At 58.5% G+C, this 57134-nt stretch carries 57 protein-coding genes (1 of these 57 running past the window's edge); 25 read left to right on the forward strand and 32 right to left on the reverse strand.

Translation table 11 applies throughout. The features are described 5' to 3' along the window. The coding region (locus N4A58_RS19515) for a transposase (RefSeq protein ID WP_293713038.1) at positions 1–129 on the forward strand (129 nt) is incomplete at its 5' end. Positions 130–162: 33 nt separating this feature from the next. Here N4A58_RS19515 and N4A58_RS19520 read toward each other — a convergent pair. The 8 genes from N4A58_RS19520 to N4A58_RS19555 all read right to left on the reverse strand — a co-directional run bounded on the left by N4A58_RS19520 (position 163) and on the right by N4A58_RS19555 (position 7529). Continuing rightward, positions 163–408, reverse strand: a complete 246-nt coding sequence (locus N4A58_RS19520) for a hypothetical protein (RefSeq protein WP_293712886.1) — start codon at positions 406–408, stop codon at positions 163–165. Between the two features lie 29 nt (positions 409–437). Then, positions 438–1790 (reverse strand): FGGY-family carbohydrate kinase, encoded by a 1353-nt coding sequence (locus tag N4A58_RS19525; protein WP_293712888.1) that lies wholly within the window; start codon positions 1788–1790, stop codon positions 438–440. Next, positions 1787–2101, reverse strand: a complete 315-nt coding sequence (gene rhaM, locus N4A58_RS19530) for an L-rhamnose mutarotase (RefSeq protein ID WP_293712890.1) — start codon at positions 2099–2101, stop codon at positions 1787–1789. The genes N4A58_RS19525 and rhaM overlap by 4 nt, the downstream gene beginning before the upstream one ends. Then, on the reverse strand, positions 2101–3102 hold the full coding sequence (locus tag N4A58_RS19535) for an ABC transporter permease (RefSeq protein WP_293712892.1): 1002 nt from the start codon (positions 3100–3102) through the stop codon (positions 2101–2103). Before N4A58_RS19535 ends, rhaM begins: the two co-directional genes overlap by 1 nt. Beyond that, on the reverse strand, positions 3099–4079 hold the full coding sequence (locus N4A58_RS19540; protein ID WP_293712894.1) for an ABC transporter permease: 981 nt from the start codon (positions 4077–4079) through the stop codon (positions 3099–3101). Before N4A58_RS19540 ends, N4A58_RS19535 begins: the two co-directional genes overlap by 4 nt. Then, positions 4076–5605, reverse strand: a complete 1530-nt coding sequence (locus tag N4A58_RS19545; RefSeq protein ID WP_293712896.1) for a sugar ABC transporter ATP-binding protein — start codon at positions 5603–5605, stop codon at positions 4076–4078. Before N4A58_RS19545 ends, N4A58_RS19540 begins: the two co-directional genes overlap by 4 nt. Before the next feature lie 75 nt (positions 5606–5680). Continuing rightward, on the reverse strand, positions 5681–6673 hold the full coding sequence (gene rhaS, locus N4A58_RS19550; RefSeq protein ID WP_293712898.1) for a rhamnose ABC transporter substrate-binding protein: 993 nt from the start codon (positions 6671–6673) through the stop codon (positions 5681–5683). A 52-nt stretch (positions 6674–6725) separates the two neighbouring features. Next, complete coding sequence (locus N4A58_RS19555; protein ID WP_293712900.1) at positions 6726–7529, reverse strand: DeoR/GlpR family DNA-binding transcription regulator; 804 nt, start codon at positions 7527–7529, stop codon at positions 6726–6728. A 191-nt stretch (positions 7530–7720) separates the two neighbouring features. Between N4A58_RS19555 and N4A58_RS19560 the strand changes: the two genes are divergently transcribed. After that, positions 7721–9817 (forward strand): bifunctional rhamnulose-1-phosphate aldolase/short-chain dehydrogenase, encoded by a 2097-nt coding sequence (locus N4A58_RS19560; RefSeq protein WP_293712901.1) that lies wholly within the window; start codon positions 7721–7723, stop codon positions 9815–9817. Positions 9818–9871: 54 nt separating this feature from the next. After that, the gene (rhaI, locus tag N4A58_RS19565) at positions 9872–11146 is read left to right on the forward strand and encodes an L-rhamnose catabolism isomerase (RefSeq protein WP_293712902.1); all 1275 of its coding nucleotides are present in this window, start codon (positions 9872–9874) and stop codon (positions 11144–11146) included. A gap of 1647 nt (positions 11147–12793) precedes the next feature. Here the strand turns inward: rhaI and N4A58_RS19570 are convergent. Together N4A58_RS19570 and N4A58_RS19575 are read right to left on the reverse strand one after the other, a co-directional pair. Continuing rightward, positions 12794–12922: a hypothetical protein gene (locus N4A58_RS19570; protein ID WP_293712903.1), complete on the reverse strand. Its 129-nt coding sequence runs from the start codon at positions 12920–12922 to the stop codon at positions 12794–12796. A gap of 357 nt (positions 12923–13279) precedes the next feature. Then, a complete protein-coding gene (locus N4A58_RS19575; RefSeq protein ID WP_293712904.1) occupies positions 13280–14203 on the reverse strand; it encodes a hydrogen peroxide-inducible genes activator in 924 nt (307 codons plus the stop codon). 140 nt (positions 14204–14343) lie between these two features. Between N4A58_RS19575 and N4A58_RS19580 the strand changes: the two genes are divergently transcribed. From N4A58_RS19580 to N4A58_RS19595, 4 genes are all read left to right on the forward strand, one after another. Further along, positions 14344–14583 carry a YdcH family protein gene (locus N4A58_RS19580; RefSeq protein WP_072704445.1) on the forward strand — a complete coding sequence of 80 codons (240 nt, stop codon included), beginning with the start codon at positions 14344–14346 and terminating at the stop codon, positions 14581–14583. Between the two features lie 9 nt (positions 14584–14592). Further along, positions 14593–14751, forward strand: coding sequence for a hypothetical protein (locus N4A58_RS19585; RefSeq protein WP_293712906.1), 159 nt, complete (start codon positions 14593–14595; stop codon positions 14749–14751). A 424-nt stretch (positions 14752–15175) separates the two neighbouring features. Beyond that, on the forward strand, positions 15176–16603 hold the full coding sequence (locus tag N4A58_RS19590; protein WP_293712907.1) for a cytochrome ubiquinol oxidase subunit I: 1428 nt from the start codon (positions 15176–15178) through the stop codon (positions 16601–16603). 15 nt (positions 16604–16618) lie between these two features. Then, positions 16619–17629, forward strand: coding sequence for a cytochrome d ubiquinol oxidase subunit II (locus N4A58_RS19595; protein WP_293713040.1), 1011 nt, complete (start codon positions 16619–16621; stop codon positions 17627–17629). 93 nt (positions 17630–17722) lie between these two features. Here the strand turns inward: N4A58_RS19595 and N4A58_RS19600 are convergent, their stop codons facing one another. From N4A58_RS19600 to N4A58_RS19610, 3 genes are all read right to left on the reverse strand, one after another. After that, positions 17723–18289, reverse strand: a complete 567-nt coding sequence (locus N4A58_RS19600; RefSeq protein WP_293712909.1) for a fasciclin domain-containing protein — start codon at positions 18287–18289, stop codon at positions 17723–17725. A 152-nt stretch (positions 18290–18441) separates the two neighbouring features. After that, positions 18442–18858, reverse strand: a complete 417-nt coding sequence (locus N4A58_RS19605) for a thiol-disulfide oxidoreductase DCC family protein (protein ID WP_293712911.1) — start codon at positions 18856–18858, stop codon at positions 18442–18444. A gap of 81 nt (positions 18859–18939) precedes the next feature. Then, positions 18940–19914, reverse strand: coding sequence for a sodium-dependent bicarbonate transport family permease (locus N4A58_RS19610; protein ID WP_293712913.1), 975 nt, complete (start codon positions 19912–19914; stop codon positions 18940–18942). Positions 19915–20012: 98 nt separating this feature from the next. Between N4A58_RS19610 and N4A58_RS19615 the strand changes: the two genes are divergently transcribed. Both N4A58_RS19615 and N4A58_RS19620 read left to right on the forward strand, forming a co-directional pair. Continuing rightward, complete coding sequence (locus tag N4A58_RS19615; RefSeq protein ID WP_293712915.1) at positions 20013–20912, forward strand: hydrogen peroxide-inducible genes activator; 900 nt, start codon at positions 20013–20015, stop codon at positions 20910–20912. A 112-nt stretch (positions 20913–21024) separates the two neighbouring features. Then, positions 21025–22044, forward strand: coding sequence for a GSU2403 family nucleotidyltransferase fold protein (locus N4A58_RS19620; protein WP_293712917.1), 1020 nt, complete (start codon positions 21025–21027; stop codon positions 22042–22044). Between the two features lie 6 nt (positions 22045–22050). Here N4A58_RS19620 and N4A58_RS19625 read toward each other — a convergent pair whose 3' ends face one another. Both N4A58_RS19625 and N4A58_RS19630 read right to left on the reverse strand, forming a co-directional pair. Beyond that, on the reverse strand, positions 22051–22350 hold the full coding sequence (locus tag N4A58_RS19625) for a hypothetical protein (protein ID WP_293712919.1): 300 nt from the start codon (positions 22348–22350) through the stop codon (positions 22051–22053). 49 nt (positions 22351–22399) lie between these two features. Further along, a complete protein-coding gene (locus N4A58_RS19630) occupies positions 22400–23149 on the reverse strand; it encodes a hypothetical protein (protein ID WP_293712920.1) in 750 nt (249 codons plus the stop codon). A gap of 447 nt (positions 23150–23596) precedes the next feature. Here N4A58_RS19630 and N4A58_RS19635 point away from each other — a divergent pair, with 447 nt between their 5' ends. From N4A58_RS19635 to N4A58_RS19645, 3 genes are all read left to right on the forward strand, one after another. Next, positions 23597–23803: a cold-shock protein gene (locus N4A58_RS19635; protein ID WP_072704463.1), complete on the forward strand. Its 207-nt coding sequence runs from the start codon at positions 23597–23599 to the stop codon at positions 23801–23803. A gap of 95 nt (positions 23804–23898) precedes the next feature. Beyond that, complete coding sequence (locus N4A58_RS19640) at positions 23899–24027, forward strand: hypothetical protein (RefSeq protein WP_293712921.1); 129 nt, start codon at positions 23899–23901, stop codon at positions 24025–24027. A gap of 234 nt (positions 24028–24261) precedes the next feature. Then, positions 24262–24495: a DUF982 domain-containing protein gene (locus tag N4A58_RS19645; RefSeq protein ID WP_293712923.1), complete on the forward strand. Its 234-nt coding sequence runs from the start codon at positions 24262–24264 to the stop codon at positions 24493–24495. Positions 24496–24586: 91 nt separating this feature from the next. Here the strand turns inward: N4A58_RS19645 and N4A58_RS19650 are convergent, their stop codons facing one another. The 9 genes from N4A58_RS19650 to N4A58_RS19690 form a co-directional block, all read right to left on the reverse strand. Continuing rightward, the gene (locus N4A58_RS19650) at positions 24587–25984 is read right to left on the reverse strand and encodes an NAD-dependent succinate-semialdehyde dehydrogenase (protein WP_293712925.1); all 1398 of its coding nucleotides are present in this window, start codon (positions 25982–25984) and stop codon (positions 24587–24589) included. Between the two features lie 122 nt (positions 25985–26106). Continuing rightward, on the reverse strand, positions 26107–26841 hold the full coding sequence (locus N4A58_RS19655; RefSeq protein ID WP_293712927.1) for a GolD/DthD family dehydrogenase: 735 nt from the start codon (positions 26839–26841) through the stop codon (positions 26107–26109). 9 nt (positions 26842–26850) lie between these two features. Next, positions 26851–27579, reverse strand: a complete 729-nt coding sequence (locus N4A58_RS19660) for an SDR family oxidoreductase (RefSeq protein WP_293712929.1) — start codon at positions 27577–27579, stop codon at positions 26851–26853. Positions 27580–27606: 27 nt separating this feature from the next. Further along, positions 27607–28338: an SDR family oxidoreductase gene (locus N4A58_RS19665; protein ID WP_293712931.1), complete on the reverse strand. Its 732-nt coding sequence runs from the start codon at positions 28336–28338 to the stop codon at positions 27607–27609. Between the two features lie 10 nt (positions 28339–28348). Next, the gene (locus tag N4A58_RS19670; RefSeq protein WP_293712933.1) at positions 28349–29629 is read right to left on the reverse strand and encodes a D-tagatose-bisphosphate aldolase, class II, non-catalytic subunit; all 1281 of its coding nucleotides are present in this window, start codon (positions 29627–29629) and stop codon (positions 28349–28351) included. Beyond that, positions 29620–30621: a sugar kinase gene (locus tag N4A58_RS19675; RefSeq protein WP_293712935.1), complete on the reverse strand. Its 1002-nt coding sequence runs from the start codon at positions 30619–30621 to the stop codon at positions 29620–29622. Before N4A58_RS19675 ends, N4A58_RS19670 begins: the two co-directional genes overlap by 10 nt. A 19-nt stretch (positions 30622–30640) precedes the next feature. After that, positions 30641–30814, reverse strand: a complete 174-nt coding sequence (locus tag N4A58_RS19680; protein ID WP_293712937.1) for a hypothetical protein — start codon at positions 30812–30814, stop codon at positions 30641–30643. Then, positions 30781–31524, reverse strand: a complete 744-nt coding sequence (locus N4A58_RS19685; protein WP_293712939.1) for a sugar phosphate isomerase/epimerase — start codon at positions 31522–31524, stop codon at positions 30781–30783. The genes N4A58_RS19680 and N4A58_RS19685 overlap by 34 nt, the downstream gene beginning before the upstream one ends. Before the next feature lie 25 nt (positions 31525–31549). Next, positions 31550–32533 (reverse strand): sugar-binding transcriptional regulator, encoded by a 984-nt coding sequence (locus tag N4A58_RS19690; RefSeq protein ID WP_293712941.1) that lies wholly within the window; start codon positions 32531–32533, stop codon positions 31550–31552. 218 nt (positions 32534–32751) lie between these two features. Here N4A58_RS19690 and N4A58_RS19695 point away from each other — a divergent pair, with 218 nt between their 5' ends. From N4A58_RS19695 to N4A58_RS19735, 9 genes are all read left to right on the forward strand, one after another. Beyond that, complete coding sequence (locus N4A58_RS19695; RefSeq protein ID WP_293712943.1) at positions 32752–34185, forward strand: extracellular solute-binding protein; 1434 nt, start codon at positions 32752–32754, stop codon at positions 34183–34185. A 121-nt stretch (positions 34186–34306) separates the two neighbouring features. Further along, positions 34307–35182, forward strand: a complete 876-nt coding sequence (locus N4A58_RS19700) for a carbohydrate ABC transporter permease (RefSeq protein WP_293712945.1) — start codon at positions 34307–34309, stop codon at positions 35180–35182. 5 nt (positions 35183–35187) lie between these two features. Continuing rightward, a complete protein-coding gene (locus N4A58_RS19705) occupies positions 35188–36024 on the forward strand; it encodes a carbohydrate ABC transporter permease (protein WP_072704501.1) in 837 nt (278 codons plus the stop codon). A 5-nt stretch (positions 36025–36029) separates the two neighbouring features. Further along, on the forward strand, positions 36030–36281 hold the full coding sequence (locus N4A58_RS19710) for a DUF2160 family membrane protein (RefSeq protein WP_083595593.1): 252 nt from the start codon (positions 36030–36032) through the stop codon (positions 36279–36281). A 4-nt stretch (positions 36282–36285) separates the two neighbouring features. Continuing rightward, positions 36286–37338 (forward strand): NAD(P)-dependent alcohol dehydrogenase, encoded by a 1053-nt coding sequence (locus N4A58_RS19715; RefSeq protein ID WP_293712949.1) that lies wholly within the window; start codon positions 36286–36288, stop codon positions 37336–37338. 12 nt (positions 37339–37350) lie between these two features. Then, positions 37351–38412, forward strand: a complete 1062-nt coding sequence (locus N4A58_RS19720) for an ABC transporter ATP-binding protein (protein ID WP_293712951.1) — start codon at positions 37351–37353, stop codon at positions 38410–38412. A 48-nt stretch (positions 38413–38460) separates the two neighbouring features. Beyond that, positions 38461–39138: an HAD family phosphatase gene (locus tag N4A58_RS19725; protein WP_293712953.1), complete on the forward strand. Its 678-nt coding sequence runs from the start codon at positions 38461–38463 to the stop codon at positions 39136–39138. 63 nt (positions 39139–39201) lie between these two features. Continuing rightward, complete coding sequence (gene xylB, locus N4A58_RS19730; protein ID WP_293712955.1) at positions 39202–40656, forward strand: xylulokinase; 1455 nt, start codon at positions 39202–39204, stop codon at positions 40654–40656. A gap of 137 nt (positions 40657–40793) precedes the next feature. Then, complete coding sequence (locus N4A58_RS19735) at positions 40794–42488, forward strand: methyl-accepting chemotaxis protein (RefSeq protein ID WP_293712957.1); 1695 nt, start codon at positions 40794–40796, stop codon at positions 42486–42488. Between the two features lie 78 nt (positions 42489–42566). Here N4A58_RS19735 and N4A58_RS19740 read toward each other — a convergent pair whose 3' ends face one another. The 4 genes from N4A58_RS19740 to N4A58_RS19755 all read right to left on the reverse strand — a co-directional run bounded on the left by N4A58_RS19740 (position 42567) and on the right by N4A58_RS19755 (position 47127). Continuing rightward, positions 42567–43868: a calcium-binding protein gene (locus N4A58_RS19740; protein ID WP_293712958.1), complete on the reverse strand. Its 1302-nt coding sequence runs from the start codon at positions 43866–43868 to the stop codon at positions 42567–42569. A 134-nt stretch (positions 43869–44002) separates the two neighbouring features. Beyond that, the gene (locus N4A58_RS19745) at positions 44003–44593 is read right to left on the reverse strand and encodes a LysE family translocator (protein WP_293712960.1); all 591 of its coding nucleotides are present in this window, start codon (positions 44591–44593) and stop codon (positions 44003–44005) included. A 1054-nt stretch (positions 44594–45647) separates the two neighbouring features. Continuing rightward, positions 45648–45977 (reverse strand): DUF2322 family protein, encoded by a 330-nt coding sequence (locus N4A58_RS19750; RefSeq protein WP_293712962.1) that lies wholly within the window; start codon positions 45975–45977, stop codon positions 45648–45650. Between the two features lie 136 nt (positions 45978–46113). After that, a complete protein-coding gene (locus tag N4A58_RS19755; RefSeq protein WP_293712964.1) occupies positions 46114–47127 on the reverse strand; it encodes an AraC family transcriptional regulator in 1014 nt (337 codons plus the stop codon). Positions 47128–47238: 111 nt separating this feature from the next. Here N4A58_RS19755 and N4A58_RS19760 point away from each other — a divergent pair, with 111 nt between their 5' ends. From N4A58_RS19760 to N4A58_RS19775, 4 genes are read left to right on the forward strand one after another with little or no spacing between them, the layout of a single operon-like run. Beyond that, positions 47239–49002, forward strand: coding sequence for an acyl-CoA dehydrogenase (locus N4A58_RS19760; protein ID WP_293712966.1), 1764 nt, complete (start codon positions 47239–47241; stop codon positions 49000–49002). Positions 49003–49023: 21 nt separating this feature from the next. Then, on the forward strand, positions 49024–49833 hold the full coding sequence (gene dmdD, locus N4A58_RS19765) for a methylthioacryloyl-CoA hydratase (RefSeq protein WP_293712968.1): 810 nt from the start codon (positions 49024–49026) through the stop codon (positions 49831–49833). Positions 49834–49848: 15 nt separating this feature from the next. Beyond that, positions 49849–51456, forward strand: coding sequence for an AMP-binding protein (locus N4A58_RS19770; protein WP_293712970.1), 1608 nt, complete (start codon positions 49849–49851; stop codon positions 51454–51456). 5 nt (positions 51457–51461) lie between these two features. Further along, positions 51462–52565: a dimethylsulfoniopropionate demethylase gene (locus N4A58_RS19775; protein WP_293712972.1), complete on the forward strand. Its 1104-nt coding sequence runs from the start codon at positions 51462–51464 to the stop codon at positions 52563–52565. Positions 52566–52608: 43 nt separating this feature from the next. Here N4A58_RS19775 and N4A58_RS19780 read toward each other — a convergent pair whose 3' ends face one another. The 4 genes from N4A58_RS19780 to N4A58_RS19795 form a co-directional block, all read right to left on the reverse strand. Continuing rightward, complete coding sequence (locus N4A58_RS19780) at positions 52609–53625, reverse strand: phosphotransferase family protein (protein ID WP_293712973.1); 1017 nt, start codon at positions 53623–53625, stop codon at positions 52609–52611. Continuing rightward, on the reverse strand, positions 53622–54830 hold the full coding sequence (locus tag N4A58_RS19785) for an acyl-CoA dehydrogenase family protein (RefSeq protein WP_293712974.1): 1209 nt from the start codon (positions 54828–54830) through the stop codon (positions 53622–53624). Before N4A58_RS19785 ends, N4A58_RS19780 begins: the two co-directional genes overlap by 4 nt. A 19-nt stretch (positions 54831–54849) precedes the next feature. Continuing rightward, complete coding sequence (locus N4A58_RS19790; protein ID WP_367177060.1) at positions 54850–55578, reverse strand: SDR family NAD(P)-dependent oxidoreductase; 729 nt, start codon at positions 55576–55578, stop codon at positions 54850–54852. A gap of 167 nt (positions 55579–55745) precedes the next feature. Further along, positions 55746–57134 carry the final stretch of a glycoside hydrolase family 9 protein gene (locus N4A58_RS19795; RefSeq protein WP_293712976.1) on the reverse strand. It continues 3075 nt past the right edge of the window, so the window shows 1389 of its 4464 coding nt (coding positions 3076–4464); its start codon lies beyond the right edge, outside the window; it ends in the stop codon at positions 55746–55748.

Raw genomic sequence — 57134 nt, forward strand, 5'->3', positions numbered from 1 at the left:
CGTAATCGCATCGAGATCATGTTCGGCAGGCTCAAGGACTGGAGGCGCGTGGCCACCCGATATGACCGGTGCCCGAAGGTTTTCCTTTCGGCCATCGCTCTCGCCGCCCTCGTCATCTACTGGTTATGAATCCTGACCCTAAGGCAAGAAAACCGTTTAGAGTCATTTCGTCAAAAATTCTGTCCCGATTTCGCCGTCCAAAAGTTCGATAAACGCCGTCGGAGGCAGCATCCCCGGATCAGCGAACGGATCAGAAAAAGCAAAGATCACGTACATAATGACACCTGTGTAGGCGGCATATAGCGACAACAGTGATAGGTGCAGTGGCGTCGGCGCAAATGTAAAATAACGAACCGCCACCCGTGCCCTGGTTATCGGGTAAAAGATCGCGAACGAGATCCCCGTCAAAGGCGGGGTGCGTCCTGCACACCTAAGCTCTATGCAGTCGTACCTGCGGCTACCCGCCAGTGTGCAGCATATGCCCGAAGTTGCGGTTCCAGTGCAGGCATCTCGTAATCACGCAATTGCGGCGACAGTCTATGTGCTGCCAGCATCGCGGCACCCAGAGACGTCCCTGTCAAACTGGTCGCGACTTTGACACCACTTGGTGAAACGACGCGCAACATATCAAGATAGTCAGTGTTTCTGGCGAAAGGCCCTTCGACGATCACCGGTCCGTCAGCTCCTGCCAGATCTAGGCAAACGCGTGTCATCAGAGCCAGATACCAAGACAGCGCCACGAGACGCGTGCCGCCCTGCGGCTCTAACCCGCGCCACGCCATCTGTCGGTTCCGAAAAGGACCAGAGGACGGCTCTACCGAAGGAAGCAGCATTATTCCTTTCAGAACCTCCGCACGGTCACTGTCAGAGCCCTCGTGGACGTCGGGCCGGATCAGTTCGTACTCGCGCCCCCCCATGAAGCGCGCAGAGGGAACCGCCTGCCCCAGTGCATTGGTGTTGACTAACACATCGCGGGTTTGGTCCAGAGCTTTCGGCTTGGACCCAATCGCCATCGCCACGACCCATGTACCTGTCGAGACGACCGCAAAGGGTTCTGCCTGTCCGAGATAAGAAAAAAGCGAGGCATTACTATCATGTATGCCGCAGGTCACGGGGACCGGTTTTTCAAAACCGGTCTGCGCGGCCAAATCCTCCCGCACATGACCCAGAACCGAATTGGATCGCATCGCGGGGGCCATGTTCTCTTCCAACCCCAATCTTTTCACCAAAGGGGAAAATTGCTGCGCATACGGACACCACAAATCTGTGTGACACCCCAGAGAGGTCACGTCCGTCGCCAGTTCTCCGGTCAGCCGGAACCCCCAATACTGCGGATAGGTGACCACATGCGCCAAGCGCTGACGCAGACCGTCTTGGGTCTCCAACAGCCAATGCAACTGCGCCCCGAGGTTCAGACCCATCGGCAATCGCGGCGATCCAGTGACCGCAAAGTCCGGCCGGATAGCTTCATACTCGGCGCTCAGATCGTCGGGACCGGTATGCTCGTATTCCAGCATGGGGCATGCAAGGCCCCCCTGCCCGTCCAACAACACCGCTGAGGCCCCATGGGTCGTGACCGAAATCGCATCGACCCCGTGACTGCCATGAAAGTCGCGCAAAGCATCCACGAAGAACGCCCAATGACCCTCTAGGTCAAAATGCGGATAGGGCGGCCCCGCAAGCACATTGTTCGGACGGGTGACAACGGCGACTTCGGCCATGGTCCCACTGTCCACCAGCGCCAGTTTGGCGTTGGTCTTGCCCACGTCAATGACAGCGATGTTGCTCATGGCAGGTGAAAGACCGTTTCCAAGGGCAGGGCCACCGGCTCGTTATCCGGATGGGTTTCCATGATGTCCGCCATATGCGCCCACCATTTCTGCATGACGGGGTGGGACGGCAGATCGGCGATTCCGTGATCCTCGGGCCGCCATAACACACCGAACAAAGCCCGCGTTTCCGCGTCATAGTGGATCGAGTAATCCTCTACCCCTGCCTCCTTGAGCAAGGTCACCAGCTCGGGCCAAATCTCGTCATGGCGGCGGCGGTATTCGTCTAGCTGCCCTTCGTGCAGAGTCATGCGGAAGGCGTATTTTTCCATCATTTGCTCCCCTTCAGCTTGGCAAACAGCCGCGGCAGAGCAATCACGCCGATCAGGAGCGCACCGATAAAGATCGACATCACGATCCCCGGAACGTTCAGCAGACCAAGCCCAAAGGTCACCAGCCCCATCACGAACGCGGCAATCACGACACCCGGAATGGTGCCCGAACCACCAAGAATGTTCACACCACCAAGGACCACCATAGTGACCACTTCCAGCTCCATCCCCGAGGCGATCGAGGGACGCGTGGACCCAAGACGCGAGGTCAGGCACACAGCCGCCAGACCGCTCATCAACCCAGTCAGCATGAACAGCGTCAGTTTTACCCGACCCACGCGGATGCCAGAGAACATGGCAGCTGTGGCGTTGTTACCGACCGCATAGACCGCGCGGCCGAAGTTGGTTTTGTGCAAGACCACGCCGTAAATCACCGCAAGCAGGGCGAAAATTACCATCTCGACCGAAATGACCCAAAAGGCATATCCCTGTCCGAACCACGCAAAATCGCTGGGATAGCCACGGAACGCTCCGTCGCCGAGAACGATGTAGCTGAGACCTCGGAACAAGCTCATAGTACCGATGGTCACCACGATAGATGGCAGGTTGAACCGCGTGACCAAGACGCCGTTGAACACGCCGCACAGCAGCCCCGTGATAAGCCCCGCCAGCACGATCACCGGCGTTCCAAAGCCCGCCTGCATCACCAGACCCATCACGGTCGAAGCAAGCGCGATGATCGAGGCGACCGATAGGTCAATCTCGCCCGCGATGATCAACAGCGCCATCGCAAAGGCAATCATTGCCTTTTCGGTGAAGTTGAAGGTCGCGTCGCTCAGGTTCCATGCGTTCAGGAAGTACGGCGAGGCAAAGCTGTTCAGGATGAAAATCCCCACAGCAACCAGCAACAGCAGCGCCTCCCAGCTTTTCAGAATGCGCTCGGTCGGGGTGCTCAGGCGGTCGGGGATGACCCGTGTTTTGATATGATCAACCATGGTCATTGTGCGTGCTCTGCGGATTTCAGGATAACGCGGCCTTTGGTGCGGTCCGCGCGGGCGTTAAAGACGACGGCGATGATGATGGCCGCGCCGCTGATCGCCAGTTGCCAGAAGGGCGAGATATCGACGACCGGCAGGGCATTCTTGATGACCCCAAGGAATAGCGCGCCAAGGACAGCGCCCCCCACGGTGCCAATGCCCCCCGCGATGCTGATCCCGCCGATGACGCAGGCGGCGACAACGTCCAGCTCGAACCCGCCGGCGATGTCCACGTAGGCCACGGCGTAGCGGGCGACCCACAAGTATCCGGCAAGACCGGCCAGTGTGCCGCTGATGACAAACGCTAGAAACTGCGATTTGCCAACATTGATGCCCGTGTAGACCGCCGCATGGGGGTTACCGCCCACCGCATAGAAACTGCGACCAAGGGTGGTGCGGGCCATCACAACAGACATGACGACGATCACTGCGATGGCGACCCACGACAGGACCGGCAGGCCCAACAGCGAGGCGCGGGGAAAGGCGGTGAAGGCCGGGCTCATCTCGTGGGCATTGACCCATTTCCCGTCTGAAATCAGAAAGATGATGCCGCGGTAGATGGTCATCGTGCCAAGGGTCACGACGATCGGTGGGATGTCCAGCTTCCACACCAGCAGGCCATTAACGGCCCCCATGATGGCGCCAAGTGCCAGTGCCAGCAGCAGGATCACGAAGATCGGCAATTCTGGATAAGCCACGTTCAGCATGGCGCACACCATGCCGGTCAGCGCTAAGTTCGCCGCGACCGACAGATCAATGCAGCGGGTCAGGATCACGACCATCTGCCCCAGTGCCAGAATGATCAGCGGGCTCGTGTCATTAAACACCGCGGCAAGATTGGCGGGCGCAACAAAGCCTGCGAAACGGGTTGCGATCAGCACTAGAAGCGCAAGGATCGCGCCCACCAGAATGCTCTCGCGGGATTTCAGAAGGGCGTTCATGCGGCGGCCTCCGAGGTGATGCCTGCGGCGTGGCGGACAAGGGTTTCGGGGCTCAGGTCGTCGCCCTCGAGTTCGGCGACGATGCGGCCTTCGCGCATCACGATGACGCGGTCGGACATGCCGAGGATCTCGGGGATTTCCGAGCTGACCATGATCACCGATAGCCCTTGGGCCGCGAGCTCGGACATGAAGTCATGCACGGCGGCCTTGGAGCCGATGTCGATTCCTTTGGTCGGCTCGTCCAGAATGATGACCTTGGGCTGGGTCGCGAGCCATTTCGCAATCACGACCTTCTGCTGGTTTCCGCCGGACAGGGACCCCACCGGCACATCCAAGGACGCCGCACGCAGGTCGAGCCGCTGGGTATATTCGCGGGCCAATTTGAATTCTTCGGCCATCTGCAGGAAGCCATTGTTCGAGGTCTTGCCCAAGGAGGGCAGCGTCACGTTCTGAAAGATCGGCATGGCGGTGATGGCGCCCTGTTTGCCGCGATCCTCTGGGACATAGACGATGCCGGCCTCAATCGCCTCGGCGGGGGAGCGGATAATTTTGATGTCATCGCCCATTTTGCACACGCCCTTGGAGGGGCGGGTGATCCCGATCAGGGACTGCATGAACTCGGACCGGCCAGCGCCGACCAAACCGTAAAAGCCAAGGATCTCGCCCCGTCGCAGGGTGAAGCCTATGCCATCAAACTCGGTCGGGTGCGAATAGCCAACGACTTGCAAGACGGGATTGCCAAGAACCGCCCGACGTTTGGGAAAAATCTGATCGACCGAGCGGCCGACCATCATCTGCACCAACTCGCCTTCAGTCACGTCGGCCATCAAGCCATCCCCCACGAACTGACCGTCGCGGAAGACGGTGTAGCGGTCGGCGATGCGGAAAATCTCGTCGAACTTGTGGCTGATGAAGAGGATCGCTTTGCCCTGCGCTTTGAGGGTGTCGACCAGCTCGTAAAGCTCTTCGATTTCTTTGTGGGACAGAGCGGCGGTGGGCTCATCCATGATCACCACGCGGGCGTCAATCGAAAGAGCACGGGAGATCGCAACGAGGTGCTTCGAGGCAATCCCCAGATCGCGCAGACGCACATCCGGGTCAATCTTGGCCCCGATGCTGGTCAAGATTTCAGTGGCACGGCGGCGCATCTCGGCTTTGTCGATCAGGCCAAAGCGGGTGCGGGGGGCGTGCCCGATAAAGATATTCTCGGCCACCGACAGTTCGTCAAACAGCACGGTTTCCTGATGGATCGCGGTAATGCCCGCGTCCCCTGCTGCCTGCGCGGTGGGAAAGCGGACGGGCTGCCCGTCCAGCAGGATGTTCCCTTCGTCGGGTTGGTAAATGCCGGTCAGGGTTTTGACGATGGTCGACTTACCCGCGCCATTCTCGCCAATCAGCGCGGTCACCTGCCCAGGATAGAGTGCCAATTGCACCCCATCCAAGGCGCGCACGCCGGGAAACTGTTTTACGATGCCATCCAGCCGCAGCACGGGCTGCGACGGATCGGCCAAGCCGGTTCGGGCCATGGTCCGCCCCATAACTATTTGTTTGAATAAAGAAGGCGGCGCGGGGTCGTCCCACGCCGCCCGATATCACTGACCTTAGAAGATCGATTTGAAGTCTTCGATGTTGCTGCTGTCGTAGACAAACGGATCTGCCATCGCGCCCGAGTTGGTCTCGTCCAGAGTCAGCTCACCCATACGGCCCATGGGGATCGAAGCGCCGGGTTCCGCGGTCGCCTTTTCGGTCGCCAGATTGTAGGCGATCATGGTGGCCGAGTAGCCCAGATCGATCGGGTTCCAGATCGCAAAGGACTTGGACGCGCCGCTCTCGATTGCGCCCGCCATTTCAGAGGGCAGACCCAGACCGGTCACGTTGACCTCACCAATTTTTCCTGCATCCGCCACGGCCTGCGCCGCGGCCACGATACCCACGCTGGTCGGCGCAATGATCGCGTCAAGGTCGGGGTAGGACTGCATCAGGCCCTGCGCTTCGCGATAGGATTTGTCTGCAAGGTCATCGCCATAAACGGTGCCGACCACGTTGATGCCCGGGTAGTTTGGCAGCACCTTGGTCATCTCTTCGATCCAGATGTTCTGGTTGGTCGAAGTGGTGGTCGCCGACAGAACCGCCACGTCACCGCCATCGGGCAGGTGATCGGCGGCCAGCTTGACGATCATGTTGCCAATCAGCGCGTTCGAGCTGGGGTTCAGGTGCGCCTGACGGCCATCCTCTGCCACGCCCGAGTCCCAGCTGATCACGGTAATGCCGCGCTGCATGGCTTTCTTCAGGGTGGGCACCAGTGCGTCGGTGTCGTTGGCGGACACTGCAATCGCGTCCACGTTCTGAGCGATCAGCGAGTTGATCACTTCGATCTGGCCTTCGGCGGTGGTGTCGGTGGGGCCGGTGTAGATGATCTCTACGTCGCCCAACTCGCTGGCCGCTTCTTCTGCGCCCTTGGCTGCTGCTTCAAAGAAGCCGATCCCCAGTGCCTTGACCACCAGCGCGATGCGTACATCTTCGGCGGCAGCGGCGTTGGCGAAAAAACCTGTCGCCATGGCGACGGTGGTCATAAGTCCGGTCAGTTTTTTCATTCTATCCTCCCTTGAATGAAATCTGCGGGCACTGGCGGCATCCTCTCCGCCTCTAGGTGCCCGTATTCTCTTGTTTCGAGGCCGAAGTGCTGGCCACGATCAGTTTCACGTCCGCTGCCTCCAACATGGCGGCGGCCTTGTCGCTGATCCCGTCATCGGTGATCAGCGTGTCGATCCGGTTCAGCCCGCACAGGACCAGACTGGAGCGGTTTTCGAATTTCGTACTGTCGACCAGAACAACCAGCTCATCTGCTTGGCCAATAAGTTTCTGTTCCGCTTGAATAAGAAGCGGGTCCGCCTCCATCAGCCCCAGCGGACCAACCCCTTGGGCACCCATAAACATGCGTCGCGCGTAGAAGTTGCGGGTCACATCATTGTCAAAGGGCGACAGGATGATGTTTTGCTCGCGGTAAATGGTGCCGCCCGACAGCATGATCGTGCATTTGCTGTTCTTCAGCAGATGCTCGGCAATCGGAAAGCTATTGGTGAACACCTGCAGTCGGCGACTGGCGAGCGGGTGCACCATCTGGAATGTTGTGGTGCCCCCGTTGATGATGATCGGCTCGCCATCTTCGCACATATCGACCGCCGCACGCGCGATTGCTTGCTTTTGAGCGGTATTGATCGATTGGTTGAGCGAAAACGGACGCCCCGCAAGACCGGGCAGTTGATTAGGGTTCAGGCTTTCTGCCCCACCCCGCACACGGCGCAATTTCTTTTGGACATGCAGGGCCGCAATGTCCCTGCGAATGGTAGCTTCGGACGCGCCAGTCAACGCACACAGGTCAACCACCGTCACGACGGGGCGGTCCTGTACGGCCGACAAAATGATCCTATGGCGCTCTTTCTCGTGCATCGAAGCCCTCCCGTTGGCCTAAAAGCTGAAAGAGATTCCCGTCAAAGTCAATCAGTTTCTTTCATTTCAATCATTCTGCACCTGCATCATGATTGCTTCTGATCGTTTATGATTGACATTCCGACGCACCCTGTGCAGCTTCATATCGAAAATTTGCATCAGACTACCCTATTCTTCGGGAGGAAAAACCAATGAATACGCCCTCTTCGCGGCTTCAATCGCTGTGGGACGATTCCAAAGCGGCCGCCATGTCGGAACCGGAAAAGCTGCTGTATCGCTCGAACTTGCTTGGTTCTGACAAGCGGATCACCAATTACGGGGGCGGCAACACCAGCGCAAAAGTCATCCAGCCCGATCCACTGACCGGCGAGGAGGCCGAAGTTCTGTGGGTCAAAGGCTCTGGCGGTGACGTTGGTTCGATCAAAATGGACGGGTTCGCGACCCTCTATATGGACAAGCTACGGGCGCTGAAGGGCAAATACCGTGGGGTCGAGTTCGAAGACGAGATGGTCGGTTACCTGCCCCATTGCACCTTCAATCTGAACCCGCGCGCGGCCTCGATCGACACGCCGCTGCACGCCTATGTGCCGCAAAAGCACGTCGATCACATGCACCCCGATGCGATTATCGCCATTGCGGCCTCCAAGAATTCGCGCGAACTGACCGCGGAGATTTTTGGCGACGATATCGGTTGGCTGCCGTGGAAAAAGCCCGGCTACGAGCTGGGTCTGTGGCTAGAGAAGTTCTGTCTGGAGAACCCTGATGCGAAGGGCGTTGTTCTGGAAAGCCACGGGTTGTTCACGTGGGATGACGATGCGAAGGCCTGCTATGAGCTGACGTTGGAAATCATCAACAAAGCCATTGGTTTCTTCGAAGAAAAGACCGCCGATGTACCCGCGTTCGGTGGCCCCGTGCACGAAAGCTTGCCTGCGGAGGAACGCCGCGCTGTGGCCGCCCGCCTGATGCCCGCGATCCGCGGCATAGTCTCTGGCCAGCAGCACATGGTGGGCAATTTTGACGACAGCGATGCGGTGCTGGAGTTCGTGAATGCCGCGAACATGCACCCCTTGGCAGCCCTCGGAACGTCTTGCCCCGACCACTTCTTGCGTACCAAGATTTGCCCGCTGGTGGTTGATTTCGACCCCGCAGAGAACAACATCGACGCGGTTCTAGAGGGCCTGCCCGCGCAAGTGGCAGCCTATCGCGACGGTTATGCCGCCTACTACGACCGCTGCAAACATGACAATTCGCCCGCACTGCGCGACCCCAACGCGGTGGTCTATCTGGTGCCCGGCGTCGGCATGATCACCTTTGCCAAGGACCGCGCCACGGCCCGCATCTCGGGCGAGTTCTATGTGAATGCGATCAACGTTATGCGCGGTGCCTCGGCGGTGTCGGAATACTGCGGCCTGCCCGAACAAGAGGCCTTCGACATCGAATACTGGCTGCTGGAAGAGGCCAAGCTGCAGCGCATGCCCAAGCCGAAATCGCTGGCAGGCCGCGTGGCACTGGTCACCGGCGGTGCGGGTGGTATTGGGGCAGCTACGGCGGCACGCTATCTGTCCGAAGGCGCGTGCGTCATGCTCGCCGATATCGACGAAACCGCGCTGGCCAGCACCTATGACAGACTGACCGCGACCTTCGGCAAAGACGTCGTCCGCACCGTGCAAATGAACGTCACCGACGAGGCAGCGGTTCAGGCCACCTATGCCTACACCTCGGTGGAGTTCGGCGGCGTAGATATTCTGGTGTCGAACGCGGGCATCGCCTCATCCGCACCGGTCGAGGAGACCAGCCTCGACCTGTGGAACAAGAACATGTCGATCCTGTCCACGGGCTATTTCCTGGTTAGCCGAGAGGCATTCAAGGTCATGCGGACCCAAGGGATCGGTGGCTCGGTGGTCTTTGTGGCCTCGAAAAACGGGCTGGCGGCGTCGCCGAATGCCAGCGCTTATTGCACCGCCAAGGCGTCGGAAATCCATCTGGCCCGCTGTCTCGCGCTTGAGGGCGCCGAGGCTGGCATCCGCGTCAACGTGGTAAACCCCGATGCGGTTTTGCGCGGCTCGAAGATCTGGGAGGGCGAGTGGCTGAACCAGCGTGCCAGCACCTACGGCACCGACAAAGAGGGCCTAGAGGAAATGTACCGCAACCGCAGTATGCTGAAGCGCAACGTGCTGCCCGAGGATATCGCCGAAGCAGCCTATTTCTTTGCCTCGGAACAGTCGGCAAAGTCGACCGGCAACATCATTAACGTGGATGCTGGCAACGTGCAGGCCTTCACCCGCTAAGCGCGCCCGCCGCGTGCCCCATCCGGCGCGCGGCCACTTCTGGGAGGAATTTTCATGATTAATTCATCTGTGATCGAGGCCGAGAACGCCAAACGCGAAGCGGACCTGCGTAGCGATTACGACGCGCTTGGCGAGCATCTGGCCCGCCGCGGAGCCGACATCGCCGCCATCAAGGACCGCGCCAAATCCTTTGGGGTTGCGGTTCCCAGCTGGGGCACGGGCACCGGCGGCACCCGCTTTGCCCGCTTCCCCGGTTCCGGCGAGCCGCGCCACATCTTTGACAAGCTGGACGATTGCGGCGTCATCCACGGCCTGACCCAATCGACCCCCACCGTATCCCTGCACATTCCATGGGACAAGGCCGACCCTGCCGATATGCTGGCCAAGGCCGAAGAGCACGGGCTGGCGTTCGACGCCATGAACTCCAACACATTTCAGGATCAGGAAGATCAAGCGCACAGCTACAAATACGGCTCGCTGAGCCACACCGATGCTGCCACCCGCAGCCAAGCAGTCGAGCACAACATCGAATGCATCGAGATCGGTGACAAGCTGGGGTCCAAAGCGCTGACCGTCTGGATCGGCGACGGATCGAACTTCCCTGGTCAGACCCACATGGGCCGCCAGTTCGACCGCTATATGGAGTCGATGAAGGCGATCTATGGCCACTTGCCCGAGGACTGGCGCATCTTCTCGGAGCATAAAATCTATGAACCGGCCTTCTATTCGACCGTCGTGCAGGATTGGGGCACCAGCTATATCATCGCATCGGAACTCGGGGACAAAGCACAGTGTCTGGTGGACCTTGGCCACCACGCGCCCAACGTGAACATCGAAATGATCGTCAGCCGCCTGATCCGTCAGGACAAGCTGGGGGGCTTCCACTTCAACGACTCCAAATACGGGGACGATGATCTGGATAGCGGCACGATTGATCCCTACCGCCTGTTCCTTGTGTTCAACGAACTTGTGGACGCCGAAGGTACCGACGGCCTGAACCTGTCGCATATGATCGACCAGAGCCACAACGTGACCGACCCGATCGAGAGCCTGATGATCTCTGCCTCTGAAATCCAGCGGGCGTTCGTGCAGGCGTCGCTGGTGGATCGCGGTGCATTGGGGAGCTATCAGGACGACAACGACGCGCTTATGGCCAGCGCCACATTGCGCCGCGCCTTCCGCACGGATGTAGAGCCGATCCTTGCCATGGCACGTCTGGAAACGGGCGGCGCGATTGATCCCGTGGCCACCTACCGCGCAAGCGGCTACCGCGCCCAAGTCGCCGAAGTCCGCCCCAAAGTCAGCGGCGCCGGCGGCGGAATTATTTGATCGGCTTCAATAGCTTCGCTTTACAGGCCAACCTTTATAGGACTCTTAACACCCCCCTGGAGATAAAACGTTTCCAGGGGCTGAGCAGATGGTTGTTCTGGGGCATCTGCGCGCCTTTATGCCTTTCAACCTTACAGATCCTCTTCAAGCCCTGAGCGAGAAGCCGAAAAGCACCCACTGCATTGCTCTAGTTTTCAGCAAGCAGAGCTCAACCCCCACTATGTTGATGAGCCGAGGCGCCCGCCCCCCCATTCAACCGATGACACACCCCTCAAAATGGCCGACCGATGACTGGCGATGATCCATATTATGCATTTTTGGTTGCTTTTGCATAATATGACTCATCAAAAGTCCTCGCATTATCTGAAGCATAGAAAAATTTGGACGAAAAGCAGGGTACTGGAGGGTCCGGTGAGTTCCAATCTTGATCGGCGTTCTTGCGGCAACATATGAGCCAGTCCGTTGCTGCGCCATCAAACGAAACCCTTAAGCAGCCAAGTTGCTTGACTTTTTCTCTACCTCATTTGCTCTGCGCTTCGGCAGCAAGACGATCCCAAAGCTTTCCGTGCGCATGGCTTACTGCGCAGATGGAATCTCCGACTTTTGAGTTTGATGCGAAGAGTTTTGAAAATTATCGCAGTGGCTCGGCTCAGCCTTCGTGCCCGGTTTCTTGGGGCAGAATTTTACTTCTGAAGAAGGCTCCAGCATTCGATGTTTGCATGCCAGCTTCACACGGCAGCCAAATTTTCTTTCTATCGGTCTGGTTTGAACGCACATACTGCACATACTACGACAGCGCCGGAGGCTCCGAAGCATCGTGCTTGGTCGAACTCTTAACGCTCGGACAGTCCCTCAAGTACGCCTTTTCAATTGCCGCTCACAAACAGGCATTCGCTTGTTACAACCACAGAATACCAACCTTCAGTCAGACGCCTGATGAATTTTTGTGCAGTCACCCGCCATGTTCTAGGTGCATAGCTGCACTGCAGCATTTGTAGTTGTCGCATTGCGCGGAGGAGGTCATATTGAGTTTATAGAAGTTGCCTCTCCTCCTCCCTGGCGACTTCTTGGAAATTCTGGCGACACACATCTCCTCCTCCCTTGTGTGTCGCCATTTTCTTTTCCTCCGAATGAATTCGGCCCCGCAGGGCGCATGACGTGAAGGCTTCCGTTAAACTGCTTTTTCCAACTGAATGCGGTTAGTCAGACATCCGTGATGTAAGTCGTCACAACGCATTCCGAATGACATCGCGAAGCTCGGGTCGTTGACTGAAACTAAGCGATGCGGAGGGGGACGGTTCAAACGCCTTAGCCCCATTAAATGTGAGCGCATACTGCCCGAGTTCACCTTGTCCACGTCAATACCTGTCGACGTGAGGAAGCTGCCAAATTCGTCCGTGCGGAACGTCGTCGGCGCCAATATCGTCAAATCACTCGCGTCAAACTTGGTGAACGACATGTAGTCATCACCATCGGTACATCGGTCGTATGCAACATGTAAACTGCGCCATCGTCAAAAAAGACAAAGGGATTGTACACTTCGTCCGTGTCAGACAGCATTTTAGCATCCGTGACCAGATTGCCGTCTGACGTAAAGCTTCGGTAAAATACGCCGGAGGGCAGATTATCGAATGCAGTCCCAGAGTATCACTGCGAGTCCAGCCAAAAGTAAACGATGTCATCCGACGCTTCTACGAAGTCATTTCCAAGAGCGTCGGTGAATCCGCTTTCGAATGCATCATTCAGAGCAATCAATTCGTAGCGGGTGTCGGCCATTGTCGTCCTCGTTGGGTCTGCAGGTATCAGTAGCGCTATTATGCTTTAGGCTATTATGTTCACGAAAGTTACCGATAAATAGTTTCGGCAAGCTTCTTCCCTGACCCTTTCTGGCTGTCTTTCGCGGACCAGTGACACCAAAGGGTATACGCTTGGCACTTTATGTCTGTCATAGCGCATCAAAGCCAAACCCTATTCTTGATGGCCAAATCGCTCATTCAAGATGTATACCGCCCCATTCGAGACGTGACATTATGCGCATTCGTGAAACGCGCGCTTTGGGCTGGCGTAACCGGAAAAAATGGTAATTCGGGTAAAAGTCCCAACTCATGTCGATCTCTTCGCATTAAGTTCTAGTCACAGCTTCACGCAGTCCCCGAACTCAGAACGTGCAACATCTCGGATGTGCTCTGCCATTTCCACAAAGGCAGCAGGCGTACCGCTCGATTTCCGCCAAGCCAACCCGATCTGTCGTAACCGTGGCGGGGCCAGCGGTATTGTGCACACATCGCTATCAGCGCGTTCGACTTCGGATCGTGAGTACAGCGCGGGCACCAACGTGACCCCCATTCCCAAAGAGACCATCTGGCGCAGCGCATCCAAACTGGTGCCTTCAAAATCCATGCGCAACTTGGCGCCGGCCAACTCGCACACATCTTTGATCTGACGATGCAGCGTATACGCGGGGTCCAACGTGATGAACGTCAAAGATGATAAGTCCTGTAGGCGCGCGTTCTTTGATCGCGCCAAGGGGCTGGCAGTATCCACCGCCAGCAGCAGTGGCTCGCGGAACAAGGGATGGAAGCTGACCTCGTCGTGACCAACGGGCGCTTGGGTCAGGATTAGATCGTGTTTGCCCGCCAACAAATCCTCAACCAGATCTTTCGACGGGCCATCGCGGATGATCAGTTTGAGCTCTGGGTATTTCTCATGCAGCCGTCGCAAGACCCGCGGCATCAGGTAGGGTGCGATCGTTGGCGAGGATCCGAGCCGCAGCGTCCCTCCAAGACCGCTTTCCCCCGACGTCGAACGATGCATTAGACCGTCAACTTCAGCCAGAATGCCAATGGCCTTTTGCGCCACATCGCGGCCGGCTGGCGTTAGAATCAATCCACTACGTTTCCTTTCGAGCAACTGCGCGCCAATCGCCTCTTCCAATGCATTGATCTGAAGACTCAAGGATGGCTGACTGATCTCCAATTGTTGCGCGGCGCGGCGATACTGCAGAACACGGGCCAAAACGGCAAAATAGCGTAGCTGGCGCAACGTAATCTCGGTCATGGAACCCTCTGAGCACTAACGATAGGAATTTCCTATCTTACTTTATCATATCATTGTCTTCATGTGGGTTTCGACGACGCCATGTCTAGGGGGCAGTCAGCGTTCTGCGGCTGCGCTCGTCACAGATATGGAGGTCCAAGATGAAGAATGATGTGCGTCTCAAAGTGTTCTCCCTAGAGGCACGTCTCGCAAAACTGCGATCTAAACACGGCACCTTGAAAGCACTCATTGCTCGAGAGTTGAAGCGACCAGTCCCCTGCTCGGTTACGCTTCAGACCCTCAAGCGTCAGAGGCTTCGTATCAAAGACGAGATGGTGCGCTGCGTCTCGCGGCTACAGGGCGCCCGCTCCTCCGGGCGGCTTCAAGAGCGGTCGGTGTAGGAGGTGATGATGGGATTTGTGTTTGTCTATCAAGCCACCTACTTCGGCCGCTTGCACCATGGCCGGATCGAAGACTTTAAGGACGCCATTCTTGGTGGCGAAGAACCAGAGGATCAGGACGGTCCCGACGGCGGCACCCCTCACTTGAAACTTGTAAAATCGACATAAGGAGCGCGGTTATGTTCAAAGGACTTGGTGTCTCAATGCTGCTGATTTGCGGGGGCATGGTATTGGTGCCTGCCGCGATGGCGCTGATGCTCTGATAAGAGCGACCATGTAAAAAACCGGGTGCGTGAGGCAGCGGCTTCACGCACCTTTTTTCATTTTATTCACGACCTTGATGCATCCGCGTCATGCGGTCGCGCAAGCTGGATTTAAAGTGCATTTGCACCACATCTTTAGCAACACAGCTACCAATGGAGTGTGCAATGCGTAGGATGGCAACACGGCTCATCCGACAAATCATCGGACAATTTTTATCAGGACTTTGGGCGACCAAGATACCCCAACCACAGGCCCAGTTGGCGCGGGTTAAAGTGACAGCTCCTGACCGAAAGCCGCCGTTCGCCCTGCGCGGTGGAGGTCTGAGAAAATGATGGACACCTTGCTACTGTCTCGCCTGCAATTTGCGGCGAACATCTCGTTTCACATTCTGTTTCCGACAATCACCATCGCCCTTGGCTGGGTGCTGCTGTTCTTCAAACTGCGGTTTAACCGGACAGGTGAAGAGCGCTGGATGGATGCCTATCGCTTCTGGGTCAAAGTGTTTGCACTATCCTTTGCCATGGGCGTGGTGTCCGGCATAACCATGTCGTTCCAGTTTGGAACCAACTGGCCCGGCTTTATGGAAAGCGTGGGCAACATCGCAGGTCCGCTCTTGGCCTACGAGGTTTTAACCGCCTTCTTCCTCGAGGCAGTGTTCCTAGGCATCATGCTGTTCGGCTTTCGCAAAGTGCCCGGCTGGGTGCACACAATGGCAACGTTCCTTGTCGCGTTCGGCACCACCATGTCGGCCTTCTGGATCATCGTGTTGAATTCGTGGATGCACACCCCTGCAGGGTTCGAACTGCGCGAGGGCGTGGCCCATGCCACGGACTGGATGGCAATTATCTTTAACCCGTCAATGCCCTACCGTCTGGTGCACATGCTGCTGGCGTCGGGTCTGACTGTGGCCTTCCTGATCGCTGGTCTGTCTGCTTTCCGCTGGCTGCGCGGCGATCAAGGTGCCGAAGTGAGAACCACCCTGCGCTTTGGCCTGATGACCGGTGCCATCCTGATCCCCCTGCAAATTCTGGCAGGTGACATGCACGGTCTAAATACGTTGGAGCATCAGCCTGCCAAAGTCGCCGCGATGGAGGGCAATTGGGAAACAGGTCCAAACGTGCCGTTACTCCTCTTCGCTCTGCCGGATCAGGACGCACGCGAAAACCGGTTTGAGCTTGCCGTTCCGAATGGCGCCAGCCTGATCCTGACCCACCATGCGGACGGCGTCGTACCCGGCCTAAATGACTTTGTGGCCGAGGATGGCACGCCCCTGCATCCGCGCGTGGCGCCCATATTTTACGGGTTCCGCGTAATGGTCGGAACCGGCATGGCCATGCTTCTGCTCAGCTGGGGCGCGCTGGTCCTTATGGCACGCCGCCGCGACGAGGCAACAGGATCGTTCCTCAGCACCCGCCGAGGGCTGGACGGACTGCCCAAACCGATGCTGTGGGGCGCACTGGCGATGACTTTCTCTGGATGGCTGGCGACTTTGGCAGGGTGGTACGTGACCGAGATTGGCCGCCAGCCGTGGCTCGTCACAGGTGTCCTGCCGACTGAAGCGGCCGTCGCCGATGTGGCCCCCTCTATGGTGCTGGGGACATTCATTGCCTACCTCGCGATCTATGTAGTGCTGACGCTGGCCTATATCGGTGCGCTCTTCCACTTGGCGAACAAGAAGGCCAAGGGCGACGACGCATCAGGCAAGCCCGAACGCACCGGTCCTGATGGGATCACCGTCCTGACCCCCGCGGAATAAGGAGAGCAGACCATGATGACTCTATTCGGAGATCCGAACCTTTGGCTGCCCGCAACCTTTGCCGCGCTGATGGGACTGTCGATCCTGATTTATGTCGTGCTGGACGGGTTCGATCTGGGGGTGGGACTGCTGTCCCCCCTTGCCACAGAGGCCGAGCGCGACCGCATGATTGCCTCGATCGGGCCATTCTGGGATGCAAACGAGACGTGGCTGGTGCTGGCGATTGGCCTCTTGCTGGTAGCGTTCCCGACGGCGCACGGATTGATCCTATCGACACTGTATCTGCCAGTCGCCGTTATGCTGATCGGCCTGATCTTGCGGGGCGTCGCGTTCGAATTCCGCGTCAAAGCGCCTGCCAGTCAGAAACGCATGTGGGACCACGCTTTCTTTGGAGGATCGGCTATGGCATCCCTGAGCCAAGGGTACATGCTGGGATCCTACGTGCTAGGACTGGGGACGGGTTGGGGCGCGATCGCATTCTCGCTGCTGACGGCGGTGTTTCTAACCGTCGCATACAGCTTTATTGGGGCGACTTGGCTGATCTTCAAAACCGAAGACATCCTGCAGAAAAAGGCGGTGAAGTGGGCCAAGGGCGGCATCTGGGGCGTCCTCGGGGGGCTAGGGGCCGTGTCGATCGCCTCGCCTCTGGCATCAGAGCGGATCTTTGAAAAATGGTTCGCCTTCCCAGAGATCGTGCTGCTGGCTCCGATGCCCATCGCCTTTGCCGCGCTGTCTATGCTGCTGATCATGGCGCTACGGCATCTGCCAACGCAGAATGACAATTGGGCGTGGTTTCCCTTTGCCGCGACTGTCGCACTGTTTGTTCTGGCGTTTGTCGGGCTGGCCTATTCATTCTACCCCTACGTGGTACCCGAGCAGTTGACGATCTACGAGGCAGCCGCAGCACCAGAGAGCTTGATCATCATCCTCTTTGGGGCGCTCTTCGTTCTGCCCGTAATCGCAGGATACACCGCTTTGTCCTACATCATTTTCCGAGGCAAAGCGACGGCACTACGTTACGATTAGGGCCAGCTGCAGAGGCTTCCGCCCATCATCGCTCGCAATAAAAAGGCCGCAGCAGTGCAGTCTGCCGCGGCCTTTGTTGCTCGGACTTACACCTTATTTCGGCAGCAGAACCTTGTCGATCACGTGAATGACGCCGTTCGACTGACGGACATCGGCGGTCGTGACTTCTGCTGCGTTACCACTTTCATCATAGATGAACACGCGCCCCGAGGGCGTCAGCTGCGCGGACAATGCATCGCCCGAGACTGCGTTAAAGTGGTAAAAGCCATCCGACGACATCTTCACCGCAGAGGTGATATCCTCGGCGCTCCAGTTTCCTGCGACGACGTGAGCCGTCAGAATTTTCACCAGCATGTCTTTGTTTTCAGGCTTCAGCAGGGTCTCGACCGTGCCCTCAGGCAGCGCCTCGAATGCGCTGTTTACAGGGGCAAAGACGGTAAAGGGGCCTTCGCTTTGCAGGGTGTCCACCAGACCGGCAGCTTGAACGGCGGCAACGAGGGTGGTGTGATCTGCAGAATTCACAGCGTTCTCGACGATGTTCTTGTCCATGAACATGGGCGCGCCGCCGACCATCGGGTTTCCGGTTTCCGAATGGGACGCGGCAAAGGCAGCGCTTGCGCATGTCAGAGCGAAGGCGGTTGCTGCAATAACGGTTTTCATAGAATGTCTCCTCCAAGGTTCGTGCCTCTTTTACGATGGCAACCGAGGAAAAGACGTGGGCGCCCGATCACATTAAAGTTTTCTTTGTGAGTGGATATTTTTGTAGTTTGAGCTAACGAAATGACTTGTAGCCGAACTCTGCTAAAAAAGCGTCAGCGCCCACATCCGCACTCATTCGCAGGCCGTGCCCCAAGACGCGTTGCCATCTTCGACAGCAAAGGCCGCACGGGCAGAAACAAACGGTAGCCAACCTCCATCGCCGTGGGGACACCGGGCAAACTGCCGATCCGCGCCGCCCACCGCCAGCGGGGCAGCACCTGCCAGATCGCGACAAAGCCGCGTGCCCCAGACACCAGCGCGCCATCGGCCCGTCGTACGTGGAAACGGCGCATGGCATCCCGCGGGCTTAGGTCCGGCCCAGGATGTGTGCCCTCTTGGGACACGTCGACAAAGTTCGAGCGCTCTGCCCCCTTTTGCCGCTTGTAGTGATTGATCTCGGCAGTGCAGAGCGGGCAGGAGCCATCGAAATATACTGTCAGCGTCTCGTTAGGTGCGGCAGGGGTCGGCACAGCGTCTCCTTGGGCTTTGGGATGTCTTTTGGCCTGAAGCTGTGCCACTGCGTGCGATTGGCAAGTCCTGCGGCGATTTGATCAGCCTCCTAGCCCCGCCAGCCACAGGTACAGCGGCAGCCCCAGCGTGATGTTGAAGGGGAAGGTCACACCAAGCGACAAGGTAAGGTAAACGCCCGCCTCGGCTTGGGGCAGCGCGATCTTCATCGCCGCAGGGACCGCGATATATGACGCCGACGCCGCCAGAACCATCAGCAGAAACAAGCTGCCCGTTTGCAGACCGATCACCGACCCAAGGCCCCAAGCAAGCGCCGCCCCGACCACTGGCATCACCAGCCCAAAGGCAAAGAGGCCCGTGCTGAGCATGTGCTTGTTCTTGAGCAGGCTGCGGCCCGCCGACAGCCCCATATCCAGCAGGAACAGACACAAAATCCCCGTGAACGGCGTGACAACAAAGGGCGCGATCATCTGCATGCCCTTGTCCTGCGTCACTGCCCCAATCACAAAGGCTCCTGTCAGCAAAACGATAGAGCCGTTCGCGAACAACTCGCGCATGGGCACGCACTTCGTGTCCCCTTGGGACCGGCCAAACCGCGCGGCAATCCACAAAGCGGACAGGATCGCCGGCACCTCCATCGCGGCGGCGACCGCCACCATGTAACCGTCGGCGGCAATCCCTGTCAGATCCAAGAGGCTTGAGGCCGCAACAAAGGTTACGATCGAGATTGACCCGTAGTGCCCTGCCACCGCCGCCGCGTTCATGGCATCCAGCCGCGTCATCACCCGCAGCAGCATGAACGCGATAAACGGTATCAGGAACGACAGGATCAGCCCCGCCCCGATTGCCAGAAACAGATCAGCGCGCAGCCCGTGCTGCGCCAGACTGTGACCGCCTTTGAATCCGATGGCGAGCAGAAGATAAAGCGACATGAACTTCGCCGCGCCTTCGGGGATGGACAGGTCACTGCGGACGACTGCGGCCAGCAGTCCAAGGGCAAAGAACATAATTGTCGGCACCATAAGGTTGCCAACCAGGCTGTCGAGAATAAGGGGCATATGCGGTCTCCTGATCTGAGGGTTGCCGCCTCTTGCCCGAAATTCTGCGATAGCATAAATACAATCTGGTCTTTATTTTCATATCTTGAGGCTATGAAATGCGCCCTACCCTGCGTCAGATGGAATACGTGGTCACGGTTCACCAAATCGGGAATTTCGGGTTGGCCGCTGATGTGCTGCACGTCAGCCAACCCAGCCTCTCGAACCAAATCGCCACGGTCGAAGCCGAGCTTGGCGTGCGCTTGTTCGAACGTGGCCGCAGCGGTGTGACGACGACTTCTCAGGGTTTGGAGTTCGTTTCGCGGGCACGGCGCATTCTGTCGGAAGTCGAGGCGCTGAATGCCGCCATGACCAGCAACCTGCCCTTTGGCGGGCGTCTGCGTCTGGGTGTTCTGCCCTCAATCGGGCCATATTTGCTGCCCCAGGTCGTGCGCAGCCTGCACCAGAGCCAACCTGACCTGCGCGTGGCCGTGCGCGAAGAGAATACTTTGGGCTTGGATGAAGGAATCCGGAACGGGCGCTTTGATGCCATTATCTCGACCCCCGAAGACCACCCGAACACACAGCAACATTTTCTGTTCACAGAGCGGCTGTGGGCCGCCGTGTCCCATGACCATCCCTTGGCTGGAACGGCGCAGATCACATCGGACCATCTGAACGGCCAACGCTTGCTAACGTTGGATACAGGCCACCGGTTGGCGCGGATCGTCTACGGGATTGCGGGGCAGAACGGCGGGATCGTCTCGAACGATTACGAAGGGACCAGTCTGGATTCGATCCTGCTCATGGCCGCGACGGGCGCGGGCGTGGCGGTCCTGCCCGATCTTTTCGCCCGCCGTCAGGCCGTGCACAGAGAAGAGGTCAAGGTTATTCCCCTTTCCGTACCCGACGCCGACCGCGCCATAAGCCTGATGCTACCAGAGCGCGCCACTGTCGGCGAGAGCACTGATTTGCTCATGAAATCTCTGAAACTGGCCGCCACACAGTTCGGCTTGTAGCGACGCGGCCACGTGGCCCGAACGCCCCCTCCCGCACCCGTTGCATTGCCAGTCAAAGCCATTACTATACAAAAATTATTCGTGTGTAGTAATTCGGGCAGGGAGCCATCCTATGGCAGAACTTCGGAGCGTGGCGCGGTCAGCGTACAACGACCTTCTCCGTCTTTTGCAAGACGATCAAGTGGCCAATCTGCGCGGCACCGTCCGGCAAAAGGAAGTCGGCGGCAAGATCCACTGGTACACGACCGAACGTATCGGGCAGGACCTGAAGTGGTGGTACATCGGCCCCGACACTGATGAAACACGCCAGCGGATTGAACGTCTGCGCGAACTGCAGGAACATGCCCCCGACCGACGGCGGGAACGAGCAAGGCTTGTTCGCCTGCTGCGCGCCGAAGGACTAACCCCCGTGGATCGCGAAACCGGTAGCCTTCTGTTCAACATGAGCAAAGTTGGAACCTTTCGCTTGGGCGGCACTCTGATCGGGACACATGCATTTCGCCTGATGGAAGGGGAACTGGGTCTGACCTTGCCCCGTGACGGGGCGGAAAACACCGGAGACATTGACATCGCGCAGTTCGAGCGGCTCTCTCTGGTGCTCGAAGATGAAGTGCAGCCGTCACTAGCCGAAACCTTTACAGCGCTGAAATTCGATCCGGTCGAGGCTTTGGACACCAACAGTGTCTGGCGGTGGCGGCAAGCGAAATCAGGAACGCTGGTCGAGTTTCTCACCCCCTCCTTTGAAGAAAACGAGGGGATCAAGGCACTGCCCGCATTGGGTGTCAAAGCCCGCGCCTTGCATCACTTGAACTATCTGATCGCAGATCCAATTCCGGCGGCCGCCCTTTATCGCGAGGGCGTTTTGGTACAGATCCCCCGCCCCGAGCGGTTCGCCATTCACAAACTGATCGTGGCAGAGCGCAGGCGTGATGGCGCAACCTCTGACAAGTCCTACAAAGATCGCCAGCAAGCCAAGTGGCTGATCGAGAGCATGGCCTACGATCGGCCCATGGACGTTTGGGAGGCCTACCAAGACGCGCTCTCCCGCGGGCCAAAATGGCGAGATCGGATCGCGCGGTCTCTGGACCGCATACCCTCCCTGCAACAGGTTCTAGAGGATTGCGGGGACTAGGCCCGATTACTGCTCCAGACTGTCCAGATAGCCCCTGACAAACCCACCATCTTGGGCCACGGGCGCCTGCTGCTGCGGGGCGCGCGGCCGGATGGTCGGGCGAACATCGACCACTGGCTCTGACTGCGGAGGCAGCGTCCGGATGATCGGGGTCGGTGTGGCTGCGACGTTGGAGTAATCATTCACCGGGGCAAATGGCATGGCCGCGAACTGAATATCGAAGCCGACGATCGCCCTTTCGCCCGCATAAGCCATTGGCGCAGCGCAAAATAAAACCGATGCGACGGCAATTCTTGCATGAAACATGGTTCTCTCTTTCGATGAGCCAATCATTTGAAAATCTACCTAAAAGGTTTCAGAACCCACGAGCAATTGTCAAGGCAAGCTGCCTGTGGCCTTGGGCCTGCGTCACGTCGAACACGCCTAGAGAAAAATTCCAGCGGGGCAGTTCTCTGAATCCAAAGCCCATTCCAGCGTATAGCTCTTTTGTGGTGCCGGACAGGCTAAGGTTTATAGATTGCGAAACACCAACGCCGATCCCGACAAACGGCTCTTGGTCATTGATCCCAGACCCATCCGCTGTCGCGGCATGATCGCCATAACCGATGGTCAACTGTACCGGCATCTCACCACGCCCCCCATTCACGGTGAACAGGTGTGAAAGATAAGCGGCATAGGCAGGTGGGCTGTCTGCGGCATCTCCCCATGCCGCCGCGTTCGTGGCTGACACCCCTGCAAAGGTCGCCGAACTCTCGGAGACATGCAGGGCACGGGACAGGCTGGCCTGCAATGCGCCGTCCTCGGCAAACCCGATCAGCGATGTGATTGTCGCGCCGACATGGGCGCTGACGCCGCGCACTGGGTTGCCAAAGGTGTACCCCAATAACAGATCACCATCCGCCTGATTGATCGGATCACGTCTGTCCTCGGTGTCGCGTCTGGGATGCACAAGGACCAAACCGACATAGCCGCTGCCCCCCGGCGCGGGCAAGGCACTGGGAATCCCGAAAATACTAGGAAACCGAAGCGATCCCCCATCACTTTGCGCGAAACTCGGAGAGCCTAAACCGGCAATCAACACAATCGCTGAAAGTACTTGTTTCAAATTTCTGATCCAATGCCGATCGTATACGCGGTTCAAATAAACCACTTCCCGTGGTGCCCTCTTTTTCGGATTCCCGCAACGTCTATAGCGTCGCGGAGAAACAGCAGATCAAAAGAGCACGCTTTATAAACAGACGCGCGCTGAAAAATACGCTGCACTCGGTTTTCGGGCGGTGATTAATCGCCAAAGCTGACCCGATATTGCAGGAAATACGAGCTAATCAAAGCAACTACGCCTGCCCAGAAAAATGCTATCGTTTAGCGCTGTCATGAAAACTTCATTGACTGCCCCTTGTCAGAAGCCCGCGGTGCCCCCACCTTCAGAGGGCTTACGTTATCTATCTTCGACACGCTGCTGCCGCTATTTGTGGCCCCGGTTGATCGACTTGGATCGACTTTGCCGGGCTGCCGCAGTCCCGCGGGCAGCATGATCAAGGAGACCACGGATATGGCCAATGGCACCGTGAAATGGTTCAATTCCACCAAAGGTTTTGGGTTCATCCAGCCGGACGACGGCGGCAAAGACGTCTTTGTCCACATTTCCGCCGTTGAACGGTCGGGCATCTCGCGCCTCGATGACGGGCAAAAGGTGACTTACGATCTCGAAACCGGTCGCGATGGCCGCGCTTCAGCCAGCAATCTCGCTCTGGCATGAGTAACGTGCCGGGAGACCTCCTCGCGGGTGTTCCGGCCCGCGGAGCAAAAGGCCGGACCGCCGGCAGCACTCTGCGCACTAAAGGCGACAGGCCGGTGACGGCCCTCGACAAAACGTCGACCGCCGCCTGGAGCATCCTCGACGAGGAAGCCGAAGCGCGGGCGGAAAAGACAGCGCGGCTCAAGGCCGCACGGCAAGCCCGTGACGGCGGCAAAGCAGAATGATCCTCTTGCCCGGTCGATCCACAGGTCTGATCGGGCAACGGATCCCCTACATTGGCGTACCGGGTCCCATGCTTTGGCGTTGGGATCAAAACACTGCGCAGCGAGATTTTTTAGAACAGTCCCCACCCCCGATGGGTAGGGGCACGGCGTTAGACGCGTAAGGCAGGTTTGCCCGCTCCGCCGAGACGACACACTAAGGTTAAAGATATGATGGAAATTCAATGGGGTCAGCCAATGGCCCTGATCACCCCCCAAGATGGCAGCATCGAACATTTTAGCACGATTGAAAAAGCGCGCTATTGGCTGCGCCGCAAGTGGCCGACCGACGATTCCAATCGTGACGCGGCGTTGGCCCAGATTGATGCCGCGATGGAGTGCATGACGCCCGTAGAAGAGGCACGGCACGCATTCCTCGTTGCTGCTTTGTCAGCGGGTTATCGCGCCGAACATCAATGCGAATTCGCTTGAAATGGGCGCGGCCATGAGCGGTCGCACCTTTTGGTTGGCACAAAAAAAGGCGGAGGCATCATGGCCTCCGCCTTTTTCGTTTTCAAACGTCTTAGCTCGGCAGCGTGATGGCCTTGGCGTTGATGAATTCGGTCATGCCAAACCCACCATGCTCGCGGCCATAGCCGCTATCTTTCACACCGCCGAACGGCATTTCAGGTGTGGCGAGGTTGAAGTGATTGATGAACACCATGCCTGTATCGAAGTGCGTTTTGGCCAACTCAAGTGCGCGCTCTTCGTCGCGGCTGAAAATGCCACCACCCAGACCAAAGCGACTGTCGTTGGCGCTACGCATGGCGTCTTCGTCATCTTTCGCGCGAATGACCGACGCGACAGGACCAAAGAGTTCTTCGTCATAGGCTGGTTGCCCGGGCTTTACGTCGGTCAGCACGGTCGCGGGATAGTAATAGCCGGTGCGCTCGGGCATCTCGCCACCGACTGCAATCTTGGCCCCCTTGTCCACGGATTTCTTGACCTGATCATGCAGTGTTTCGCGCAGATCCTTGCGCGCCATCGGACCAAGGTCAGTCTCCTCTGCGGTGGGATCGCCAAGAGTTACATCGCCCATCGCTTTGACGTAGCCTTCGACAAAGTCCTCATAAACCTTGTCCGCCACGATAAAGCGTTTGGCGTTCACGCAAGTCTGACCGTTGTTGTAAATGCGGCCCGCAACGCAGGTTTTCACTGCCAGCTCAATATCCGCGTCCTCTAGCACCAGATAGGCGTCGTTCGATCCTAGCTCCATCACGGTTTTCTTCAGGTGCTCGCCAGCCTTGGCCGCGATAATGCTACCGGACTTGGCGCTGCCAGTTATGGTCACACCGCGAACCAGCTTGTGGCCGATCAGTTCGTCCGACTGATCGTGATCAATAAGCATGACGGTAAACAGGTTTTTGGGCAGACCTGCTTCTTCGAAGACTTCCTTCAGCATCAGGCCGGAACCTGTACAAATCTCTGCGTGCTTCAGCAGGACACCGTTCCCCGCCATCAGGTTCGCAATCGCGTAGCGCACCGCTTGATAGGCAGGAAAATTCCACGGTTGGATGCCGTAAACGACGCCGATCGGGGCCTTGGTGATCGTACCCTTGCGCCCGTCTTGCAGATCGCGCGTCTCATCGGCCAGAACCTCGGGACCTGCTTTTGCGGTCCAGTCACAAATGGCAGCGCACAGATCAATTTCGTCGCGGCTGTCCTGCAAGCGCTTACCCATCTCTTGGGTCATCAGCTTGGCGAACTCTTCCTTACGATCACGCAGCTTCTTGCCAATCGCTTTCAGAACCTCGCCGCGATCCTTGTGGGACTTCAGGCGCCACTCTTCGAAGGCGGCGTGGCATGCCTCTAGCGCCGAGATCATCTCGTCATCGGACATCAACGGATAGGTGTCGAGTACCTCTTCCGTGGCCGGATTGGTTGTGGTCATAGCGCGGTCGGGACGATGGGAGTCCTTCATGAGATGTCCTTTCGTAATTCAATGTCTGCGGCCCCAACGTGCCCGTCCCAAGGCGCGTTCCTTGAGCATTGATCACGACCGGTTGATTGCAAACGTAGGACATCGTGCTAAGGACGATGCGACTAGCGGACCGTATACCCTCCGTCGGCGACCAGATTTTCCCCTGTGATGATCCCCGCCTGAGCCGAACAGAGATACAGGGCCGCCGCAGCGATTTCCGAGGGGCGTGCGAACCGGCCCACGGGGATATCCCGCTTGGCCTGCGCGCCTTTTTCACCGCTCCACCCGACCAAGGCCATGGGCGTTTCGACAACTGTTGGTGAAATGGCATTCACCGTGATCCCGTACTGCGCCCACTCGACGGCAAGCACTTTGGTCAAAGCAACCAAGCCTGCCTTGCTGCTGCCGTAGGCAGCGTGCTCAGGTAAGGCGACCACTGCAGCCTGACTGGCCATGTTGACGATCCGGCCCGCACCACTGGCCCTAAGATACGGCAACGCCGCACGGGCCATGAGCCATGGCGCGCGCAGATTGATCGCCTGGGTTTTGTCCCACAAGTCGATGGCTTGATCCTCGGCTGGGGCAACCACGCCGAGACCTGCATTGTTGATCAGAATGTCGATACCCACCGCCGTGCCGACGCGCGGGACGACTTCCGCGATAGCGTCAGGGTCGGACAGATCGAGGACCCAGCTCGAATGTCCATCGCCCTTTAAAGTCCGCGCCATTTCCGTGCAGTCTTCGCGGTCGACCAGCGCCAAACGTGCGCCAGCTTGGGCAAAGGCTTCTGCCATCGCGGTACCGATCCCGCCCGCCGCGCCAGTGAGTAGAACGGATTTTCCCGTAAAGTCGGGCATAGCACCCTCTCAGATATCAAAGTTGGTGGGCAAAACGATCATATCGCGGATCGTGACGTTTCGGCCGCGTGTCAGTGCGTAAACAACCGCATCCGCGACCTCTTCGGGGTCGATGAGCGAGCCACTCTCTTTGGCCTTGCGCAGGTTTTCCTCTGGCCAATCGGCCAGAAGCGCCGACACGACTGGCCCGGGCGAGACTTGGCCGACACGGATGCCATGCTCGCGCAATTGGCGGCGCATCGTCTGCACAAAACAGGTGATCGCCCATTTGGAGCCGGAATAGACAGGCTCCCACGCAATGGCACTGTGTCCAGCGACAGAACACGTCACCCAGATATCCCCGACGCCGCGCTCCTTCATATGGGGAATTACGCCAAGGGTATTCTTCATCACCGCGTTGACGTTCAGGTTCAGCATTCGGTCGATCGCGGCAGAATTGGTTTCATCCAGATCCCCGCCGATATACATCCCTGCATTCAGATAAAGGATGTCGATATGCGGCACTTTATCCAGAATTTCTGGTATCATGGCATCGCAGCTGTCCACGTCCAGCAGATCAGTGACTTGGGCAATCGCTTTGTCCCCAAGCTCGGCGATCAATGTTTCTAGCGCAGCTGTGTCACGATCAACCATGACCACAGTGGCCCCTTCGGCCAGCAGAGCTTTGGTCGTGGCCAGACCAATGCCAGAAGCCGCACCGGTGATAGCGGCGATTTTTCCGTTCAGGCGTTCAGCCATTTCAGTTCTCCGTAAATAGAAGTGGATTTAGACAGCCAAGAAGCCGCCATCGATCGGCAGGACCGCGCCCGTGACCATGAGGGCGTCGCGTCCCATCAGCATCAGGATGGATCGCGCGACATCCTCGACCTCGGCAAAACGGCCCATGGGGTGACGGGCCATCATCGGGTCGCGCACGGCAGGATCGGACCACGCAGCAGCGGCCAGTTCGGTCAACGTAACTGTTGGGGCCACAGCGTTGACGCGGATGCCGTGGGGTCCGAGTTCGCGGGCCATCACGCGGGTCGCAGCCTCTAGCCCTGCTTTGGACGCGGCGTAGGCCATGTGACTGTCAAAGCCCCGATGTCCTGCGATCGAAGTGACGTTCAGGATCACTCCGCCGCCTCCTGCTTGAACCCGAGCGCGGGCGAACTCCTGCGCGCAGATCAGGGCTGCCCGCAGATTGATCCCCATGACGGTTTCGTACCCGTCATCGGTCATCTCGAGCACGGTTTCCAAAACATTGGTACCAGCGCAGTTGATCAGTCCATCACACAGCCCCAACTGCCCCATAGCCGTGCGGGCCGCAGCGTTGTCCATGAGGTCGGCGGAGATCGTTTCGCAGCCCGTCTCAGCGGACAGGCTGTCCAAGTCTGCTTGGGTCCGCGCAATGGCGATGGCGGTTGCGCCGCGGCGCGACAGCTCTTGTACGCAGGCACGGCCGATGCCTTTGCCCGCGCCAGTCACGATAATGCGTTTGCCTTCGAAATCTTGGTTCATGGAAATTCCTTTAGAGGTTGGCTGCGCCTGCACAGGCGGCGTGATAAGAATGCAGGCTCTGGCGCACCCGCCAGATCAGCAGTGTTTCAGGATCAAGGGGCGCGCTTGCGAAGCTGGCAGCAGCAGGCATGTGCTGCCACATCAGCGGCAGGGGGACGGATTGGCCGCGCAGAGCATCCAATAGGGTTTGTACCGCCGTCTGTGCCTCGAGCGTCGTCCAGTAGTAGCGAATGCGGTCCGACAGCGAATAATGGCGTAGGACGCGCTGCTCGGCCTCGGACCCGTGGTAATGACGCTCCCAATTCTCGGGGGCACGGGTCATCAACGCCTCCATCGCGCTGAACAAAGGCCGCACGCCATAATCCGGCAGCAAATCACTCGCGATCAGGTCGAGCGCATAGAGCGCCTCTCGTAGGACAAAGGTTAATTCCGGCCCAACCTTCAGGATCGGAAAGCCGTCACGGACCAGCTGAGCCAAAGGCGTGGTGCCTTGGTAATCGGTTGAATGCGCCTCGAAGATCAGTTGGGGACACGCACCCAAAACTTGGGTCAGACCCGTCGCAGCCTCTGGTCGATAGAGGATCGTGTTCTTGTTGCCGAACTCCACACCGGGCTGGACGACCAGCCCCAGTACACGGGCGAAGGCACTTTCCAATCCTTGGTCTACGAAGACTTGCTGATGCACCGCCAGAGTGTCCCGGGCGGCATTGGGATCGGTCGGAGATACTGTCGTGAGTTCGTGATCTGCGCCGCCGGGAGGTGGGACTTCGGTACCGATGATGTAGTGGGGCGGCGGGAGGCTTCGCGCTTGCGCGGTATCCTCGGCCACGCGAGCCAAGCGCGCAGCGCGATTGGCTGTGGTGGTATCATCCAGCGCTTCGGGTTCACCTGCGCAGCCCATTGAAGCGTCTAGATGTATCTTGCCAAAGCCCGCCGCGACATAAGCCGCAACCATCTGTTCGGCTTGCGCCATCGCATCTTCGGCGGGCAGATGGCGCCACGGGTTCGGTCCTAGATGATCACCCCCAAGGATGATCAGATCGCTGGGGCATCCCTCTGTACCGGCCAGATCATGCACCATCTGCGCAAAATCCGTGGGGGTCATGCCTGTGTAGCCGCCAAGGTGGTTAACTTGGTTGCACGTCGCTTCGATCAAAACTGTGTCGCCCGTATCCCGCCCGTGTTGCAAGGCGGCGCGGAGCACAAGCGGGTGCGCAGAGCAGACCGAGGGTATTCCAGCAGGTTGGCCGCTATGATATCGCGGCGCGAGGTCGGTCAGGGCTAAGGGCATCGGGTCAATCGCTTTGTTTCTGAAATGAATTGGTCGAGTTCGTCGCGCGTGCCCGCGCCTTCCATCGGGCCGCGGAAGGTGACGTTCCGCGCCCCTGCAGCATTGGCATAGGTCAGCGCTTGGCTTGGCGTCATCCCAAGGCGGCGACACGCCACATAGGCCCCGCCAAAGCAGTCGCCCGCGCCAGTTGGGTCGATCTCTGTCACCTCAAACGCGGGCGCGTGGGTGCGCGTCCCGTTGCGCAGCGCGGAACTGGAGCCGGCCGCGCCGCGTTTGATCGCGACCTCTTTGACGCCTGACTGGAATAGGCGCTCCAACGCAGCTTCTTCGCCCAATTCGACGGGCAGATCAGCGACCAGATAGAGCTCATCCCCAGAGGGCAGCAGCAGGTCCGTCATCCCCACCATCTGCGCGAACCGGCGACCGGTTTCGCCATCCCCGCGCAGCTCTTTGCGCAGGTTTGGGTCGAGTGAAATCGTGCCGCCCCGCGCCTTGATCATCGCTGCTGCACGTTCTGTCATGTCCCAGATCGACAGGTGCCCCAAGAGGGTGCCCATGACGTGTAGATGACCCGCGCGGGCGCAGACAGCCTCAACTCGATCATCCCAGGCCAAGGCCCCAGCCGCAGAGGTCCACATATTGAACACGAAATCCCGCGCGCCATTGGGCCGATATCGGACAAAGGCGGTTCCCGTGGGCAAGACGGGGTCCGTGCGGATCCCACTCACATCAACGCCGTCCCTTTTCAGCCGCGCGATGTTCGCGCGGCCAAAATCGTCGTTGCCCACGGACCCCACCATGGCGGCCGCTCCTCCGAGACGGCCAGCCTGGTCCACGAATATCGCGGGTGCCCCGCTCGGATAGGGCCCAACGAGTGGCACAGGGTCCAAGAACCCCTCCCCAGCGGTGGTCGCCACGATCTCGGCGAGGATCTCACCGATGCACAAGGTCGGTCCCAGCGCGTCCGGCGCTAGGTTGGTTTCGTTTGTCATGTCGGTTGGTCCTTGCGGATCAGGCGCGGATGTTGGTCGCGCGTCGTCGTTCAGCCTCGGCCCATTTCATCTCGATGAACTGCTTGGCATGGGCCGCCAGAGGGTCATTTTCGGTCCAAGTATCGCGCCAGATGGCACATGCAAGTGACAGCCCTTCGTCTACAATGGCGGTGGAAAAGCTCTCGAAAACCACGTCGCGGTTGTATCCGATCTCGACAAGCGCATCGAAAACAGGATCCCAGTCAATGGTGCCGTCGCTGAGGTAGCCACGGTTGGACTCCCCGATGTGAAAATACCCGATCTTGTCCCCGCCAAGCGGATCGCGGCGGCGAGATTGGCCTCCTCCATCTGCATGTGGAAGGTATCCATGTGCAGGCGGACGTGGTCGTTTCCGGTGTCGGCGATGAACTTCATCCCCTGCGCGGTCGTGTTCAGTAGATTGGTTTCAAAGCGGTTCACCACTTCGAGCACCAAATCAACGCCTGCAGCCTCGGCAATCTCGGCGGTGTCCGCAATCGCGTGAACCGAATTTTTCCAACCATCTGTGGTGGGCTGACGGTTGTACTTGGTATGCGCCGAATACAGGATGCCCCCCAGTTTATCGCCGCCCACATCGCGCACGGCGCGGACCGCGTCGGCCAACATCGCCCTGCCTGCTGCAACCACCTCTGGGTCTTCGGACGACACGTCCGCTGATACAGGCAACCCCATGGTCACGCCGATCTGCACATCCAGCTCCTGGCTCTTGCGGGCCAAGCGGTCCAGATCGAACAACTCAGGGCGCAGATAGGCGAACTCGATACATCGGTAGCCATGCTCAGCCGATTTCTCCAGCGCCTTCTCCAGCCCCTCTTGCGTCTGGCCTCCCGTCCAGACGAAGGAGTGTATCCCTAGGCGTTTCATTTCAATTTTCCTCCCGAAACGACCGCTAACTGGCGATCGGTGGTGCCTCCGAAGCTTCGGCAGACATCAATAGTTCTGCAGTCACGTCATCCGTGACCAAAGTATCCACCAGCCCGCGTTTGCAGGCGGCGCGAATGATTTCGACTTTGTGAGGACCCGCGGCTGCCATGATTTTCTCTGGCACACGCTGAACCGTTTTCAACAGCATCCCCACGGCGCGGTCATCGACCTCTTTTGAGACAGAGTTTCCGTCCTTGTCCAAGAACTGCCCCAGCACATCGCCGATGGCGCCTTGCTCGACCAGGCTCTCGGGCGTCAGCTCGCTTGGCAGGCCATGGCTGACAAGGAATGATTTGTTCGAGACGTTCGAGCAGGTCAGCAGCACCGCGTCCAACGTGTCAAACTTCTGAAAATGCTCCCGCAAGGCGAATTGGGATAGGAACAGGTCGCGGTCCAGCCCCTCGGACAAATAGATCGGCGCCGTCAGGATCGAGTAATGCGCCCCAAAAGCACGCGCGAACCCCGATGCAATCCCGAAGGAATTGAACGACGACCCTTGCGCGGTCCCCCCAAGGATGGACACGACCTCTAGGTCGGGATGGTTCTGCTTGGGCAGTCGAGCAATCGCCGCATCCAGCGTCAGCCCCCACGACACGCCAAACGAAGACCAACCGCCTGCTCGCATACGCTCAGTCAGAAGCGCAGCTAGGGCCGCTCCTGTAGGTTGGTGGTAATCATAGTTGTCACGATTGGCGGGGGCTACAATCGCGCGGTCAATGCCGAGCACGTTTTTCAGCGTCTCTTGCGCATCGACCCGCGTGCTAAACGGCGACTCGATCTGGATTTTTACCATCCCCAAGGACCGCGCCCGCTGGATTGCCTGATTAACGCGCAAGCGGGTGACATCCATCAGCCGAGCGACTTCGGCTTGGGTCATCTCGTTCACGTAGTAATGCCAGCAAACCTCCGTAATGAAGGCTTCGCTATCCTCGATCAGCTCGCGTGCCATGGTTCGACGTTCCTCCTTGATGCGGTGCGTTGCCGCTTACTGCATCGAAGCTCACGATGACACAAAAAACATATGTATGGCAATCCCAACATTTGGAAAATAAACACTTGCATGAATCATTTTACAATTGCATGCATTGAGGCGGGGAGGCAGACCGACTCAACGCATGATGGTGCGTCGAGCCGCGCTGGAGGCCCGTATTCCAAGGGAGGAAAATCATGAAAACCGTGTTCAAGCTTGCCGCGTCCGCGCTCGCGCTGTCCTTTGCGGCCGGTATGGCAAATGCCGACGACGCATTCTGGAAAGAGGCCGCTGCCCCATACGAAGGTGTGACTCTGCGCGGTGTGACGGAATCGTCGCCGCCGTCGCTCTATATTCGCGAGGTTCTGGCGCCCGAATTCGAAGAGCTAACCGGCATCCGCGTCGATATCGAGACGACGTCGTGGGACCAGATGTTCGACAAGGCGATCAAGGATATGGAAGCCGGAACAGGTATTTACGACATGGTCTACATCGAGCAGGACATCGTCTACTCGTATCTGGCCCGTGACTTCCTAACCGACACGACCCAACTTCTGGCGGACAATCCGGCGCTCAAGGCGCCCACCTATGACGAAGCCAATTTCACGACCTTTGCGGACTACTTCAAAGGCGAAAACGGGCACCTCTACGGCATCCCAATGGAAGCCTTTATCAAGATTTATCTCTATCGCACGGACCTGTTCGGCGACCCAGATATTCAGGCTGCGTTCAAAGAAAAAGCGGGACGTGACCTTGCTCCCGCAACCACCCATGCGGAATACACCGAGATCGCCAAATTCTTTTACGAGTACGGACAAGAAAACGACCTAAAGTTGTGGGGCGCGACCGTTCAGGGCCATACGGGTCACGCGGCATCGTGGTACGAATACGTCGAAACCGTCGCGCCGACTTTTGGCATCTACAACTGGGGGATCGACGCGGACAACAACTATGCTGCCAGCGTTGCGAATGGCGGCGAGATGAACTCTGACACCGCCAAAGAGGCGCTGCAGTGGTGGCTGGATCTGCGCCAGTATGCGCCGCCTGAATCGAACCAGTCGACCTGGACCGAAGTGGGCACCACGTTTGGCGCGGGCCGCGCAGCGCAAGGTCTGGTCTATGGCGAGAATGCAGGCTGGATCGCAGCAGATGACACCAAATCGCTTGTCGTTGGCAAAGTGGGCGTCGCTCTGCCGCCGCTGGCAGAGGGCGTGATGGAAGAAGTCGAAAACGGTGAAGGCTATATCGGCTACTACGACGGCGGCGCGTTCGGTCTCCCCTCCACCTCGAAGAACAAAGAGGCGGCGGCCTTATTCCTGCAGTACATCGGCCAGAACGAAGTGCAGCCCGATTGGGCCGTGGCAGCGCCCCGAGTAACCAACACCGCGACCTACGATGATCCAAAAGTTCAGGACATGAACGAGGAGCTCGGCGGCTACTACGACATGCTGAAGGACAAAGGCTACCTATTTGCTGGCGCACCCGCCTATCCGTTCCACGCGCAGCTGCGCGAGGCGATGGCGCCGACCTTCTACAACATCCTGACCGGTGATCTGACCGTCAGCGATGGCTTGGACCAGATGGCCGAGATTGCCGAAACCACCCTGACCGAACTGGGCTACCGGAAGTAAGCGATCCTCCCAATCGCATTAGCCCTTGGGCCGCCGCTGCCCCTAATCGGTGGCGGCCCTCTTTCCGGCGCCTCGGCGCACCGGACCGTTTTCGCGCATCGACCATAAAGGGAGCATGACGATGCAATCCAACAGACTAGGATGGATCCTACTGGCCCCGACGCTGGTCATTCTGTTCTTCTTCGGCGTTTTGCCCTTTATTTACGTGGTTTACGTCTCGTTCCATCAATGGAACCCGTTCGCCGCTGACCCCACCATGATCTTCAACGGGGCGGACAACTTCCGCAAAATCGTCTTTGACACCGAGTTTCTGAATTCGGTCGGCGTGACGGTGCTGTTTGTCCTGTTCGCCGTGATTTCAGAGCTAATCGTGGGCTACATTCTGGCCCAAGCCTTTATGAAGGAATTCCCCGGCAAGGCGATTTTCCGCACCATCCACACCCTACCCCTGATCATGGCCCCCATCATCGTGGGGTCGGTCTGGAAGCTGATGATGACCCCCTCGATCGGGATCATTCCGCACTACTTGAATGAATGGTTCGGGATCACGGTGAATATCGGAATGTCCCCGATAGCTGCATTTACCACGATCATCGTGATGGACATCTGGCACTGGACACCGCTGGTCACGCTGACCCTGATTGCCGCGCTGGTGTCCCTGCCCCCTGACCCGTTCGAGCAAGCGCAGATCGACGGCGCAAACAAACGCCAGATCTTCTTTCACATCACGGTGCCGATGATCGCTCCTGCCGTTGTGGCCACCGTGTTCATCCGCCTGATGGACGCCCTGCGCACCGTGGACGAGGTTTGGATGCTGACGGGCGGCGGCCCCGGATCGGCCACCCGTTTCGTCGGCGTGCACATCTTCAAAGAGGTCTTCCCCAAGACGAACTACGGCTACGGATCAACGATCTCGGTCATCGTTCTCTACCTCACCATCGTCGCGTGCTGGCTGCTGTATGTCACCATGCTAGCCCCCCGTAACAAGAAGGACTGAGCGCGATGAAAAAGAACAATCCGATCATTGCCATCGTCTTCTGGAGCCTTGTCAGCTTCCTGACCCTGTTCCCGATCTACTGGCTGTTCGTCATCTCGGTGAAACCGGCGGTACAGCTGTTCTCGACCCCTGATGTGATCCTGTCGGACCCCTATTGGGGCAACTACGCCAAGGTCTGGGGCGACCGCCTGTTGCGCAGCTACATGGTAAACTCGCTGGTGATTTCCACGGGCAACGCGCTGCTCTGCACCATTCTCGGGTTCTTTGCCTGCTATGCCCTGTCGCGGTTCAAAATGGCCGGTAAGGAAAGCCTTTTCTTCTGGACAATCACCAACCGGATGGCGCCGCCTGCAGTTTTCCTGCTGCCCCTGTTTCTGCTGATGACGCAGGTCTACGCGGTGGGTGATTTCCGACTGTTGGACACGCGGATCGGCATGATTTTGGTCTACTGCACGTTCAACCTGCCCTTTGCGATCTGGACCCTGCGTCCGACGCTGGACGGCATTCCCAAGGAGCTGGACGAAGCCGCCTATGTGGACGGCGCCTCCAGCTGGAAAGTCATCACAGAGATCGTCTTCCCCCTGTGCCGCCCCGGCCTTGCGGTGACGCTGATCCTGACATGGGTCTTTGCATGGAACGAATACCTGTTGGCGGCGACCCTGACGAACTTTAACGCCCGCACCCTGACCACTGGCCTGTCGGAATACGTCACGACCACCGGCACCGAGTGGGGCATCATGGCGACCATTTCCGTCTTTACCCTTATCCCCGCCCTGATCGTCTTTGGCCTTGTGCAAAAGCACATCGTCGCGGGCCTGACCTTTGGCGCAGTGAAAGGCTGATACCCATGAGCAATCACGACAACACGCCCCTATCCTCGGCCCACCACGAAGAAGAGGACACCCCCGCGGTGTCCTCGCCCAAGGCAGGCTTTCTGCCGATCGAGACCAACTGGTTCGATCGCCTGTTTATTTCGGTGGTGATCTGGGTCGCGCTTTCGCTGCTCTGGTTCCGGTTCATGGAACCTATCGGTCTAAGCATCTGGATTTCAAACGCAATCGCGCTGGCCTTGGCCGTGCTGATCATTTCGAAAGGCTAATTTCATGAAGTCACTCGTGATGGAGCGCAAGATGGAGCTGTCCCTGCGCGACTTTCCCGAAATCTCCAAGGCCGAAGAAACTCTTGGCCCCCGCGATGTTCGGATCAAGCTGCACACCGTCGGCATCTGCGGGTCGGACGTGCATTACTACACCCATGGCAAGGTCGGCCCGTTCGAGGTCACTGAACCCATGATCCTTGGCCACGAGGCCGCAGGCACGGTGATCGAAGTCGGCCCAGAGGTCACAAACCTGTCCATCGGCGACCGCGTCTGCATGGAGCCGGGCATCCCTGACCCGACCTCCAAGGCCGCACGTTTGGGTATGTACAACATCGACCCCGCCGTCCGGTTCTGGGCCACGCCCCCTGTTCACGGTGTCCTGCGCCCCACTTGCGTGCATCCGGCCGATTTCACCTTCAAGCTGCCAGACAACGTCAGCTTTGCCGAGGGCGCGATGGTAGAACCGCTCGCCGTCGGCGTCCATGCGGCAACCAAAGCGCGGGTCAAACCGGGTGATGTAGCCGTGGTCATGGGCGCAGGTCCCATCGGGCTGGTCACCGCGCTGTCCGCCTTGGCCGCTGGCTGCGCGCGGGTCTTTGTCACCGATCTGGCCGAGAAAAAACTTGAGATCGCCGCCAGCCTGTCCCCCGCAATCACCCCCGTCCACGCGGGCACGGATGACCTGACCGCCACCGTCATGGCCGCCACCGAAAACTGGGGTGCGGACATCGTGTTCGAGGCAACGGGCGCCCCCAAAGCCGCCGCTGGCGTCTTTCAGCCGTTGGCCCCCGGCGGCTGTGTGGTGTTCATCGGCGGACAGGCCGATCCCATCGCCTATGACGCGGGCGCAGCGATGGTCCGCGAAGCACGTGTCGAGAACATCTTTCGCTACGCCCATGTTTTCCCCCGCTGTGTGGGGATGCTGGCCAGCGGGGCCATCGACGTCAAACCGCTGATCACCCGCAAATTCGACTTCAATGACTCTGTGCGCGCCTTCGATATCGCCGCGTCCGCCCCCGTGGCCGATGTGAAGATGCAGATCGAACTGCCGCAATAAGGAACGACCCCAATGGCTCAGGTAAAAATCGACAACGTGATCAAGCGCTACGGCGCGGTGCAGGTCATGCACGGCGTGGACGTGGACATCAATGATGGCGAGTTTGTGGTTCTGGTCGGCCCGTCCGGGTGCGGCAAGTCCACCTTGCTGCGGATGCTGGCAGGTCTCGAAGAAATCAGCGACGGCACCATTTCCATCGGCGACCGCGTGGTAAATGACGTCCCCCCCAAGGAGCGGGACATCGCCATGGTGTTCCAGAGCTACGCGCTCTACCCCCACAAAACCGTCTACGACAACATCGGCTTTCCGTTGAAAATGGCCAAACGCCCGCAGGACGAGATCGACAAAAAAGTCACTGGCGCGGCGGATATTCTGGACCTGACCAAGTACCTGAAGCGCTATCCCAAGGAGTTGTCTGGCGGCCAGCGCCAGCGCGTCGCCATGGGCCGGGCCATTGTCCGCGACCCACAAGTGTTCCTGTTCGACGAACCGCTTTCGAACCTCGATGCGAAGTTGCGCGTCACGATGCGGGTCGAGATTAAGGAACTGCACCAGCGCCTTGGCACCACCATCGTCTACGTGACCCACGACCAGATCGAAGCCATGACCATGGCCGACAAAATTGTGGTTATGCGCGACGGAAGAGTCGAGCAGATCGGCGCACCCCTAGATTTGTATGACAACCCTGCAAACATTTTTGTCGCCGGCTTCATCGGGTCGCCGTCAATGAACTTTGTTCACGGTCAGATCGTGAACGACGGCGGCGTGCGTCAATTCCGGTCAGATAATGGCTTGATGTTACCCCTGCCCCACACAAATGCGCCGGATGGTACGAAAGTTACCTACGGCATCCGTCCAGAACACATCACCATTGCGGATCACGGTGTCCCGCTGCGCGTTGTCGTCGTAGAGCCAACCGGTTCAGAGACACAGGTTTTCGCAAAGCATGGTACAGATTTCATCGACGCCATGGTGAAGGACCGTTTCAAAGCTGCCCCGAACTCCGAGGTCCGCTTTGCCATCGATCCTGCGAATGTGCACCTGTTCGACCGCGCAACCGAACAGCGTCTATAACGTGACGACGGGCAGCCACCTCAGCGCCCGATGACCAAAGGAATGCCAATGCCCCAAGCCGTGATCTTTGACCTAGACGGTTGCCTTGTGGACAGCGAAACCCTCTCGATCAACGCGATTGCCAAAGAAATAAGGGACATGGGCGTCTCTGATGTCACCTACGACTACATCCGAGACCGCTTTTTAGGGGTCTCGATGCGGGTGATCTGCGAGCATGTGGCAGAGCAAACCGGCAAGACATGTGCAGACGATTTCGTGGACCGGGTCGAAGAACGCCTGTTTGCCCGCTACCGCTCTGACCTGCGCCAGATCGAAGGGGTGACCCCCATGCTGGACGAGCTGAAGGATCGGGGAATTCCGGTCGCAATTGCAACAGGCGGCTCCATTCGCCGCATGGGCGAAACGCTTCGGATTTCCGGACTGGCGTCGTATTTCGAGGGCACATCCTTTAGCGCCGATCAGGTCGAACACGGAAAACCCGCTCCTGATCTCTTTCTTCTTGCGGCACAGGAATTGGGGGTTGATCCCGAAGCATGTGCGGTGATGGAGGACTCACCCCACGGCATCCAAGGGGCCCGCGCGGCCGGAATGAGGGCCATCGGCTTTGTTGGTGGCACCCACTTGGACCCCATGCGTGACGAGCATCGTGCACTTCTTCTCAGTAAGGGTGCAGCGCAGGTTTGCGAAACGATCTCGGATACCCTGAGCGCTTTATTGCTTGATTGACGGACTAGCTTGTATGACAAATTCCGCATTAACATCATCGATGAGCAACGGGGCGACGCGCGTATGAGTTATCTGGGACTGGACTTAGGGACATCGGGGCTGCGCGCGCTTCTGGTCGACGATCAAGGCGCGCCTATTGGCTCGACGGAACGCGACTATCCGCTCTCACATCCACACCCCGGATGGTCCGAGCAAGCGCCGACGGATTGGATTGCAGCGCTGGATTCGGCAGTCGAGGAGCTGCGCGCCACCCATCCCCAGTTCTCCGCCCTACGCGGCATTGGCGTGGCCGGCCAAATGCATGGCGCGACCCTTTTGGATGCGGACGACACCGTGCTGCGTCCCTGCATTTTGTGGAATGACAGCCGGTCTCATGCGGAAGCGACCGTGCTGGATCAGGCGCCCAATGTGCGTAGACTGTCGGGCAACATCGTTTTTCCAGGCTTCACTGCGCCCAAACTGGAATGGGTCCGCACGCACGAGCCAGAGATTTACGACCGCATTGCCAAGGTCCTTTTACCTGCGGGCTATCTGAACCTGTATCTGACTGGCGAACATGTCTCGGACATGTCGGACAGTGCGGGGACATCTTGGCTGGATGTGGGTGAGCGTACATGGTCCGGAGAATTGCTTACAACGGGGCACATGCGCCTCGACCAGATGCCTCGCCTTGTCGAAGGCACCGAAGCCGCTGGCACACTGCGCCCTGAACTCGCCAAACGCTGGGGCGTGTCAGCACGCGTCGTCGTCGCTGGCGGCGCAGGCGACAATGCCGCTGCCGCCTGTGGAATTGGAGCCATGAACGAAGGCCAAGGCTTTGTGTCCCTAGGCACATCTGGCGTACTACTGGCCGCGCGCGACGGCTACGCACCGGCCCCCGAAACTGCCTTGCATACCTTTTGCCACGCTGTTCCAGGACGCTGGTACCAGATGGGTGTGATGCTATCAGCGACGGATAGTTTGAATTGGTTTTCACGCATCACTGGCAGCAAACCCGCAGACCTGACAACCGAGCTTGGCCCGACGATCCAAGCGCCAAGCGGAGTGAAATTCCAGCCTTACCTGTCCGGAGAGCGAACGCCCCACAACGATGCGAACGTCCGTGGCAATTTTGCCGGACTTGGTGCTGCGACCAGCCGCTGTGACATGACGCGCGCCATTCTCGAAGGGGTGGCATTCGGGCTTCGAGACAGTTTCGAAGCCTTGCTCAGCACGAACGCACATTTTGACGAACTGATCGCGATTGGGGGCGGCACAAGGTCGGTCTATTGGCTGTCGGTCATCGCGACAGCATTGGATATTCCGATCCGCGTCCCTAGCTCTGGCGAATTCGGCGCGGCGCTTGGGGCGGCGCGTCTGGGAATGATTGCGGCCGAGAGCGCCGAAGTCACGCAGGTTATGACGCCACCTCGACTGGCGGAACCGATCATGCCTATGCAGAATCTGCGTCATGCATACGACGATGCCTACTCCAAGTTCCGGGCGGCGTATGCATGGCAAAAAGAGTCGCCTTACTGAGGTTTGGCAAATGACCGCGCATATCCCAAAGCATACCCACTACTCGCCCAATGCCCCATATCGCCTAGCCTTCTGAAGCGCTGTCCCGCGACCCAATCGCCATAAATGCAGCCGCGGATTTGCATGAGGATGAAACTATGGCGCTTGATACCGGCTTGGAGCCCACCAACGAACTGAACACTCTGCTCGCCACTGACGCGATGAACTTGCTTGGCAATCCTATGATGGTCGCCGATGCAGATTTTGTCATTCGGTATGTCAACGATGCGGCGCTAGCGATGTTTGCAGCGATTGAGGACGACATCCGCCGCGATCTGCCTGACTTCCGCGCAAAAGAAGTTCTGGGAAAAACCATAGACGTTTTTCACAAAAACCCTGTCCACCAACGTCGGATATTGGACACGCTGAAATCACCCCATGTGGGCAAATTTACGATTGGCGGCAAAAGTCTGATGTTTCGCGCGTCACCCAAATTCGGATCGGATGGCAAGCTGTCCTTGATCCTTGTGGAGTGGCAGGACCAGACCGAGATTCTGCGGGACCGATGGCAGCTGGATGAACTGATCCGCCGCGTCAGCGAAATGGCCGAACGCCATCTCGACGGCTTCATCAACGATTTTATCGCCCACGACGATCTGGACGAGACCTATGCGCAGGTGGGCCGCCGCGTGAACCGCATGGTGCAGGACCACATCAACACCAAGAAGTCGATTATCACCTGCATGAACGCCTTTTCTCGCGGTGATTTCGAGCAGCCTTTCCCACCTCTGTCCGGTGATCGCGCATTTATCAACGATGCGATTGAAGAGATCAGACGGGCGTTTTCCGCCATCGTCTCGGAAATCCAACGTCTGTCGGCGGCCATCGTGAATGGAGACTTGGATCAGGAGATCCAGCCCGACGCGTTCGAAGGTGCCTACCGCGAGATCATGGCCAGCTTTGCCCAAGCGGTCGAAGGCCTGAACAGTCGTTTCGGCGAAATCAAACATCAGACGACGATCACAACGAGTGGGGCAGACTCGGTCAGTGACTCCGCGCATGCTCTGGCCGCTTTGGCGCAGGAACAGTCCGCAGCGATTGACCAAATCTCTGCCTCTATCGAAGAGACGGACAATCTGACAGCGGCCAATTCCAAATCCGCGCAATCGATGAGCGCCTTTGCCTCCGAAACCCGCCAAATCTCAGAGGATGGCAGAGAGCGGGTGGAGCGCATGCACCGCTCAATGCAGGAGATTGCGAGCGCCTCTCAGGACATCAGCAAGATCATCAAAGCCATTGATGAGATCGCATTTCAGACCAACTTGCTGGCCCTGAACGCGGCGGTTGAGGCGGCGCGCGCGGGCAGCCACGGACGCGGATTTGCGGTGGTCGCACAAGAGGTGCGCAGTTTGGCGGGCCGATCTGCCAAGGCCGCCAGCGAGACCTCTGACCTGATCGAGACCACAACGCGTTTGGTAAATGACGGCGTGAGTTCAGCCGTTGAAACGCGCGAAGCTTTTGGCACCATTGCCGAAAACATCGCCAAGCTCGAAAGCAGTACAACGGACATCGCCAACTCGTCGGTCCAGCAGTCCCGGGGCGTTAGCCAGATCGCGATGGCGGTCAACGAACTTGCCAAAATGGGGCAATCGGCCTCTGCGCAATCCGAGCAATTGGCAGGCACATCCCGCGAGATGAATGACTCGGCCAAGACGATGTCACGCATTCTGGCCCAACTGACCTTGAAACAACGCCCGCACGCGGCATCAGCGGCAGAAACGATCACCATTGGCGATCAGCAGTTCAGTCAATCCCAAATCGCTCAACTCATTGCCTCGATGAACGGGCGGTAAAGATCGGTTTATGACAGCAAGAGCAGGCCAATCCCTCGGCCTGCTCTTTAGGGCATTTTTCGCGGTGTTCAGCCGAAATCAGAAGACAAAATCGCTCTGATCCAGATCGTCGACACTGACACCGTTCAGCAAGATCGAGGTATTGCCGAACTCGACCAACGCGTCGCTGCCGCCGTTGGCGGAAGAGATGTCCAGATCATTGAAGTCCATCCCCAGATTGCTAAGGCTGATCAGATCAATGCCATCTTCGAAGTCGGTGATCGTGTCGTTGCCTTCGCGCATGTCGGTGTAGACGAATTCGTCCCAACCCTGACCGCCACGAAGCTCGTCACGGCCATTGCCGCCCACGAGCACATCGTTCCCTTTTTGACCGCTCAGAACATCCCGACCCGCGCCGCCGTTCAGATCGTCGCCACCTTGGTTGCCGAACAGACGGTCATTGCCTGTTCCACCATTCAGCTCGTCCGCGCCCGCGTTGCCGTTCAGGCGGTCGTCGCCGTCATCGCCGAATAGGCGGTCTTGACCCTGATTGCCGACCAAACGGTCTGCACCATCGTCACCGCGCAAGACGTCATTGTCTTTGCGGCCATAGAGCATATCGTTATCCGCACCGCCGCGAATACGGTCGGCGCCCGTACCGCCATACACGGTGTCGTTGCCAAGGCCGGCATCATAAATGTCATCCCCTGCGCCGAGACGCTCAAAATCAGACGCGCGCTCGAACTGATCCTCCAGGATGTCCAGAGCCTGCTCTTGGGTGGTCATCTCGATCTCGCCTGATGCCACGGGCAGAATGCCGACAAAGCCGTCCTGCGTACCATCAATTTCACCATCTGTTCCGGCGCCGAAGCCTGCACCAACGTTTTGACCGTGGATCACGATTTCACGGTTTATCAAGGGCATCAGATCTTCGGCGGTGTAGTCATTGCCGCTCACAGGGCTGGCAAAGTTAGAGTCGTCGCCAAGGTCAAAAGATTGAACGTAGGTCAGTGTGCCGTCCGAGCGCGTGGTCGGCAGAACCCCATCGCCGTCCGTTAAGGTCAGGATAATGTCGCCATAGGCGCCAAAGCCTTCGAACACTTCGATGAAGCCGTCCTGATCGGCATCATCCGACACCACGGGCATCCGCGCGTCTGTCGGGTTGCCATCATCGTCAAAGGTGCCGTGAATGTGCTGTGCGTGTTGAACGTCCGGCGTCAGTCCTGAAGCGTTGATCGAGACGTTCAGGTAGCGGGTGCCATCATCCTCGGTGTTCACTGCGAGCAAGACATCACCAGTCACGCCCGAGTTGTTCATCGCCGCCAGATCAAGAGTCCAGAAGGCATCTGCACCGTTCAAAAAGGTGCCATATGATGAATAAGATGATCCTAGATGGGCCATGGTAAATTTCTCCTCTAATAAAACCACGTACCCCCTTCACGGCCCTGCAGACGGAAAAGTTTCTTAAATTTCAACACTTAGTTGTGAGAAGGCCTGACTGGACAAAATCACGACGCGCACTAATGCGTGACCAGTCACGCCATTTCCAGACCAGCTAATAGCACGACGATCAGCATCGACGATGCCATCGCTTTATTGATGATTGAGTGGGTGCGCGGCGACAGATCCAACTGGTGCACCTTGATCCCCGCCCACAGCCAAAGCAGGTGAATTGGCGCCCAAATGGCGTTCATGATCAAGAACTTCACCAACACCTCGCCCCAATAGCTGTCCGGCAAAAATCCAAAGCCCGTGTAGAGCGCTGTGTTCACCGCATAGGCTTTGGGGTTCATGATCTGCAGTAGAATGCCGCCGGATAGACCGGGTGGGCTGGCGCGCTCGATAAACGCGAGTTTTGATCCGGCGAAGGCGATGCGAAATGCCAGATAAGCGAGATACCCAAAGGACAAGGTAAAAAGCACGATGCGCAATCGAGGATCAGCAAGCAACACCGCGGCCAACCCACTGACCACAGCAAGCGCCACAAGGTTCGTCCCCAGAAAAAGCCCGACCAAATAGCGTAGCCCGGCGCGCGCGCCAAAGCTGGCCCCGACCCCCGCTGTCGACAGCACGCCCGGACCAGGCGTGATGATCAGAAAGAATACAGCCAAGGCGAATGTTAGCACGAACCGCTCCAGTCTTAGTCATTGCGAGGGCCCGATCATCATCGACCTCACCCTAAACACCGCATCGCGGCCTTACATCTGAGCCTATGATCAGACACAGACCAATGCCAAGCGCCGCGTTCAAAATGGCGTTTATCAGCGCCGAATATGGATCGCCCCCATAGGTTTTCGCACCTGACAGGCATACAGGGATTTCATCCAAGCCCCGCGAATCCGACTGCTGCAATTGAAGGAAATTTCGAAGTGAGCGGACACTTCTAGCCAGATCGCGATTTGATTGACACTACCGACTAGTTTCGGTCTTCGAAGGATGGCTCATCTTTTCAGCATGGCTAAACTAATGCCGATCGCCGATATTAGATCATTGTGAGATCATCTCTTCCGCGCAACGCCTGCACAATCAGATTTACTAATTTGAATTTATTAAGTTTAAATCAGATCATCCCATCAGAAGCACTCTCAATTCAGAATTTATTATCAATTCGATACTCGATCTGCGCTCGCAGTAAATTTCTGCATTGCCCCTATTGTAAATTGAAGGGGTTGGCTTTGCATTGTATACTACCGCCTAAGTTTAGCGATTTAAGGTAATACAATGTCTTCGACACATTCACAGTCCAGTCGCGTATTGCGTTTGTTTCATTGCAAACATTGCAACCATCATCTTCGCTTTGGCTCGTCCGAGTGTGGGTACTGTTTCCGCGCGACACCCCTTAAAAATAGGCGCTTCACATGGGCACTTATCGCTGCATCGCTTTTACTTGGCTTGGCCATAATCACGATGCGCTAGGACAGTGCGCCCGTTAATAGTTTCTCATATCATCCATTGAGAATCAGTCGCACTATTTTTAATAAAAACACTTAATCACCCGCGTTTCAGGCGGGCGATAGAGCGCTTTCCGACGCTCAATGGCGCCACGAGTTTAGCAGCGACCAATACCGCATGCGCCACAATTGAGGGCACCGAATACGTTCAGTCAAAGGAGATCCAAAAACACCTCCCATGTGCCTTGAGAGCGCGCAACTTCGCCCGCTCCCAGACGATTGAACAAGCTTAACGCTGAACGAGGGTCATCGACAAAGTCGCACCGCCATTTGCGATCTCGAAGAGGCGGTCAATGTTCGGGTGAGCGCCGGGTCGATTTTGTGCATCCGCGGTGTGCTCACCAAAAACTTCGAGTCCGTGCTTGGCCGCTTCGGCGTTCAAAACGCCGAACGCCTCAAGCAGATATTGGTACACCGCCAAAGAACCTTGCTTGCCAGGGGCGTTTTCGATGGAGGCCACTTCGCGGCCCGCATCATCGAGCAGGCGCAGGCTCTCGACCCCATCAATCGACGGCAACTGCTGAAGGTTTTCTTTGAACGAAGAAGTGGGTTTGATCATCAGCCTGTCCTTTTTTTGGCGTTTCATCCGCCTCTATCATCATGGCCGCAGTCGCGCCAAGCGCGGGGTGTAAGCTCAACGGCAAATGCTCCGTAAATACAGTTTCCCTTGGCCAGCAATCACCTCCCTAGCGGTGTCACGCGCGATACGACCCCGGCGTCCGGCCAGTCCATTTACGAAAAGCACGGTGAAAATTCGCAGGGGCAGAAAAGCCCGTGTCAAAGGAGATTTGCTCAATACTCTCTGTGCCCTGCTGAATTGCGCGGATGGCGATGTCGCGGCGCAGCGCGTCCTTGATCTCTTGAAAGGATGTGCCTTCTTCCTTCAAGCGGCGGTTCAGGGTCCGAGGGGTCATCCCGAGGGCCGCAGCCACCTCTGGCAGCTGGCACGTCTGCCATGCTGCCCCGTAAAGATGCGCGCGCACCCGCAGACTGTGCGTGTGGGATCGCGAACTGGTGAATATCCAGTCAATGGGGGCACGCTGTAGGAACACCGATGCCTCGGCAGGATTTCGAGCGATTGGTCGCTTGAACTGGTTTGGATCAAAGAGAATGCTCGTGTGCGGCGCGTCGAATTCGACAGGGCATGGAAACACAACCGCGTAGTCGGCAGCAAAATCGGGACGGGCAAAGGCAAATCTGACTGTTTTAACGTCGGTTTCTGCCCCAGCGAGCCACGACAGCAATCCATGCGCCAGTTTCAGGATCAGCATGTGCCCAAACCGTTGCGGCTGTGTCTCGATTGAATACGGGATCAGCGCCAATTCCACTTCGTCCGATCGGTGCATCAATTCCAGCCGGAAATCATCCAAGAGCAAATTCCAGAACGTCGAAAACCGATAGAGCGCAGAGACAAGGCTGCTGGCTTCGCGTTGGACGGTGACCAGATGTTGCAAGGCACGGGGACGGATCGGGCGGCACCATAATCCCATCATTTCATCGCCAGTCTCTGGCGCGGCAAGCTGATAAAGCCGTGCGATCTCTTCTAGCGTGACGCGCTGCTGCGGGTTCATCGGCCCGCTTTGCAAGCCCGACCGATGCAGCAAAGAGCGCAACATTTCCGGTGGGCACCGAGACCCAAGCGCATCGAGCCAGTCTTGAATGAACCCCGCCGAAACGGTCGTCAAAGAGATTGGATCGTGACCGGTCATCGCTGCCTCGTTTGGCGTAATCGGATAATAAATTGGCAAGAGATGAGCTTATTGGCAAGCTATGAACTGCGGTACTGACGGGAAGCCATAGGAGTCACTGGGGAGTGAGGGATGTCCTATCAGCCGCCCGTACAGGATTTGATGTTCTGCATCGAACACCTGTCCCATTGGGACAAGGTGTCAAAATTGCCCGCGCAGGCGGACACGGATTTGGCAGATGTCGCCGCCGCGCTTGAGGGTTTTGCCCAATTCTGTGCAGAACAAATTGCACCGCTTTCGTACGTCGGAGACGCTCAGAGCGCGCATTTTGACAAAGGCCGCGTGACCCTGCCCAAAGGTCATGCGCAAGCCTATGCTCAGTTCGTTGAAATGGGTTGGCAAGCGCTGCCGCACCCTGTGGACTACGGTGGTGTTGGCCTGCCCCGTGCCGCTGGCGCCGCTGCGGTCGAGATGCTGAATGCCGCTGATATGAGCTTTGGTCTCTGTCCTTTGCTGACCGATGGAGCGATCGAGGCGTTGTTGCTGACCGGCTCGGACGAGCAGAAATCGACATATCTTGGCCCGCTCATTTCGGGGCGTTGGTCAGGGACAATGAACCTCACTGAACCTCAGGCGGGCAGTGATTTGGGCCGTGTCGCAACCAAGGCAGTGCGGCGCGAGGATGCCAGCTACGGAATCACCGGCACCAAGATTTACATCACCTACGGCGCCCATGATCTGACCGAAAACATCATTCACCTTGTGCTGGCGCGCACGCCTGATGCCCCTGCAGGCCCCAAGGGGCTGAGCCTCTTTGTCGTGCCGCAGAAACTGGTGGGGCCAGACGGGACCTTGGGCCCCGAAAACACGGTGAACTGCGTCAGCATTGAACACAAACTCGGGGTCCGTGCCAGTCCGACAGCGGTGCTGGACTACGCAGATGCGACAGGCTTCCTGATTGGTCAGGAGAACTCTGGGCTGGAGTACATGTTCATCATGATGAACGCCGCGCGGTTCACTGTAGGCGTGCAAGGGGTCGCGGTCTCTGAGCGGGCCTATCAACGCGCCTTGGCCTATGCGCGGGACCGCGTACAGAGCCGCCCCGTAAACGGATCGGTCAAAGACGCCGTGCCAATCATCGACCACCCCGATGTGCGCCGGATGCTCTTGCGGATGCGCAGCCTGACCGAAGGCGGTCGCGCCATGGCTACGGCGACCGCAGGGCTTTTGGATTTAGGACATCACCAGCAGGATGCAGAAACGATTGCTCTGGCCGAGTTCATGGTGCCGCTGGTCAAAGGCTTCTGCACCGAGCGAGCGGTCGAGGTCACGTCGCTGGGTGTGCAAATCCACGGTGGCATGGGCTTTATCGAGGAAACCGGCGCAGCCCAACACTATCGTGACGCGCGCATCCTTCCGATTTACGAGGGCACGACGGCCATTCAGGCAAACGACCTGTTGGGCCGCAAAGTAATGCGCGATGGCGGCGCAACAGCGCGCCGGTTTGTCGCGCAAATCGCCGAAACTGAGGCGAAACTGGCACGCGGGGACAGAACAGCTCAGGCCATCGGCCAAGGTCTTGGGCTGGCGCGCGCCGCCTTTGAGGACGCGCTCGATTGGCTGCTGGAAAACAGCAAACAGAATATCGACGCAGCCTTTGCAGGCTCTGTCCCGTTCCTCATGCTCACCGGCAATTTCGCGGCAGGATGGCAATTGGCGCAAAGCGCGCTCATCGCGCAGAACCTGCAGGAAAATGGACAGGACAGTCCCTTCCTGACGCAAAAAATCGCCACTGCGCTGTTCTATGCCCGACACATCTTGCCTGACTGCACTGCAGAAAAGACGCGCATCCTACAGGGCGCTGACAGCCTGCTGACCGCAGCATTCCCCGAGTAACCCCGCGAAAGGACCCGACCCATGAATGACGTCGTGAACCCCGACACCTACGAACGCCTCGATATTACCGCGCGGGACAATGGTTTGTACGTCGTGACCCTAAACCGTCCTGAAAAGCGCAACGCATTGGACGTGATCACGATTGAAGAACTGATCCGGTTCTTTAGTGGCGCGCGCATGGCGGGCGTCAAGGCAGTCCTGCTCCAAGGAGCAGGTGATCACTTCTGCGCAGGCCTTGATCTGGTCGAACACTGGAAGGCAGACCGCAGCCCCGATGACTTCATGCACGTGTGCCTGCGCTGGCACGAAGCGTTCAACAAGATGGAGTATGGCGGAGTGCCCATCATCGCCGCGCTTAAGGGGGCCGTTGTGGGCGGCGGTCTGGAACTGGCCAGCGCGGCCCATGTGCGCGTCATTGATCCCGGCACTTATTTCGCTCTGCCAGAGGGACAGCGCGGGATCTTTACTGGTGGTGGCGCAACGATCCGCGTGTCGGACATGATCGGCAAGTATCGCATGATCGATATGATCCTGACCGGTCGCGTTTACCAAGGCCAAGAGGCCGTGGATCTGGGATTGGCCCAATACATTGTCGAAGAGGGCGGCAGCTACGCCAAGGCCCTAGAGCTGGCCGAAAAGGTCGCGCAAAACCTGCCGCTCACCAACTTTGCGATCTGCTCGGCGGTAAGTCACATGAACAACATGTCCGGCATGGACGCAGCCTACGCCGAAGCCTTTGTCGGCGGCATCGTCAACACCCAGCCCGCCGCACGCGAGCGTCTTGAGGCCTTTGCCAACAAGACCGCAGCTCGCGTTCGGCCCAACACCTAAGCAGGCGGAACGGGAATGCGACACCATTTCGAGGCCCTGAAAAAGACAGGGGCGAACCACTTGTCCCTGTCCCCATTGTCGTTCTTGCGCCGCGCCCAAAGCCTGCACGGCCCGCGAACAGCCGTGATCTATGGAAAAACCCAACGCAGTTGGTCGGACACCGTTGCCCGCATTCAGGCAGTTGCAGGCGGTCTGGTCGGGCTAGGCCTTCAAAAGGGCGACACCGTCTCGGTCCTCAGCCCGAATATCCCGGAACTGTTCGAGTTGCATTTTGCCGTGCCCCTGACGGGCGCGGTTCTGAACACGCTCAACACACGTCTCGAGCCCGAAACCATCGCCTATATCCTGGACCATGCGGACACCAAGTTGGTCATCGTGGATCGGGAACTGGTGCCGCTGTTGACACAAGCCTTTGACCTCTTGGGGCGCACCGTGCCGGTGGTCGAAATTGCCGATCCCGCCGCTGCCGGAGAAACCCTTGGCGGTCCAACCTATGAGGAGCTGGTTGGCAGTGATCCTCTGCCCCTTGTCCTGCCTGATGACGAATGGGACGCGATGGCGCTGAACTATACCTCGGGCACCTCTGGCCGGCCTAAGGGCGTCGTTTATCATCATCGCGGTGCCTACCTGATGGCGATGGGTACAGCGTCCGCGTGGCAGATGCCGCCTTATCCCGTCTATCTGTCTGTGGTTCCCATGTTTCATTGCAATGGCTGGGGGCATCCGTGGCTTATGGCGATGCTCGGCGGAACCGTTGTTTTCACACGTACCCCTGCCGCAGGTCTGATCCTTGAGGCGATCCGCACCCATGGCGTGACCCATTTCGGTGCGGCGCCCATCGTGCTGCAGATGCTGGTCGAGGCAGGTGCCGCCGCCCCCTTTGACCCAGAGATCCGCGTCATGACCGCTGGTGCACCGCCGCCCCCGTCGATCCTAGAAAAGACCCGCGCGATGGGATTTGACGTGATGCAAGTGTACGGGCTGACCGAAACCTACGGGCACATCTCGCAGTGTCTTTGGCAGGAAGATTGGCATAATCTCACGCCCGCAGAGCAAGCCGAATTGCAGGCACAGCAGGGCATCGCCTTTCCCATGGTCGAAGAGGTCGCGGTGATCGACCGCGCCAGCGGCGCGCCTGTCCCGCGCGACGGCACCACTCAAGGCGAAATTGCCATTCGCGGAAACACGGTCATGGCGGGCTATTACAAAGACGCCGACGCCACGGCAGCGGCCTTTGCCGATGGGTGGTTCTGGTCCGGGGATGGCGCAGTCGTGCACGATAACGCCTATGTCCAGATCCGTGACCGGCTCAAAGACGTGATCATCTCGGGCGGGGAAAACATCTCTTCGGTCGAGGTCGAGGCCGTGCTCTATCGGCACGAAGCCGTTCAAGCTGCCGCCGTAGTCGCCATGCCCCACGCAAAGTGGGGCGAAGTCCCCTGCGCCTTTGTCGAACTGCGCGATGGGTTCACCCCGACCGCAGACGACCTAATCGCCTTTTGCCGCGCCCATCTGGCCGGTTTCAAAGCCCCAAAGGCTGTCATTTTTGACACCCTCCCCAAAACATCCACCGGCAAGATCCAGAAGTTCCAGCTTCGCGATCGCGCCAAAGACCTGGAGTAACAGGAATGGCTCTGCTCTCACCTTCGCGCAGGCTTCGTCGCACCGCTTTTTCTGAGGGGGTGGAGGCCGCAGGCGTCAAAGCCTACACGGTCTACAACCACATGCTCTTGCCCACGGTGTTCCGCTCGGTCGAGGAGGACTACCACCACCTGAAGCAAGCGGTGCAAGTCTGGGACGTTGCCTGCGAACGGCAGGTGGAGCTACGAGGCCCCGACGCCGGACGACTTGCCCAACTGCTGACGCCCCGCGACTTGCGCGGAATGCTGCCCGGTCAGTGCTATTATGTGCCCATCGTCGACGAGACGGGCGGTATGCTCAACGATCCGGTCGCCGTCAAATTGGCCGAGGACCGCTGGTGGATTTCGATTGCCGACAGTGACCTGCTCTACTGGATCAAGGGTCTTGCCTATGGCTACCGACTCGACGTGCTGGTGGATGAACCGGATGTCTCGCCCCTCGCTGTCCAAGGTCCTCGCGCCGATGATCTGATGGCTGCGGTGTTTGGCGATGCCGTGCGCGACATCCGCTTCTTCCGGTTCGGTCATTTTGATTTTCAGGGACAGGACATGGTCGTGGCGCGGTCCGGCTATTCCAAGCAGGGTGGCTACGAAATCTATGTCGAAGGCGAACACAACGGCATGCCCTTGTGGAACGCCTTGATGGAAGCGGGCAAAGATCTGGACGTACATGCAGGCTGCCCTAACCTGATCGAGCGGATTGAAAGCGGGCTGCTGTCCTACGGCAACGACATGAACGACGACAACACGCCCCACGAATGTGGACTTGGCAGGTTCTGCAACACCCAGACTGCCATCGGCTGTATCGGGCGCGATGCCCTGCTTCGCGTCGCCAAGGAGGGTCCGGTCAAGCAAATCCGCGCCATCGCAATTGATGGACCGCCCGTTCCGGCCTGCGATCGCTGGTGGACCTTGATGGCGGGCACCAAGCCTGTCGGGCGGGTATCCTCGGCCGCGTGGTCGCCGGATTTCGGCACCAACGTCGCCATCGGCATGGTCCGCATGACCCATTGGGACGATGGCACCGAACTGACCGTCCAAGCCCCTGACGGCTTGCGCCACGCCACCGTCCACGAGGCGTTCTGGAACTGAAACGCCTGCGATAAGTCATATTGGCGCGTGATTGAGGGCGAACCTAGTGCTTGCCCTCGATCACCTCGATGCCGCGTCTGGCCAGACGGGCGCCCATGTCCATGTGATTTGTCGCATCCGAGCCCGCCGCTGTACCTGCGCGCACCCGATCCGCGATGCCGACCCAGATCACCGCAAAGCGGAACAAGGCAAAGGCGCGGTGAAAGGTGGTCAGCGGCGCCATACCGGGGCTCTTTTCCATATAGCGGGCGACGAACTCTTCTTCGGATGGCAGGCCAAGCGCAGCATGGTCCAACCCCAGAATGCCCCCGTATTCATCGGGCGAGGTGTGCCACGCCATGCAGCAGAACCCAAGATCGGCCAGCGGATGCCCCAAGGTCGACAGCTCCCAATCCAGAATGGCGGCGACGCGCAGAGCGGCGGGATCAAAGATCACGTTGCCCATGCGGTAATCACCGTGGGCCAGGCTGACGCGGCCGTCATCCTCTGGCTGGTTGTCGGTCAGCCATTTCGACAGTGCGTCCAGATCGGGGATCGGGTCTGAACTGCTATCCTCCCACTGGCGGGACCAACGGCGGATTTGCCGTTCAAAGTAATTTCCCGGTTTGCCGTAATCCCCCAGTCCGACCTCATTCGGAACGACTGCGTGCATCTGCGCCATAGCGTCGGCCAGCCCCATCCACAGATCGCGGCGCTCGTGCGGCTCTGCCTCGCTGAGAGCACCGTCGGGGAAGACTCGCCCTTCTACCCGCTCCATCAGATAGAACGGCGTTCCCAGAAGGTCGGGGTCCTCGTGGAACACAACGGGACGGGGCACAGGCACGCCTGCGGGATGCAGCGCCGCAAGAACACGGTGTTCGCGGTCAACCGCATGGGCCCCGCGCAGGATGGGGCCGTTGGGCTGCTTGCGCAGCACCATGCGATGATCGCCATAGGTCACGAAATAGGTCGGGTTCGACTGCCCGCCTGCGATGCGCTGAACCTGTAGCGCTGCCGAGGTGCCGAAGTGATCCTTCAGGAACCCCTCAAGACGCGCGGTATCAAAATCGATATCGCTCATGCGCCCACGTCCCATTCCCAGAAATCGCGACCCTCTTTTTCCACGTTCCGGTGCAGGACCATCTTGTGGACCTCGTCCGCGCCATCGACCAAACGGGCCTGACGGGCGTAGCGGTAAATCCACTCCAGCGGCGTGTCCTTGGAATAGCCGCATGCGCCATTGATCTGGATCGCGGTATCGGCGGCCTTGTGCAGAACGTTCGCCACGTGGACCTTGGCCATTGAGACCTCTTTGCGGGCATAGCCGCCGCGGTCCAGCTCCCACGCGGCCTTCATCACCAAAAGCCGACCGATCTCGATCTGCATGGCGATGTCGCCCATCATCATTTGCACGCTTTCGCGTTTTGACAGACGCTCACCAAAGGCAAAACGGTTGTGGGAATATTCGCTGGCGATCTCGACACAACGCTTGGCCAGACCCAGCCAACGCATGCAGTGGGTCAGACGGGCTGGCCCAAGGCGGATCTGGGTCAGTTTCAGCCCGTCCCCTTCGTTCATCAACAGGTTTTCAGCGGGGATGACCATATCCTCGTAAACGACCTCGCAGTGACCGCCATGCTCTTCGGGGCCCATGATCGGGATGCGGCGTTCGATGCGAAAGCCGGGAGTGTTCTTCTTGTGAAGGAAAGCCGACAGCCCCTTGCGCGGATCGTCCGAGGTGCGGGCAATCAGGATGAAGTGGTCACTGTCTTCGGCACCGGTGATGAACCATTTGCGGCCACGGACCACGTACGTATCGCCGTCCTTCTTGGCCGTCGTCAGCATCATGCCTGCGGGATCAGAGCCTGATCCTGGCGCAGGCTCTGTCATCACAAAGGCTGATTGCACGTCTCCGCGCACGATGGGCTGCAACCACTCTTCTTTCTGCTTTTCGGTCCCGACTTTTTCCAGCACCTGCATGTTGCCGTCGTCTGGCGCTGCCGAGTTGAACACCACCGGCCCGAAAATCGAGCGGTTCATTTCCTCATAGCAAACGGCCATGCCCTGAAGCCCAAGCCCCTGCCCGCCGGTTTCCTCTTTCAGCTGCAAGCACCACAGACCTTGGGCTTTTGCGCGGGAGCGTAGGTCCTGCAGCAGGTCTTTGCGGATGTTTTCGTGGGCATCGTAGTTGGCGCGATCTGTCTCGATCGGCAGCAGCTCGTCCTCGACAAAGCGGGCGATGCGGTCGCGATAGTCCTCGATGCGGGGCGAAATGGTGAAATCCATGGAAAGTCCTTCCGAAAGTCTAGAGCGAGGACACAAGATGACCGCCGTCCACGACGATCTCGGCACCCGTCATGAAGGCGCCATCCTCGGAGGCCAGCAGCAAGAGCGGCCCGTCCAAATGTTCCATCTGCCCGAGGCGGCGCTGGGGCACGCGTTTGATCAAGGCCTTGCCCGCGTCCGAGGCAAAGAATTCGCGGTTCAGATCAGTCTCGATATATCCGGGGCACAAGGCGTTCACGCGAATGCCATAGCGCGCCCATTCCAGCGCGAGGCTTTTGGTCATCTGCACCACGCCCGCCTTGGCGGTGGCATAGGCCGACAGGTTGCCCGCCACCCGCAACCCAAGGATCGAGGCGATGTTGACGATACTGCCCCCCTTGCCCCCATCGACCAGCGCCTGCCCTGCGGCCTGCGCCACCCGAAACACGCCGGTTAGGTCGGTATTGATCACCCAGTTCCAGTCATCTTCAGCGGTCTTCAGGGCAGGACCGTCATAGGTCACACCCGCATTATTGATGACCACATCATAGGGCCGGTCGAAGGCGGCTCTGACACTCTCGGCGTCGGTCACATCCATCGCCACGGCTCGCGCGCCGCCGCCAATCTGCGCCACCAGAGCCTTGAGCCGGTCGACGCGGCGGGCGGAACAGGTGACCTCTGCCCCTTGGGCCGCTAGCACTTTGGCGAAATGCGCCCCCAGCCCCGAGGACGCGCCTGTCACCAGCGCAGTTTTCCCCTGCAACTTCATGGTATCCTCCCTCTCCTCGCCAATACTCTGGCAGTTCGAGGGCGCGCTCGGCAATGAAAGACATGTAGAATGCGCAAGTGACCCAGCGCAACACGTGGCAAGCGACCTCTGACAGCGCGGCTATGCCAAGCGCTGTCAGAACAATCGGCTCTTCCCTATAAACTTGCCTAGAGCAGCGTGTCTTCGACGATCAGAGCGGCCAAAACCCCAGAGAACCCAGCGTTGTAATCTGTCGCGACCTCGTTTTGGACGTAGTCTGTGCGATCGTCGGTGTAATTGCCCGACTGGTCCGGACCGCCCAAGAGCGCCCCCGTCAGAGTGTACAGATTGTCCGCGCTGTCATTCACATCCGTGACCCCCGAGGCGGCACGATGATGCGGGTTGAGCGGATAGTCCTCGCCAAACCCGACCACATAACTTTGCCCATCCGGATTGTCGCCGAGCATGTAATCGATTTGGTCAGAGGCAAAATCGAAGAGGTCCGAGGCATAGGCGTTATCGCCCATCTCTTGGGCCAGATCAGCACGCTCTACCGCGATGAACCCCATATTGGCGGCATATCGATTGGCCCCCCAACTATCGAGCCACGCCAATCCGTCATTGGTATCGGTGCCCGGCGTACGGGCGAGCGAATTCATCATGTAGTCCAGATGTGCGTCTACATCGTCAATGTAGCTGGTGTCTTGGGTGGCTTCGGCCAATAGCATCGCGACACCGTTGGATTTGTCATCCCAACCCAGAGCCCAATATGTCGAACCGCCGGGATAATAAGCCTCAGCCATCTCGAGATAGCTTTGATCCCCCGTCGCCTCATAAAGCCAGGCAGCCCCCCACGACAACTCATCCTGATAGCCGCTATAGCTGTTGTAGAAGGATTGTGCATCGGTCACGGCATCCGTGTAGGTGCCTTGATATGTCTCGGCAAAGTCGTAGAGCTGGATGGCGGTATCAATCAATTCATCCGCATAAGCCGTGTCCCCCGCATTTCGGAACACGATCGAGGCCGAGGCCAGTGCCGCCGCCGTTTCTGCGGTGACTTCGGTGCCCGGCATATCTGCGGTAACGGCATAGGTTGGACGCGACATGGTAATGTCTTCGGGCGCGCCCCAGTATGCGTGATCAATGTCCCCATCGCCGACTTGCGCGTAGAAGATGTCATCGCTCAAATCAGCGGTGCCATTATCGTCGTAGCAGCGCATGAAGTAATCGGTGACCCAGCCTAGGTGGTTCAAGATATCCTGTGTGGCCCCCGCAGCTTGGTACCCTTCTGCATAGTCTGCAGCGCCCCATGCGAGCATCGTCGCGGAGTACGCCATCGGGAAGCCAAACTTGACGTGATCGCCTGCATCGTACCACCCGCCGGTCAGATCTACGCCAACATCTGCGCCATCCGTCAGCGCGCTATCACCCCGCCAGTCCAGCGGATAATCTTCATGAAGTGCGCCAGAATACTGCGCGTAGTAGAAATCCATCGACATATCGAGCACATCTGCATGGTCCGCCGCATCAAAGGGCGAGTCTGCAGTCGTGTCCGATCCGCTGTCGGTCTCTGTGGT

Origin of the sequence: Donghicola sp., assembly GCF_025210255.1 — a bacterium.
In the GTDB taxonomy this organism is placed as follows: Bacteria; Pseudomonadota; Alphaproteobacteria; order Rhodobacterales; family Rhodobacteraceae; genus Donghicola; species Donghicola eburneus.

Coding starts and splice junctions, on each gene's coding strand:
- N4A58_RS19755 (WP_293712964.1), bottom strand. CDS start 47,127: ATGACCGGTCACGATCCAATCTCTTTGACGACCGTTTCGGCGGGGTTC.
- N4A58_RS19710 (WP_083595593.1), top strand. CDS start 36,030: ATGAGCAATCACGACAACACGCCCCTATCCTCGGCCCACCACGAAGAA.
- N4A58_RS19705 (WP_072704501.1), top strand. CDS start 35,188: ATGAAAAAGAACAATCCGATCATTGCCATCGTCTTCTGGAGCCTTGTC.
- N4A58_RS19790 (WP_367177060.1), bottom strand. CDS start 55,578: ATGAAGTTGCAGGGGAAAACTGCGCTGGTGACAGGCGCGTCCTCGGGG.
- N4A58_RS19545 (WP_293712896.1), bottom strand. CDS start 5,605: ATGGCCCGAACCGGCTTGGCCGATCCGTCGCAGCCCGTGCTGCGGCTG.
- N4A58_RS19555 (WP_293712900.1), bottom strand. CDS start 7,529: ATGCACGAGAAAGAGCGCCATAGGATCATTTTGTCGGCCGTACAGGAC.
- N4A58_RS19540 (WP_293712894.1), bottom strand. CDS start 4,079: ATGAACGCCCTTCTGAAATCCCGCGAGAGCATTCTGGTGGGCGCGATC.
- N4A58_RS19645 (WP_293712923.1), top strand. CDS start 24,262: ATGGCCCTGATCACCCCCCAAGATGGCAGCATCGAACATTTTAGCACG.
- N4A58_RS19570 (WP_293712903.1), bottom strand. CDS start 12,922: ATGGCCGACACCCGCTACGAATTGATTGCTCTGAATGATGCATTCGAA.
- N4A58_RS19760 (WP_293712966.1), top strand. CDS start 47,239: ATGTCCTATCAGCCGCCCGTACAGGATTTGATGTTCTGCATCGAACAC.
- N4A58_RS19785 (WP_293712974.1), bottom strand. CDS start 54,830: ATGGATTTCACCATTTCGCCCCGCATCGAGGACTATCGCGACCGCATC.
- N4A58_RS19580 (WP_072704445.1), top strand. CDS start 14,344: ATGAAGAATGATGTGCGTCTCAAAGTGTTCTCCCTAGAGGCACGTCTC.
- N4A58_RS19660 (WP_293712929.1), bottom strand. CDS start 27,579: ATGGCTGAACGCCTGAACGGAAAAATCGCCGCTATCACCGGTGCGGCT.
- N4A58_RS19590 (WP_293712907.1), top strand. CDS start 15,176: ATGATGGACACCTTGCTACTGTCTCGCCTGCAATTTGCGGCGAACATC.
- N4A58_RS19750 (WP_293712962.1), bottom strand. CDS start 45,977: ATGATCAAACCCACTTCTTCGTTCAAAGAAAACCTTCAGCAGTTGCCG.
- N4A58_RS19695 (WP_293712943.1), top strand. CDS start 32,752: ATGAAAACCGTGTTCAAGCTTGCCGCGTCCGCGCTCGCGCTGTCCTTT.
- N4A58_RS19700 (WP_293712945.1), top strand. CDS start 34,307: ATGCAATCCAACAGACTAGGATGGATCCTACTGGCCCCGACGCTGGTC.
- N4A58_RS19635 (WP_072704463.1), top strand. CDS start 23,597: ATGGCCAATGGCACCGTGAAATGGTTCAATTCCACCAAAGGTTTTGGG.
- N4A58_RS19685 (WP_293712939.1), bottom strand. CDS start 31,524: ATGAAACGCCTAGGGATACACTCCTTCGTCTGGACGGGAGGCCAGACG.
- rhaI (WP_293712902.1), top strand. CDS start 9,872: ATGATTAATTCATCTGTGATCGAGGCCGAGAACGCCAAACGCGAAGCG.
- N4A58_RS19575 (WP_293712904.1), bottom strand. CDS start 14,203: ATGACCGAGATTACGTTGCGCCAGCTACGCTATTTTGCCGTTTTGGCC.
- N4A58_RS19770 (WP_293712970.1), top strand. CDS start 49,849: ATGCGACACCATTTCGAGGCCCTGAAAAAGACAGGGGCGAACCACTTG.
- dmdD (WP_293712968.1), top strand. CDS start 49,024: ATGAATGACGTCGTGAACCCCGACACCTACGAACGCCTCGATATTACC.
- N4A58_RS19675 (WP_293712935.1), bottom strand. CDS start 30,621: ATGACAAACGAAACCAACCTAGCGCCGGACGCGCTGGGACCGACCTTG.
- N4A58_RS19620 (WP_293712917.1), top strand. CDS start 21,025: ATGGCAGAACTTCGGAGCGTGGCGCGGTCAGCGTACAACGACCTTCTC.
- N4A58_RS19525 (WP_293712888.1), bottom strand. CDS start 1,790: ATGAGCAACATCGCTGTCATTGACGTGGGCAAGACCAACGCCAAACTG.
- N4A58_RS19735 (WP_293712957.1), top strand. CDS start 40,794: ATGGCGCTTGATACCGGCTTGGAGCCCACCAACGAACTGAACACTCTG.
- N4A58_RS19775 (WP_293712972.1), top strand. CDS start 51,462: ATGGCTCTGCTCTCACCTTCGCGCAGGCTTCGTCGCACCGCTTTTTCT.
- N4A58_RS19560 (WP_293712901.1), top strand. CDS start 7,721: ATGAATACGCCCTCTTCGCGGCTTCAATCGCTGTGGGACGATTCCAAA.
- N4A58_RS19665 (WP_293712931.1), bottom strand. CDS start 28,338: ATGAACCAAGATTTCGAAGGCAAACGCATTATCGTGACTGGCGCGGGC.
- N4A58_RS19740 (WP_293712958.1), bottom strand. CDS start 43,868: ATGGCCCATCTAGGATCATCTTATTCATCATATGGCACCTTTTTGAAC.
- N4A58_RS19615 (WP_293712915.1), top strand. CDS start 20,013: ATGCGCCCTACCCTGCGTCAGATGGAATACGTGGTCACGGTTCACCAA.
- N4A58_RS19720 (WP_293712951.1), top strand. CDS start 37,351: ATGGCTCAGGTAAAAATCGACAACGTGATCAAGCGCTACGGCGCGGTG.
- N4A58_RS19715 (WP_293712949.1), top strand. CDS start 36,286: ATGAAGTCACTCGTGATGGAGCGCAAGATGGAGCTGTCCCTGCGCGAC.
- N4A58_RS19725 (WP_293712953.1), top strand. CDS start 38,461: ATGCCCCAAGCCGTGATCTTTGACCTAGACGGTTGCCTTGTGGACAGC.
- N4A58_RS19650 (WP_293712925.1), bottom strand. CDS start 25,984: ATGAAGGACTCCCATCGTCCCGACCGCGCTATGACCACAACCAATCCG.
- N4A58_RS19780 (WP_293712973.1), bottom strand. CDS start 53,625: ATGAGCGATATCGATTTTGATACCGCGCGTCTTGAGGGGTTCCTGAAG.
- N4A58_RS19610 (WP_293712913.1), bottom strand. CDS start 19,914: ATGCCCCTTATTCTCGACAGCCTGGTTGGCAACCTTATGGTGCCGACA.
- rhaS (WP_293712898.1), bottom strand. CDS start 6,673: ATGAAAAAACTGACCGGACTTATGACCACCGTCGCCATGGCGACAGGT.
- N4A58_RS19690 (WP_293712941.1), bottom strand. CDS start 32,533: ATGGCACGCGAGCTGATCGAGGATAGCGAAGCCTTCATTACGGAGGTT.
- N4A58_RS19655 (WP_293712927.1), bottom strand. CDS start 26,841: ATGCCCGACTTTACGGGAAAATCCGTTCTACTCACTGGCGCGGCGGGC.
- N4A58_RS19600 (WP_293712909.1), bottom strand. CDS start 18,289: ATGAAAACCGTTATTGCAGCAACCGCCTTCGCTCTGACATGCGCAAGC.
- N4A58_RS19585 (WP_293712906.1), top strand. CDS start 14,593: ATGGGATTTGTGTTTGTCTATCAAGCCACCTACTTCGGCCGCTTGCAC.
- rhaM (WP_293712890.1), bottom strand. CDS start 2,101: ATGGAAAAATACGCCTTCCGCATGACTCTGCACGAAGGGCAGCTAGAC.
- N4A58_RS19595 (WP_293713040.1), top strand. CDS start 16,619: ATGACTCTATTCGGAGATCCGAACCTTTGGCTGCCCGCAACCTTTGCC.
- xylB (WP_293712955.1), top strand. CDS start 39,202: ATGAGTTATCTGGGACTGGACTTAGGGACATCGGGGCTGCGCGCGCTT.
- N4A58_RS19625 (WP_293712919.1), bottom strand. CDS start 22,350: ATGTTTCATGCAAGAATTGCCGTCGCATCGGTTTTATTTTGCGCTGCG.
- N4A58_RS19670 (WP_293712933.1), bottom strand. CDS start 29,629: ATGCCCTTAGCCCTGACCGACCTCGCGCCGCGATATCATAGCGGCCAA.
- N4A58_RS19535 (WP_293712892.1), bottom strand. CDS start 3,102: ATGACCATGGTTGATCATATCAAAACACGGGTCATCCCCGACCGCCTG.